The 57671-nt window shown below is 46.0% G+C and carries 48 protein-coding genes (1 of these 48 running past the window's edge); 15 read left to right on the top strand and 33 right to left on the bottom strand.

Annotation, left to right across the window (positions count from 1 at the left end):
* Positions 1 to 24: the 5' end (the start) of a phenylalanine 4-monooxygenase gene (phhA, locus tag L5M18_RS08015; RefSeq protein ID WP_263196490.1), read on the bottom strand. Its footprint begins 777 nt before the window's first position; only the first 24 of its 801 coding nucleotides appear in the window; its start codon is at positions 22 to 24; the stop codon falls past the left edge of the window.
* A 321-nt stretch (positions 25 to 345) separates the two neighbouring features.
* Here phhA and galU point away from each other — a divergent pair, with 321 nt between their 5' ends.
* The 6 genes from galU to L5M18_RS07985 all read left to right on the top strand — a co-directional run bounded on the left by galU (position 346) and on the right by L5M18_RS07985 (position 7473).
* Entirely contained in the window at positions 346 to 1254 is a 909-nt protein-coding gene (galU, locus tag L5M18_RS08010) for a UTP--glucose-1-phosphate uridylyltransferase GalU (protein WP_028760578.1), read from the top strand.
* Positions 1254 to 2267, top strand: coding sequence for a UDP-glucose 4-epimerase GalE (gene galE / locus L5M18_RS08005; RefSeq protein WP_028760579.1), 1014 nt, complete (start codon positions 1254 to 1256; stop codon positions 2265 to 2267). Before galU ends, galE begins: the two co-directional genes overlap by 1 nt.
* A gap of 92 nt (positions 2268 to 2359) precedes the next feature.
* Positions 2360 to 2842 (top strand): ferredoxin-type protein NapF, encoded by a 483-nt coding sequence (gene napF / locus L5M18_RS08000; RefSeq protein WP_168823154.1) that lies wholly within the window; start codon positions 2360 to 2362, stop codon positions 2840 to 2842.
* A gap of 112 nt (positions 2843 to 2954) precedes the next feature.
* Positions 2955 to 3404 carry a polymer-forming cytoskeletal protein gene (locus L5M18_RS07995; protein WP_173245805.1) on the top strand — a complete coding sequence of 150 codons (450 nt, stop codon included), beginning with the start codon at positions 2955 to 2957 and terminating at the stop codon, positions 3402 to 3404.
* Between the two features lie 315 nt (positions 3405 to 3719).
* The gene (locus L5M18_RS07990; protein WP_263196489.1) at positions 3720 to 4694 is read left to right on the top strand and encodes a LysR family transcriptional regulator; all 975 of its coding nucleotides are present in this window, start codon (positions 3720 to 3722) and stop codon (positions 4692 to 4694) included.
* A 481-nt stretch (positions 4695 to 5175) separates the two neighbouring features.
* Positions 5176 to 7473: an OmcA/MtrC family decaheme c-type cytochrome gene (locus L5M18_RS07985; RefSeq protein WP_263196488.1), complete on the top strand. Its 2298-nt coding sequence runs from the start codon at positions 5176 to 5178 to the stop codon at positions 7471 to 7473.
* Positions 7474 to 7580: 107 nt separating this feature from the next.
* On the opposite strand, the gene L5M18_RS07980 is transcribed toward L5M18_RS07985, so the two are convergent.
* From L5M18_RS07980 to L5M18_RS07945, 8 genes are all read right to left on the bottom strand, one after another.
* A complete protein-coding gene (locus tag L5M18_RS07980) occupies positions 7581 to 8264 on the bottom strand; it encodes a DUF2982 domain-containing protein (protein ID WP_131523788.1) in 684 nt (227 codons plus the stop codon).
* A 57-nt stretch (positions 8265 to 8321) separates the two neighbouring features.
* Positions 8322 to 9023, bottom strand: a complete 702-nt coding sequence (locus tag L5M18_RS07975; protein WP_263196510.1) for a YdcF family protein — start codon at positions 9021 to 9023, stop codon at positions 8322 to 8324.
* Positions 9024 to 9241: 218 nt separating this feature from the next.
* Positions 9242 to 10159, bottom strand: coding sequence for a fructokinase (gene mak / locus L5M18_RS07970; RefSeq protein ID WP_212600040.1), 918 nt, complete (start codon positions 10157 to 10159; stop codon positions 9242 to 9244).
* A 61-nt stretch (positions 10160 to 10220) separates the two neighbouring features.
* Complete coding sequence (cysQ, locus tag L5M18_RS07965; protein WP_263196486.1) at positions 10221 to 11027, bottom strand: 3'(2'),5'-bisphosphate nucleotidase CysQ; 807 nt, start codon at positions 11025 to 11027, stop codon at positions 10221 to 10223.
* A 367-nt stretch (positions 11028 to 11394) separates the two neighbouring features.
* On the bottom strand, positions 11395 to 12546 hold the full coding sequence (locus tag L5M18_RS07960; protein WP_263196485.1) for an SDR family oxidoreductase: 1152 nt from the start codon (positions 12544 to 12546) through the stop codon (positions 11395 to 11397).
* Positions 12547 to 12552: 6 nt separating this feature from the next.
* Positions 12553 to 13317, bottom strand: coding sequence for a phosphatase (locus tag L5M18_RS07955; protein WP_263172250.1), 765 nt, complete (start codon positions 13315 to 13317; stop codon positions 12553 to 12555).
* 50 nt (positions 13318 to 13367) lie between these two features.
* Positions 13368 to 16589, bottom strand: a complete 3222-nt coding sequence (locus tag L5M18_RS07950) for a DEAD/DEAH box helicase (RefSeq protein ID WP_263196484.1) — start codon at positions 16587 to 16589, stop codon at positions 13368 to 13370.
* Between the two features lie 263 nt (positions 16590 to 16852).
* Complete coding sequence (locus L5M18_RS07945; protein WP_263196482.1) at positions 16853 to 18727, bottom strand: DUF885 domain-containing protein; 1875 nt, start codon at positions 18725 to 18727, stop codon at positions 16853 to 16855.
* A 566-nt stretch (positions 18728 to 19293) separates the two neighbouring features.
* On the opposite strand from L5M18_RS07945, the gene L5M18_RS07940 reads away from it, so the two are divergent.
* Positions 19294 to 19503: a cold-shock protein gene (locus tag L5M18_RS07940; RefSeq protein ID WP_006080998.1), complete on the top strand. Its 210-nt coding sequence runs from the start codon at positions 19294 to 19296 to the stop codon at positions 19501 to 19503.
* A gap of 110 nt (positions 19504 to 19613) precedes the next feature.
* Here the strand turns inward: L5M18_RS07940 and L5M18_RS07935 are convergent, their stop codons facing one another.
* Positions 19614 to 21560: a monovalent cation:proton antiporter family protein gene (locus L5M18_RS07935; RefSeq protein WP_263196480.1), complete on the bottom strand. Its 1947-nt coding sequence runs from the start codon at positions 21558 to 21560 to the stop codon at positions 19614 to 19616.
* 170 nt (positions 21561 to 21730) lie between these two features.
* Between L5M18_RS07935 and L5M18_RS07930 the strand changes: the two genes are divergently transcribed.
* A complete protein-coding gene (locus tag L5M18_RS07930; RefSeq protein ID WP_263196478.1) occupies positions 21731 to 22621 on the top strand; it encodes a GGDEF domain-containing protein in 891 nt (296 codons plus the stop codon).
* 135 nt (positions 22622 to 22756) lie between these two features.
* On the opposite strand, the gene tilS is transcribed toward L5M18_RS07930, so the two are convergent.
* The 17 genes from tilS to rpsB form a co-directional block, all read right to left on the bottom strand.
* Entirely contained in the window at positions 22757 to 24196 is a 1440-nt protein-coding gene (gene tilS / locus L5M18_RS07925) for a tRNA lysidine(34) synthetase TilS (RefSeq protein WP_263196477.1), read from the bottom strand.
* Between the two features lie 41 nt (positions 24197 to 24237).
* Positions 24238 to 27711 carry a DNA polymerase III subunit alpha gene (dnaE, locus tag L5M18_RS07920; protein ID WP_198573602.1) on the bottom strand — a complete coding sequence of 1158 codons (3474 nt, stop codon included), beginning with the start codon at positions 27709 to 27711 and terminating at the stop codon, positions 24238 to 24240.
* A gap of 150 nt (positions 27712 to 27861) precedes the next feature.
* Positions 27862 to 28494 (bottom strand): ribonuclease HII, encoded by a 633-nt coding sequence (rnhB, locus tag L5M18_RS07915; RefSeq protein ID WP_263172263.1) that lies wholly within the window; start codon positions 28492 to 28494, stop codon positions 27862 to 27864.
* The gene (gene lpxB, locus L5M18_RS07910; RefSeq protein WP_113938987.1) at positions 28494 to 29672 is read right to left on the bottom strand and encodes a lipid-A-disaccharide synthase; all 1179 of its coding nucleotides are present in this window, start codon (positions 29670 to 29672) and stop codon (positions 28494 to 28496) included. Before lpxB ends, rnhB begins: the two co-directional genes overlap by 1 nt.
* Positions 29673 to 29913: 241 nt before the next feature.
* Positions 29914 to 30684: an acyl-ACP--UDP-N-acetylglucosamine O-acyltransferase gene (lpxA, locus tag L5M18_RS07905; RefSeq protein ID WP_263196475.1), complete on the bottom strand. Its 771-nt coding sequence runs from the start codon at positions 30682 to 30684 to the stop codon at positions 29914 to 29916.
* Positions 30681 to 31145: a 3-hydroxyacyl-ACP dehydratase FabZ gene (gene fabZ, locus L5M18_RS07900; RefSeq protein WP_006080990.1), complete on the bottom strand. Its 465-nt coding sequence runs from the start codon at positions 31143 to 31145 to the stop codon at positions 30681 to 30683. Before fabZ ends, lpxA begins: the two co-directional genes overlap by 4 nt.
* Before the next feature lie 31 nt (positions 31146 to 31176).
* Positions 31177 to 32202 (bottom strand): UDP-3-O-(3-hydroxymyristoyl)glucosamine N-acyltransferase, encoded by a 1026-nt coding sequence (gene lpxD, locus L5M18_RS07895; RefSeq protein ID WP_105249717.1) that lies wholly within the window; start codon positions 32200 to 32202, stop codon positions 31177 to 31179.
* Positions 32203 to 32205: 3 nt separating this feature from the next.
* The gene (locus L5M18_RS07890) at positions 32206 to 32703 is read right to left on the bottom strand and encodes an OmpH family outer membrane protein (protein WP_028760600.1); all 498 of its coding nucleotides are present in this window, start codon (positions 32701 to 32703) and stop codon (positions 32206 to 32208) included.
* A 64-nt stretch (positions 32704 to 32767) separates the two neighbouring features.
* Positions 32768 to 35248: an outer membrane protein assembly factor BamA gene (gene bamA / locus L5M18_RS07885; RefSeq protein WP_263196473.1), complete on the bottom strand. Its 2481-nt coding sequence runs from the start codon at positions 35246 to 35248 to the stop codon at positions 32768 to 32770.
* 31 nt (positions 35249 to 35279) lie between these two features.
* Positions 35280 to 36650: a sigma E protease regulator RseP gene (gene rseP / locus L5M18_RS07880; RefSeq protein ID WP_028760602.1), complete on the bottom strand. Its 1371-nt coding sequence runs from the start codon at positions 36648 to 36650 to the stop codon at positions 35280 to 35282.
* Between the two features lie 39 nt (positions 36651 to 36689).
* The gene (gene ispC / locus L5M18_RS07875; RefSeq protein ID WP_263196471.1) at positions 36690 to 37880 is read right to left on the bottom strand and encodes a 1-deoxy-D-xylulose-5-phosphate reductoisomerase; all 1191 of its coding nucleotides are present in this window, start codon (positions 37878 to 37880) and stop codon (positions 36690 to 36692) included.
* Positions 37881 to 37884: 4 nt separating this feature from the next.
* Positions 37885 to 38742 carry a phosphatidate cytidylyltransferase gene (locus L5M18_RS07870; protein ID WP_131523803.1) on the bottom strand — a complete coding sequence of 286 codons (858 nt, stop codon included), beginning with the start codon at positions 38740 to 38742 and terminating at the stop codon, positions 37885 to 37887.
* 20 nt (positions 38743 to 38762) lie between these two features.
* Entirely contained in the window at positions 38763 to 39590 is an 828-nt protein-coding gene (locus L5M18_RS07865) for an isoprenyl transferase (protein ID WP_028760605.1), read from the bottom strand.
* 81 nt (positions 39591 to 39671) lie between these two features.
* Complete coding sequence (gene frr / locus L5M18_RS07860; protein WP_012088724.1) at positions 39672 to 40229, bottom strand: ribosome recycling factor; 558 nt, start codon at positions 40227 to 40229, stop codon at positions 39672 to 39674.
* A 21-nt stretch (positions 40230 to 40250) separates the two neighbouring features.
* Positions 40251 to 40988: a UMP kinase gene (pyrH, locus tag L5M18_RS07855; protein WP_006080981.1), complete on the bottom strand. Its 738-nt coding sequence runs from the start codon at positions 40986 to 40988 to the stop codon at positions 40251 to 40253.
* Between the two features lie 68 nt (positions 40989 to 41056).
* Complete coding sequence (gene tsf / locus L5M18_RS07850) at positions 41057 to 41908, bottom strand: translation elongation factor Ts (RefSeq protein ID WP_028760606.1); 852 nt, start codon at positions 41906 to 41908, stop codon at positions 41057 to 41059.
* A 120-nt stretch (positions 41909 to 42028) separates the two neighbouring features.
* A complete protein-coding gene (gene rpsB, locus L5M18_RS07845) occupies positions 42029 to 42757 on the bottom strand; it encodes a 30S ribosomal protein S2 (RefSeq protein WP_028760607.1) in 729 nt (242 codons plus the stop codon).
* A gap of 283 nt (positions 42758 to 43040) precedes the next feature.
* Between rpsB and map the strand changes: the two genes are divergently transcribed.
* Genes map through dapD form a run of 3 tightly spaced genes read left to right on the top strand, consistent with a single transcriptional unit; the run spans position 43041 to position 47336 of the window.
* The gene (gene map, locus L5M18_RS07840; protein ID WP_226058787.1) at positions 43041 to 43871 is read left to right on the top strand and encodes a type I methionyl aminopeptidase; all 831 of its coding nucleotides are present in this window, start codon (positions 43041 to 43043) and stop codon (positions 43869 to 43871) included.
* 33 nt (positions 43872 to 43904) lie between these two features.
* Positions 43905 to 46490, top strand: a complete 2586-nt coding sequence (gene glnD, locus L5M18_RS07835; RefSeq protein ID WP_263196470.1) for a bifunctional uridylyltransferase/uridylyl-removing protein GlnD — start codon at positions 43905 to 43907, stop codon at positions 46488 to 46490.
* Between the two features lie 21 nt (positions 46491 to 46511).
* Complete coding sequence (gene dapD, locus L5M18_RS07830) at positions 46512 to 47336, top strand: 2,3,4,5-tetrahydropyridine-2,6-dicarboxylate N-succinyltransferase (RefSeq protein ID WP_263196469.1); 825 nt, start codon at positions 46512 to 46514, stop codon at positions 47334 to 47336.
* Between the two features lie 134 nt (positions 47337 to 47470).
* Here the strand turns inward: dapD and L5M18_RS07825 are convergent, their stop codons facing one another.
* The 4 genes from L5M18_RS07825 to L5M18_RS07810 form a co-directional block, all read right to left on the bottom strand.
* Entirely contained in the window at positions 47471 to 49402 is a 1932-nt protein-coding gene (locus tag L5M18_RS07825; RefSeq protein WP_198573605.1) for an HD domain-containing phosphohydrolase, read from the bottom strand.
* A 172-nt stretch (positions 49403 to 49574) separates the two neighbouring features.
* Entirely contained in the window at positions 49575 to 50441 is an 867-nt protein-coding gene (purU, locus tag L5M18_RS07820) for a formyltetrahydrofolate deformylase (protein WP_113938988.1), read from the bottom strand.
* 165 nt (positions 50442 to 50606) lie between these two features.
* Positions 50607 to 52088, bottom strand: a complete 1482-nt coding sequence (locus L5M18_RS07815; protein ID WP_263196467.1) for a PTS transporter subunit EIIC — start codon at positions 52086 to 52088, stop codon at positions 50607 to 50609.
* Positions 52040 to 52504, bottom strand: coding sequence for a flavodoxin (locus L5M18_RS07810; protein ID WP_113938961.1), 465 nt, complete (start codon positions 52502 to 52504; stop codon positions 52040 to 52042). Before L5M18_RS07810 ends, L5M18_RS07815 begins: the two co-directional genes overlap by 49 nt.
* 121 nt (positions 52505 to 52625) lie before the next feature.
* On the opposite strand from L5M18_RS07810, the gene L5M18_RS07805 reads away from it, so the two are divergent.
* Positions 52626 to 52820 (top strand): hypothetical protein, encoded by a 195-nt coding sequence (locus L5M18_RS07805; RefSeq protein WP_263196466.1) that lies wholly within the window; start codon positions 52626 to 52628, stop codon positions 52818 to 52820.
* Positions 52821 to 52941: 121 nt separating this feature from the next.
* On the opposite strand, the gene truC is transcribed toward L5M18_RS07805, so the two are convergent.
* Complete coding sequence (truC, locus tag L5M18_RS07800; RefSeq protein ID WP_263196464.1) at positions 52942 to 53787, bottom strand: tRNA pseudouridine(65) synthase TruC; 846 nt, start codon at positions 53785 to 53787, stop codon at positions 52942 to 52944.
* Positions 53774 to 54094 (bottom strand): YqcC family protein, encoded by a 321-nt coding sequence (locus L5M18_RS07795; protein WP_198572040.1) that lies wholly within the window; start codon positions 54092 to 54094, stop codon positions 53774 to 53776. The genes truC and L5M18_RS07795 overlap by 14 nt, the downstream gene beginning before the upstream one ends.
* A gap of 163 nt (positions 54095 to 54257) precedes the next feature.
* On the opposite strand from L5M18_RS07795, the gene L5M18_RS07790 reads away from it, so the two are divergent.
* The 3 genes from L5M18_RS07790 to L5M18_RS07780 form a co-directional block, all read left to right on the top strand.
* Positions 54258 to 55271, top strand: a complete 1014-nt coding sequence (locus tag L5M18_RS07790; RefSeq protein ID WP_263196462.1) for a DUF3549 family protein — start codon at positions 54258 to 54260, stop codon at positions 55269 to 55271.
* Entirely contained in the window at positions 55268 to 55654 is a 387-nt protein-coding gene (locus L5M18_RS07785) for a DUF3301 domain-containing protein (RefSeq protein WP_263165811.1), read from the top strand. Before L5M18_RS07790 ends, L5M18_RS07785 begins: the two co-directional genes overlap by 4 nt.
* A gap of 1847 nt (positions 55655 to 57501) precedes the next feature.
* A partial coding sequence (locus L5M18_RS07780) for a transposase (RefSeq protein WP_263195311.1) occupies positions 57502 to 57671 on the top strand: 170 nt, incomplete at its 3' end.

The following is a 57671-nucleotide window of genomic DNA, read 5'->3' as shown; positions in this document are numbered from 1 at the left end:
GATGTACTCTGTTCCTTTCGTCATAGTCTTCACTTAGTGGCTAGCGCTCATGGAACCATAGTGATCTAAGCCTTTAAATTTGTTAACTCCCTCACACTTTATTCTTGCACCACTACTGTGACGTAAACGTAAAGCAAATATTACAAGGGTATTAAAAACGCCATGCAAGTGCACATCACCCATGCTGGATTAGATGCACTGTGCTACCTTTGCTAAAACTTACGTCGACTTCGCTGTAAAAATACTTAAATATCCTAAGTTTTCAGCGTTTCTAAATAGCTTTTCTGTGCAGGTCATTTACAATATTGGCCATTAACCGCATCTCCTTGACCTAAAAGGTTCGCAATGAAACAACATCAAATTCGTAAAGCCGTTATTCCTGTCGCAGGCCTAGGCACTCGTATGCTTCCAGCGACCAAAGCAATTCCAAAGGAAATGTTACCTGTTGTCGATAAGCCATTGATTCAATACGTAGTCAGTGAAGCTATCGCGGCTGGGATCAAAGAAATTGTACTCGTGACCCACGCCAGTAAAAACTCTATCGAAAACCATTTCGATACCAGTTTCGAATTAGAGGCCCAATTAGAACGCCGCGTTAAACGTCAATTACTTGAAGCCGTACAATCAATTTGTCCTAAAGATGTAACAGTGATCAGCGTGCGCCAATCTCAAGCTAAAGGCTTAGGTCATGCGATTTTGTGTGCTAAATCTGTCGTCGGCGATGCACCATTTGCCGTATTGCTACCGGATGTGATCATAGATGAAGCCAGCTGTGACCTTCGTAGCGATAACTTAGCCGCTATGGTTGCCCTGTTTGATGAAACCCAAGTCGGTCAAATCATGGTGGAAGGCGTGCCACATAACGTCGTCAACCAATACGGTATTGCTGATGTGAATGGTCATGATTTACAACCGGGTGAATCTGAGCCATTAGTCGAACTGGTTGAGAAGCCAGCCGTGGATGAAGCGCCATCTAACTTAGCCGTTGTAGGCCGTTATGTGTTACCAGCCAGCATTTGGCCGCTACTGGCTAAAACCCCTGCGGGCGCAGGCGATGAAATTCAATTAACGGATGCGATTGCGATGTTAATGAAGCAAGAAACCGTAAATGCTTACTACATGGAAGGTAAGAGCCATGACTGTGGTAACAAGCAAGGTTATATGCGTGCTAACGTTGAATATGCCCTGCGCCACAGCGAAATCGGTGAAGATTTTGCGCACTATTTAAAAACCGTTGTAAAAGGAATTAAGTAATGACGATTTTAGTGACCGGTGGTGCTGGCTATATTGGCACCCACACAGTAGTAGAACTGCTCAATGCTGGTAATGATGTGATTGTATTGGACAACTTGTCTAATTCAAGCATAGAAGCCTTAAACCGAGTCGAGCGAATCACTGGTAAATCGGTTACTTTCTATCAAGGCGATATTCTCAATAAAGCGTTATTGCAGAAAGTGTTTAACGATCATGCTATTGATTCAGTTATCCACTTTGCAGGATTAAAAGCGGTGGGAGAATCCGTCGCAAAACCCCTGAAGTATTATGAGAATAACGTTACAGGTACGCTTATCCTTTGCCAAGTCATGGCAGAGTTTAAGGTAAAAAATCTCGTATTCAGCTCATCGGCAACTGTGTATGGTGATCCCGCAAGTTTACCGATCACCGAAGACTTTCCCACAGGGGCAACAAACCCTTATGGTCAGTCTAAGTTGATGGTTGAACATATACTGGCAGATGTACACAATGCCGATCCGAGCTGGAATATCGCCCGTCTGCGCTATTTTAATCCGGTTGGCGCCCATGCCAGTGGCTTAATCGGCGAAGATCCTAACGATATCCCTAACAACTTAATGCCCTTTATTGCGCAGGTTGCCGTGGGTAAACGCACCGCCTTAAGCGTGTTTGGTAATGATTATCCGACTCACGACGGTACTGGCGTGCGTGACTATATCCATGTCGTGGATTTAGCCAATGGCCATTTAAAAGCGCTCGCAAAATTGGCCACTAAGCCTGGTCTAGTAACCTATAACTTAGGCACAGGCCAAGGATATAGTGTATTAGACATGGTTAAGGCCTTTGAAAAAGCCTGTGGTAACACTATTGCCTACCAAATTGCGCCACGTCGCCCAGGGGATATTGCCGCCTGCTACGCCGATCCAACCCACGCAAGGGAAGATCTTGGCTGGCAAGCGACTCATACCCTAGAAGATATGGCCAACAGTAGCTGGCATTGGCAATCAACCAATCCGAATGGTTATAACGGCTAATAACTTGAATGGCTTGTGGAAATCTCCCAAGCCATTTTTCTTTATCCCTCTAAATACCATCGCTTTACATCATTAACCACCCGAGGAGCAACATGACTCAAAGTATTAATCACAGCCGTCGCAGCCTCTTTCGCCGGCGTAAAGATAATGCGATAAGGCCGCCTTGGGTACGTGATGATATCGAGTTTACCGATGTGTGTACTCGTTGTTCCGCCTGTCTTGAGGTTTGTGAAACTCACATTATCATCAAAGGTGATGGCGGATTTCCTGAAGTCTCCTTTAAGGACAATGAGTGCACATTTTGTACCCTGTGTGCTAAGGCTTGCCCTGAAAATATTTTCGATTTGACTCAAGCACCTTGGCAATACCAAGCCCATATTCAAGAAAGCTGCTTAACCTTTCAAGGGATCTGGTGCCAAAGTTGTAAGGATGCCTGCGAACCAAGAGCCATCAGTTTTGTGCTCAGTATTGGTCAGGCTCCGAGCCCCAAAATAGATCTTGATCTTTGTACTGGATGCGGTGCCTGCGTAGCTCCTTGCCCTAGCAAAGCCATTGAGATAAAACGACCAACTTGATAGAAACACTGTAATTGCATTAACACATGCAGAGCTGTGCTTCTCATGGATTTTAAGCTAGTATCGCGCCTCTGTTGAACTCAGTTAATCCCTTCTCGAATTAAGTTAATTTATGATGATGTTTGTAAAAAAACTGTTTTTCCCGCCTAAAAAAAGTACCTCTTTTAGCTTTATTGCTCGAGGCACTAAACTCACGGGAAATATCGAATTAACAGGCGACGTGCTTGTTGGCGGTGATATCCAAGGTCAGCTGCTTTCTGAGGCCAATATCACCATAGAACAAGGCGGTATAATTCAAGGTGAAGTAAAGTGCCATGAATTTATCGTCGATGGGCACTTCAAAGGCAGACTTATTTGTGAGCGTTTAGTGATCCAACGTAATGGTGTTGTCGACGGCGAAGTGGCAAGTACCTCAATGCAAATCCTTGAGGGTGGCCAATTTATCGGGATGCGGATTAAAGAAGATGCACCAACCATTTACTCCCATGCAATAGGCCATACCCCAACAGCAGATTCACTCAACTTACCGTCCGTGCAAAACGACGTCATAGAATCTCGCTAATCCTAAATGCATCACTATCGTTTGCTCGCCGCCTTAGGCGAGCAGACTTTGACTCACTCTTTTAGCTCAATCATTCCTTTCCGCTCGACGTTAAACATAGCGCCTACTCATCTAACTCCCCCCCCCTCTCTTTACAATGGTTAAATAATTGTTATTTTGCCGAGAGGGATCACAGTTAATCCGCATGCTGAATGTTAATATTGGCAGTTAGTATCCATGATATTTGATCGCGGTGGTTCGGGTAATCGCAAGGACACAGAACTCCCCTAATAGCGCCGCAAAAACATTTAAGACTCATACAGGGCAAAATACAAAATGAGCAACTTATTACTAAAACAGATCTGTGAACTCGATGTTTTTACCTTGCTTGTATTTAAAAGTATTTTCGACACTGGGCACGCAAATAGCGCGGCCAAAGCGCTAGATGTTTCTGCACCCAAAATAAGCCGCTGCCTCAATGCATTACGCCTAACCTTTAACGATGAACTATTTTATCGTCGTCAACAGGGGCTTAAACCGACGCCTTTAGCAGAAAGTCTCTACGTTGCTATTTGCCAGTTTACTGAATCGGTTTATCACCTCGAACAATCTGCAATCCAGATACAAAATGCGGCCATCAATACCGACTTACCGCTGCATATCGCTGCTTGTAATGGCCTGCTAAGCTTTTTAGCGCCTCAGTTAAGCACTCCTGAACTTGCCCAAAAGCTAGGACAAATACGCTTACATAAATGGCAGGAAAATAGCGCTGAGTTGATCCACGCAGGTGCGCTTGATTTTGGGATTACGTTTGAAAGTGCTGAAAATAAAGAATTAAGTTACACCAAACTTGGCTCAATCAATGGCATTTATATCGTTGCAGCCAAGCAACACCCACTTTGGGACGTTGAGACGAATATTACCTTAGAGCAAATTTGTCGCCATCCGTTTCTGTTTCAAGAACTCAAGGGCTTTAACAGTAAAATCGATCCCTTAGAATTATTTTGCCAGCGCCAAGGTATCTTATTGCCTACCGTAGAGAAAGTGATAGACAGGGAGGAATGGTATGCCCATCTATTAACCATGAAGAGTGTGGCTTTTTGTTCTAGCATTGATATGCACACAGTTAAACATATGCCCGGATTACATCTCGAGCGCCTTAGCGACACAGAGCTTAATAGACTCCACGAAACTATGATGGCGCCACATTATTATCTGATTGAGAAACCTGCAATTCATCGGCGTTACAGCCAAAGCCAGTGTGATCTCGTCGTGCGCTCCTTACTTGCCGCACTCGAACCAGCACACTAATACAAAAATAGATTACACACTAAGTTCATCAACCTAGCTTACGTCATGAGCTTACGTCATGGATGTTAAGTGGGTTTACTGGGTTATGGCTTCTATTTATCCAAGGCACAATTAAATCACTTTAAAATGCCATATCTTCCCCCAATCCTCGCCCTCTTATCCCATTGCTTTTATGCTCAAAACCTTAAGATAACGACTTAAGATTCAGGCTCTCTTAACATCGTTCATTTTGCTTAACCGAAAATGAATTCATCATTTCGGCCTAAGTTTAAAGATTGAAATTGTGATACACATCATAGGCTAGCAGCTTAATTTCACTATTTAAAATATCAAAATGCAAAGTTTAGAATTACCATTCGCAGGTGTTAAATCATCGTTCACATATCAGATACAAATTTGCAAATACCACTTTATAAGTAGATGAATCCTCCTATATTAGAGGCACTGCACACGCAGTCTTATAGATAGAAAAAGGGACGCGATGATGAAAAACTACAATAAATCTCTACTGGCACTGGCTCTCGTCAGTACCTTAAGTCTTACCGCCTGCGGGGACGGAAGCGATGGTCAAGATGGGGCACCTGGCACACCAGGTACACCCGGAACACCAGGCACTCCCGGAACACCAGGTACACCCGGAGCCCCTGCGGGTTCCTTCGCAACGACAGCTCAATCCATTACAGATCTGGCATTCACGTTAAGTCCTGCTGACATTAAAGTAACCAGCAGTGAAGGCTTCAGTGTTAAATTTACTGTTACGGGTAAAAATGCAGGCAAAGTAGTCCCTTTCAAAGGACTGGATAAAATTGCAATTTATTCTTTAACAGCAAATGAAAACACCTCAGGTACTGGCGCGCCGATTGAGTGGCAAAATAATGCCACGGCAAATGCAGCTGGCACTTCGTTAACTTGTACTCTAAACGGCCTGAACGGAACTAAAAACGCTTGTACTTTAACCGAAGATACAGCGACGCCAGGCACTTACACAGCAACTTGGACTTATGGTGGCGCAGCGCCAATCATTAATCCAAATGATAATCCAAACGCAGTACACAGAGTCTTTTTACGTGCTTACAACATCGCTGATAGTACTGGTGTTGTCCTATCTGACAAGATTTTGTCTGTACCCGTTGATTTTATCCCTGCAACAGATGAATTAGGTGTATCGGGTAAAGACACAGTATCTAGTGCGGCATGTAAAAACTGTCACGGTGAAGTAGACAGCCATATCGCGAAGATTGAAGCCCACCATAACTACCAAGATGTTAAAAACTGCGTAACTTGCCATAACCCTGATCTCGTTCCAAGTGACGCACAACTGGCCGAAGGTTGGGTTTTTGATTTTGCTCCCATGATCCATAGGATCCACGCAGGTCATCACATCAGTGACAGCTTAAGTGGCGAAGCAAAAGAATATTTCGGTGAAGTTGGTTTCCCATCTGATTTGAAAGAATGTAAATCTTGTCATGATGGTGCACCAAGTTATAACACCAATATTTATGCACAAGCTTGTGTGGGTTGTCATATCAATGTGAACTTCACCACTGGCGAAAACCATTCAGAATTTGGTTTAGCCCAAGCTGATGATACTCAATGTAAATCTTGCCATGGCAGCGGTAGCTTAACACCTGAAGCTGTGCACAGTGTCGGTAAACGCGCTGAGTATGCAAGCCTATTCAAAGTTGACTTTACCAGTGCAGCAGTAGCGACTTCAGCAACACCTGGAATGAAAACATTGACATTAAAAGCCAATGTGACCATGAATGGCGCTGCAATTCCTAACGGAACCGATTTAAAAGTGTATAACGCGACAACTAACCCTACAGGTATGTTTGTGGCTAACGGCTTATTACTGGGTAACGTAACCACTGATGGTACTGTTTACGCTTGGAGAGATGTCAAACCAACAGCAATCGCTCTTAAGCTTGAAAATGGTACGCTGGCCGATGGTGTATTAACCTTCGTAAAAGATATTCCCGATGCCCAAGCTGTAGGTACTATCTACGTCAGTTCAGAAGCCAACGTCTGTATCAAAGCAGGTAAAGTGAGTAGCTGTAATGCCACAGGACTTGAATTTGGCCCAACAAATCCAATTGGTAACACTGCTCCTGTTAAATTCTATAGCTTAGATGCTTCTGCAGTAGTTAAAGCTCGAATGACAGATCCTGCTCGAATTACCGTAGAAGAAGCAAAATGTAACGCCTGTCACGGCACCTTAGATTATATCAAGGGCACCAGACACGGAACTTACACTTTTGATCAATGTATGAACTGTCACAACGATACAACAGGTGCATCAGGCCATAAAACAGTGGTTTCTAAAGGTGAAGACGGTAGCAAAGTCATTAATCCAGAAGTCACTTTCAATAACAAAGACTTATTCACCGTCGCCCACCGTTTCCACAGTGGTAACTTTGATGTTATCGCAGGGATCTTCCGCGATGCCAATGGTGAATTAGTCGGTTATCCGTCACCAGAAACTGCATGTTCTGCATGTCACAAAGATGATGCAAAACTGTTTGCGGCTGACGGTGGTTTAGCCTCTGAGAAACGTTCAATCAAAGTGGGTAGCAACTACATTAGCCCAGTAGCTGAATCATGCCGTAGCTGTCACGCTCACTCTGATGCAGCGGCTGTCGCTCACTTTAGAAGCAACGGTGCTGTGGTTGAAGCTGACGCAATGACAGATCCTAACTTACCAGTAGAATCTTGCGCAACTTGTCATGCTGAAGGTAAAACCTACGGTGTAGATAAGGTACACGCAGAGGTAGCACACTAGTACCTTTGGGTTGCCCCTGCACAACCCAAACTTTAATCTCTGCAACTCATTGGGGACCCTAGGGTCCCCTTTTTTATTGCTGATGATCTTCAATTGAGATTGTAGATTTAACCAGCTGAGCGGCTACATTGTGCAATACGTTGTCTAAGTAACTTAATAAAGTCCTTAGGTTCCCTATCTAAACTGTCATGGGGAATATACAAGTGATACCCTAAACGCGTATCTAACATCACGCAGCGATGCCCAAACATAGCCAATACACCACGATAACGATCCCCTTCTATCACTAAAGGGCCAAACTCAGCGCCGAGATAAGTTTCTAAAGTCGCTAAGTCTGCATCTTGAGAGGCGGCTGTCACCAGCAAAGGTCGCTGTTCAGTTAATAATCCTGTTGCTAGACGCAGGGAAATATTATCGAGAATGGGATTTAAATGTTTCAGTTTAATGCCTAAATAAGATAACTCTATAGTATCTAAACCATTAGTCACCCGCGGAATATCGACCCGCTGAATATTATCCCAATCGATAGACACTTTGCCGCGGCGATGAAAATAGGTCAGCCCCTTGTCATCTAGTGCTAGAGTCGTTTCCGGCTCATACACCTTGGCTAAACCGAGAATGAGTGAAATAGCGCCCAAACTAAAAAACATCAAACCAACAGCAAACAAGGCCGGCCACGTCAGAAACAGTCCCAAACCCAGCACCAGACTTAAGCCTCCCAGCCAAGTTAAGGTTAACCCATTTCGTTTCGATAAAGGACGCACAGATACTATTTCTGACTCAATTGTCATTGTTCATCTTCCTGTTAAAACTCACTATCTTTAGACTGAACTTGGCAAACCACACCTTTAACTTACGGCCTTTATCCATAACCACAAACGGCCAATGTATTCGTGAATCGCCCGTTGAGAAGCCACTAAATTATCGGCAGTTAACCGCCACCAAAAATCATCTCGGCCAATAAAATCCGTTGGGGCAGCATCGGGGTGTAAGCCTTTAGCGGCGAAAATAGCCATCGCCCTTGGCATATGAGTGGCCGATGTGACTAAGCGAAAGGGCTCCTCCCCTAACTCCCACTTTAAGTATTGCGCTTCTTCTATCGTATCGCGCGCCAGTGGAAATTGAATAATTCGGCTTTTATCAACACCTAGCTCTACCGCGGCTTTAGCCATCATTTCAGCATGGGAAAATTGAGTGAGTTCACCGCCCCCGCCACTGACAATCAACATACACTCTTGACCCAACTTAAGTTGCCGAATTCCTTCAGTTAACCTTGTAAGGGCGACGTCTGATAAGGATTGCACCGCAGTCGCTCCTACTATATCAGCATGCCCTGAACCTAATACCATCACAAAACAAGCGCCTGCGATGGGCGTGGAATTAATCGGGTAAGCTGATTCTAACGGCCGCACTAAGGTATTCACACTCAGTTGACTGCTTAAAAACAGTAAGAGAAAAAAAGCGCAGGATACTAAGTATTTCGCCATACTGCGACGGCGCCATACTAGAAAAGAAATCAGTAATAACAATAGGATAAAGGGAATCGGCATCATCCCCTGTGAAACAACTTTCTTAACCCAAAACATGATGTCCATGCCAAGCAATCCAAAGGAGCGCAATCATAGCATCAAAATACGGGGGGAATACATCGCACATAAAGCTAGCCCGGCGTTTTACTGGGCTATTGTTTACAAGACTCTGATATCACTAGACGTTGATTTCATAGAGTAATGAGTTCACTGGTGGAGTTTATATCCTCAATAATGGATCACTTTTCCCACAACCAAGCGGCACCGCGCACTCCCGATGAACAACCGTATAGATTCTGCACCACAGGCGTATGACACTCACGTCCCACCACATAATGGGCCAGCAATGCCGGTAATCTTGGGTAAATCGCCGCGACATTCGACATTCCGCCGCCCAACACTATGGCATCGGGATCGAGCATATTGATCACATGGGCGAGTGAACGAGCGAGTCTATCCATATAACGATCAAATGCAGCAACCGCAATGGCGTCACCTTCATCGACTAACAACATAATATCGGCACCTGATTTGGCAGCAGCGCGCACTGTACCCGCAGCCGTCAAAGCCGCATTATAATCACGCACAAAGCCAGTACCTGAAATAAAGGTCTCGATACAATCGGGATTGCCACAGAAACATCGGGTGGTATTGAACTCTTCCTTGGTCATCCAAGGCAAAGGATTATGACCCCATTCACCGCCGATACCATTGCCACCACCGTGAACTTTGCCGTTAATTGCCACACCCGCGCCGCAGCCAGTACCAATAATCACGCCAAACACCACAGAAGCGCCAGCGGCTGCCCCATCGACTGCCTCTGATACCGCAAAACAGTTTGCATCATTGGCAACCCGCACTTCACGCTGCAACAATTCCCCTAAATGTACATCGAGGGGCTGACCATTGATCCACGTCGAGTTAGCATTTTTGACTAAACCTGAATAGGGCGATACCACACCAGGAATACCCACGCCGACAGTGCCTTTCTCGCCAAGAGTCGCTTCCGCTTCCTTAACTAAATCAACCACCGCAGCAAGCGTGCCCTGATAGTCACGTGGCGTCGTCACACGTTTGCGAAATAGCTCATTGCCCTCATCACTCAGTGCGACTAATTCTATTTTTGTTCCGCCTAAATCGACGCCCATGCGCATCATGAATTACTACTCCAGTGTTTAGCTTGCCCTTTCATCAAGTGAGATTGATGAAAGGCAATCGTTATTTTACCCAGCCAGGAGCTGTGGCAATAAAGTAAGGGTTTAAAATGTCAGGTTTTTGATTATAAGTTAATGGTTCACCTGAGTCATAACAGACAACTGTGCCGCCTGCACTTTCGAGCACAGCTTGCGCCGCCGCAGTATCCCATTCGCTGGTTGGGCCAAGTCTGGGGTACAGATCGGCACTGCCTTCTGCCAACATACAAAACTTAAGCGAACTCCCTACGCTTAAGATGTCATGCTCACCAAACTGTTGTAAATATTGCGCTAAACCAGGGCTCAAGTGCGAGCGACTGCCGACAATCATCGGCATTTCGCGTGGCGTGTTGGCGCCCAATAAGGGGCTATCTTGACCCGCTTGTTGGCGCCATGCACCTAAATGTTTAGCGCCGTAATAATAGGTATCGAGCACAGGCGCATATACTACACCTGCGATAGCAACCCCTTGATGGATAAGCGCAATATTGACGGTAAACTCGCCATTGCGCTTAATAAATTCCTTAGTGCCATCTAAGGGATCAATCAACCAATAGGTTTGCCATTGACGACGCACGTCCCACGCGATATCCGCCGCCTCCTCAGACATAATAGGAATACCGACAAACTGCTTTGCCAATGCCGCCACTATCACGTGGTGCGCGGCTAAATCAGCCGCCGTCACGGGGCTATCGTCCCCCTTATGGCTCACCGAAAAGTCATCTTGACCATAAACTGTCATAATGGCATCGCCTGCGGCTTTGGCAATCGCGGCCACTTGCAGTAGATCTTGTTTGGTCAATGTCTGCGCTATTGTCGTCTTGTCTGTCACTGAAACTTCCTTAATGCATTAAATATCTTGGCATTATGCCATTGTCATCCAAGGGGAATTTAGAACAAATTCATCATACATCAAGCAAAATAGACTAAGACTTGCGGCTTAAACCACGGCGCACAAAACCACAGATAAACAAAGTGATTACGATACTAAGGCAAGCCATTGGCGCTGAGAAGAGTCTTAAGTCCAGCTGCATTCGTATTCACAGCCTATGTTTTCATATTGATAGTCTAAAGCCGTCGCTTAAATCTGATTATTGGCGGGCTTATTGTTTTCGACAGCGTTAATCACTCAGACGACGTAAACACTTAACGCCTGATTAAAGCAGCCTAAAGCAAAATGTGAGTCACGCTCATTATCGTCAAGATAACCGCCGCAACATGCAATTCAGTTGCTGACGCCAATCTTGCCACTCGATCTGTTCAGGCATCGACAGTGCATTATTCGTAGCCAAAGTAGAGCGTAATTTACCACTATTCAACACGCTATAACTCGGTCTTTTTGCCAAACTCACGCCGCGATTTAATGCTTGTTTAGCATAGTGAGCGCTGGTAATCGGCTGGATAACCACAGGTTGACTTAACAGATTGAGCGCTAGGGCTTGTCGCTGGATTTCACAGGCAAATTCATACCAACTGCATTGGCCTTGAGCGCTGTAATGAAATACGCCCGAGCACTGTTGCATGACTAATTGCCAAATCACCTTAGCGAGTGCATCACTCCACGTCGGACAGCCGATTTGATCGACTATCACCTGCAATCTTGGTTGAGTGCGCATCAAGTTCAGCATGGTTTGGACAAAATTATGCCCATCTTGACCGTAGAGCCATGAGGTGCGCACAATCGTTGCGCGCTCGCCCAAGATGGCCAATACCTTCTGCTCACCGAGCAACTTACTCGTACCGTAAGCTGACAACGGCTCGGGAGCATCGAGTTCAACAAATGACCTTGGTAAATGAACTTGGTTTGGGTTTGGATTTGGAGCTAAGTCAGGGTTTTGATGTTGTTCAAGGCCAGCGTCTCTAGCATCACCAGTTGCATGAGCAATACCGCAAACAGCATGACCACCAAACACATAATCGCTCGACACATGCAGTAAACGCGCCCCCGACAGCCAACATTGCTGCGCCAATAACTCAGGGCCGAGTGCATTCACACGATTGGCTTCGATTGCATCATGCTCAGCAGCATCGACCGCATTATAGGCCGCACAATTGATCACCCAGCTTGGTCGATATTGAGTAAACACTGCTGCAATATTGACGGCATCGGTAATGTCTAACTGACTGCGACTTAGCGCATAAAGCTTAATTGGTGCGACTGAGTTTGCACTTGTACTTGTACTTGTGCTGGTATTTGGGGCTAGCTCACCAATATCGGCAGCGACTTTCAGCAAGGCCTGAGCGAGCTGACTCTTCGCACCAGTGATTAACACCACTTGAGGAATGTTAGCATCTGTGGCACTCGCCGCCCCGCATTGAAGTGGCGTCACTTTAGTTGCCACTATTTTCATCACTAATCAACAGCATGGCTCATCGTCACTGAATAAGGGGATCAAATCGGTAACGGTTTCATGGCCACGGGCGGCTAAAAAGGCTAAGAGTGCTGAAGGACTACGATTGAGTAATCGTGATGGCGGATAAGCCACTTCATCGATAATCGCTTGCGCCCGCGCAAAACCGCCCAAACTAAAGGCCACATGGGAATCAGAGCCCATAACTAAAATCGTGCCAAATTCCTTGGCCGCTTTAGCAATCGCAGTGCAATTGGCTTCGCTGCCCTTACGGGACACTTCAAAGGAGGAATTGTTAATTTCGAGCGCTACACCGTATTCGGCAGCGGCGCGGGCAACGGCTTCAATATCAATCGGGTAGGCGGGGTTTCCCGGATGAGTAATGATATCAACCTTGCCACTCTTAATCGCATTAATCATGGCCTCTGTGTGAGTCGCTTTATCTGACGGAGGATAGACGGGCTCATGAAATCCTGCGAGCACAATATCGAGCTGCTTTAAATAATCACCAAAGAAATCAATCTCGCCGTCGATATTTTTGATATTAGCTTCGATACCCCGCAAAATCCCGACGCCATCAACCATACGTGGCAAAACTCTTAAATTCACAAAGTGCCAAAAATGCGGCGCATCGGCCATCGCAGGCCCATGATCTGTGGTGGCAAATAGGCGAATCCCCTTCTGCTTTGCCACCGCTAAGTAGTCATGAATCGTGCTATAAGCATGGCTCGAAGCCACAGTATGGGTATGAGTGTCGACTTGGTACTGCATGGTTCACCTCAGTCAAATGATTCAATCAATTTAGAAAAACTGGCCACGATTTAGCTAAAAAGCGATAACAGTTCATCGGCGCTTCCTTGCCATGTGCCCTTGCCTTTACCTTCGAGAATACTGTCCGCCAGACTTTGCTTATGCTGCTGCATTTCTTGGATTTTTTCTTCTACTGTACCTTCTGCAATCAGCTTATAAACAAACACTGGCTTATCTTGGCCGATACGATGGGCTCTATCTGTAGCCTGTTTTTCCGCCGCCGGATTCCACCAGGGATCATAGTGGATCACAGTATCCGCCGCGGTGAGATTGAGCCCAGTGCCGCCCGCTTTTAAGCTGATTAAGAACACAGGCGTATCGCCCTCTTGGAACTTATCTATCTGCGCTTGGCGCAGGCGAGTTTGTCCTGTGAGCTTACTGTAATCAAGCCCCAAGTCCACCAGCTCAGCTTCAATCAAGCTGAGCATGCTAGTGAACTGGCTGAAAATCAATATCTTACGTCCCTCTTGCACCATCTCGGGCAAGTTCTGTTTTAGCCAGTCTAACTTAGCATTATTCTTCACTTTCTGCGCTTGCTCTAACTTCACCAAGCGCGGATCACAGCAGGCTTGGCGTAACTTAAGTAAGGCATCGAGAAACTCGATATGACTGCTACCAACGCCTTGAGTGGCAAATAAATCCCGCAGTTTTTTCTCCATCACCAGTCGAATACTCTCGTAGAGATTTCGCTGATCTTTTTCTAACTCTAAGCTCTGGGAGATTTCGGTTTTAAGGGGTAATTCACCGACCACTTCATCTTTGGTTCGGCGCAGCACAAAAGGCGCAATCCGTTGACTCAAGATTTGCGCTTGTTCCATATCCCCATAACGTTCGATTTTGTGCCTAAAGGATTTGTTAAAAAAAGCATTAGTACCGAGTAATCCGGGCAAACAAAAATCCATCAAAGACTTAAGTTCACCTAAGTGATTTTCAAGCGGCGTACCCGACAGGCACAATCTAAACGGCGCTTTAAGATCTTTAATCACTTGAGTCACTTTCGCCTGCGCATTTTTTATCTGCTGCGCTTCATCCAGCACGATATGTTCAAACACCTGCCGTTGATAATAGTCACTGTCGCGCACGATCAGCGGATAGGTCGTCACCACAATATCAAACTCATTTAAGCGTTCGAGCAAAGGCTTGCGTAAAGCACCATGAATAACGACTAGCTTTAACGAAGGCGCAAATTTCGCGGCTTCTTTCGCCCAATTACCCACTAAGCTCGTTGGGCAAATAATTAAACTCGGTGAACAACTTGCCACCGTGGATTTTAGTGCTTGCTGCTTAAGTAAAAAAGCCAAGGTTTGAATGGTTTTACCCAGCCCCATATCATCGGCCAAAATACCGCCAAGCTGATATTCCTTTAAGAAACAGAGCCAATTCAACCCTTGCTGTTGATACTGACGTAATTCAGCATTTAAGTTGTCTGGGACTGCGACCTCTAACACACCGTTAAAATTTTCGAGCTTAGTCGCTAAACTGCGTACCCGTTCGCCATTAAGCAGACGAATATCACTGTCGGCAAAATCATTTAATAGGTGGGCACGGTATTTAGGCAAAGACACGCTATTGCCTTTGTGGCTATCGAACAGTTCTAAAATAATGCTGATCAGCGGCTTAATCACGCTGGCTTTGACTTTTAACCAATCACCATTTGGGCTGGGTAACAGCAGTTCTGCATCATCGGCGGGCTCACCGTACTGCTTAAGCCAAGTGGCAATTAAGGGCAGCATAGGCACTATTTGACCATCGATGTCAGCATTCAGTGACAGAGAAAACCAACCCTCTTGTGTATCATCCAGCTCAATCGCCAGCGGAGTATCAATGACATTTAAGCTGAAATTGTCGGCAAAATGCACTTGGTAACCTAAAGCCTCTAGCGCCGGGATTTCCTGTTGAATAAAGTGCAACCAAGCATCAATCGTTTCAGGCAGTGAACCTAACCCCCAAATACTGACATAGCTGCCACTGTTAGGGATAAAAGAAGGCGCCAGCTCCACCAGTTCCAATGCCATCAAACGATTAATCGCATCCATTTCCGCATCGAGTTGACGCGCGACTTGATAGGTTTTGCCTTGATGAGTGACTAAGGACAAGGGCTCGTCGGGATATTGGCCGCCGAGCACCACGTCTTGATAGACAAATTCCAACAGCACTAATGGCTGCGCCATAGCAAACTCAGGTAAATCCTGCGAGGTTAAGGTCAACCTAACTTGAAGCGGCACTTGCAGCTCGACAAAATCAATCAAAGCAGGCGTAGGTACCGTTTTCGCCGAAAAATGCTTAATCAGTTTGTGGCTCACCAGTTCAATCTGTGAGCTAGGCACTGGCGGCATCTGACTGAGTAATAACAGCTTTTCAACACTGATCTCAGTGTCCAATGCGCCCACTTTAAAATAATCTAAATCGATATAAGTCGGAGGCTCACAGGGGATAAGCTCCCAATTGTCTTTATTGGGCAGCATTAACTGCATTTGTTTATGCTCGGCATCCTTATCTAGCCAAATGAATTCAGGCTTGCTCGCTTCACCTCGGGTGAGCGGTAAACGACTCTCCTCCCAAAAACACCGCCCAGTGACGAGCATTTTTTCCAGTGCCATGGCACCTAACTGAGCTTTAAGATACAGACGCGAGGCACCATGGCGACGGGTTGACATGATGAGATTGATGATGAGCACGTCTTCTGCGCCAATCCAAGCGGGCATATAATATTGCACGTCAGACAAAGCGATTTTCGAGCCTTTGTTATAGCCACCATTCTTCGCCAACTTGCCTTTTCTTAGCTCAAGAAAGACACCGTTATCATCTTTAGATAACACGTACAGCACGCGATCGTCGTAGAGTAAATCGACATTTGAAACCGTGAGATCATCACTTTCGTCTAGCAGATGTAACCACTGAGCAATACGTTGATCTTCAACGGTTCTATCGCTAAGTAAACTGTAAAGTACGGCAGCAATATGTTTGCAATGCCCAGTGGCGGGACATGAACAGAAGCCATTCATGATCAACTTATGGTTCATGCTGACAAGGCGAATATCCTGCCGATAGGGCTGGGATTCCGTCCCCATGACACGACCTTCAATATGACGAAAATCGGCGTTCGCTTTGGCGCTCAACACCCGTCCCTTCATCACATAATCACGGGCACGCATTAAGGTTGGCGGCGTGAATAATGACTCAATAGTGGTTCGAGTCAATTGGATAGGATCTTGGGGGGACAAGCGATTCATGTAAAAACCTTGAAACTAAAAATATCAACTCCGAGCAATAGCAAGCCATTGCCGCGCGACATTTATCAATAAGTTGTGTGGGATTGTATTGAAAGCCTTGGCCGAAAGCCAGAATGATAGCCTCTATCAATAAACCCACCCTGCCTGCAAGATTAAGAGAACACACTTATTCGCAGACAGAGTATGAGCTTTACCAAGAGTAAAGCAATTGATAAATAATACTTTATTATCAATTACTGAGCGTTAACTGTTACAACCAAATGCTAAACTTTCGCTTTAGCGTCAGTGGCTTTGGCCTCAGCATTTTTTGTATCAGCACTTTTTTTATCAGCAATGTAGCGATCGACTAATGTTTCTAAGATATCCAAAGGAACTGCACCATTCTTCAGAACTACATCGTGGAAATCCCTGAGATCGAACTTATCACCTAAGGCCAACTTGGCTTTTTCGCGCAGTTCGAGAATTTTCATCATGCCGACTTTATAAGCCGTCGCTTGACCTGGCATAACGATATAACGCTCAATCTCAGCCGTGACATCACGATCGGACATGCCAGTATTTTTCTTCATATAGTCAATCGCTTGCTCGCGAGTCCAACGACTATGATGAATACCCGTATCCACCACTAGACGCACAGCGCGGAACAACTCAGCCTGCAGACGACCGATATTATCAAAGGGATCCTTTTGAAAACCGAGCTCCCACGCCAAACGTTCGCTATATAAAGCCCAACCTTCAATGTACGCCGTAAAAGGCGCCATCTTACGAATAAGTGGCATACCTTCTAACTCCATCGCCACTGCAATTTGGAAATGATGCCCAGGGATCCCCTCGTGGTAGGCTAAAGTGCGCATACCGTATTTAGGCGTGGCCTTGATGTCATATAAATTGGCATAGAAACGCCCTGGACGACTGCCGTCAATCGCGGGCTGCTGATAATAGGCTCCCGGTGCCGTTTTCTCTTTAAACTCAGGAATACGCACCACTTCCATGCCCGCTTCGGGTCGAATACGGAAGGCATCACCGAGTCCCGCATTCACTTCATCAAGAATGGCTTGATAATCGACGAGGATTTGCGCCCTACCCGCATCGCTATCCTCGTAGTAAAACTTAGGATCGGCGGCTAATGCTTCAATCGCGACCGAGAAACCTTGGCTTATATCGTAACCTTCAGCGGCTAAGATAGTCATGATTTCATTTTGAATGCGATCTACCTCAGCGAGCCCTTTGGCATGGATTTCGTCCGCAGTGTAATTAGTGGTCGTAAAGAACTTCAGCAATTGCTCATAGGCAAGGTTGCCATTTGGCAGCGCCCAATAACCATCATCCGTCCCAGCTTTGGCTTGTAGCTGGGTAAGGTAGTCGATAAATAATTGATACGCCGGATGCACGTAACCTTTAATGTCCGCTTCGGCGGCGGCCAATAAGCGTGCTTGTTCATCGGCACTGATATCCGTGTCAGCTAATTTGGTTTTGAATGAACTGTATAGGATATTGTCTTGAATCGGCGTCGCGACAAAATCATTCATCTCGGTCAGTACTCGCTCAATCACAAACTTAGGTGGAATAATCCCTTTAGCTTCACGGATTTTTAAGCCTTCGAGAGTTTGCGCAAACTTAAGTTTCACCTTTTGTAAACGCGACAGATAGTTTTCAGCATCGCCAACAGAATGGACTTGGTGCTGCGCCTGCATAAAGCTGGGATACCCGTTTTGCACACCAAACAACTGATTCAGCGGATAGTTATGGTAACGATACGGCTCAGAGACCAATGCGAAATCGGCAAGATATAAGGCAATATCCTTGGAGATACGTTGATTTTCATCTAAATCCGCATCGGAATAGCTCAATAAGGTTTCACGCAGATCTCGCACTTGCGCGAAAGTCTTATCCATCGCCTCTGGACTATCATCATCCAACTCGGCGTTATGGCCTGTAATCCCTACCGATTCTAAGAAACCCAATGAGGTTAAGGTCTCAGGGCTTTCGAAAGCCATCTTGACCACACTTCGATCTAAGAACGCGCGAAAGAAAAACGGTTTTTTCGCAAACCATTCATGGGCGGCCAGCGCCACTAATAACAGCACTAAGACTAAGCTGCCGAGTCCAATCCGTTTCAGTACTGTTTTCAACGTCATTCTCCATTCTTATTATATTGGGTCTACAGTTATCGCCCTGAATCCATAGCTCAAGCACGTTTTTATTGGATGACGAGAATACCATTAACCACAAATAAGCAACAATTCAATAACGTAACGAATCATGACAGAATCCTTACCTAAGCATACAAGCCGCATTTAAACCTAATGGAACGGATTGAAAGGTTAATCGCAAGTCAGTCGTGGCAAACATAAAAAAACTTTTACACTAGATAACAATCAAACATAAAACCTATTGCTTTGAATATTAAGAGTTATATCTAATTCCGCACTCAATAAGTAGCAAAAAAGAAGTTTCAATATGAGAAGTATTTAAAAATAAAACTATACAAACCCCTAGAGTATGTTAATCTGCACTCCGGCCTGTGATTCAGACCTATTTATAAGCAATATTATGTATTTGAAAACCTTCGCTACGCCTGTAATATTTTTTTTGCTGTCATGAAGCTTTCCACTCATAACTTATCATCAATGTAAATAATTCTATTTCTGGCTAACATACCGCATAATTGCGAATTATTTGTTTGAAAATTTTGGAGACATTCATGTCTAAAACTACTGGTGTAGTTAAATGGTTTAACGAAGATAAAGGTTTTGGTTTTATTTCTCCTGACAATGGTGGCGCTGACGCATTCGTTCATTTCCGCGCAATCGTTTCAGAAGGCTTTAAAACTCTTGCTGAAGGTCAAAAGGTTTCTTTTGACATCGAACAAGGCCAAAAAGGTCCTCAAGCTGCGAACGTAGTTATTCTGTAATTAGACTTTGTCTAATTTAAGTTAACAAGTTCCAGACAAAAATGCCGACACTATGTCGGCATTTTTATATCTGCATTTTCATCCATCTCAAAAGAGTGAACCTCAGGCCTTTAGCCATGTAGGAGCTTAGCCTCAGCTTTCTCAAGTCGCCGTGGTTTACCCACTATCAGTAAGATATCCCCTGCACGAAAAACCCAGTCCTGCTCAGGATGTTCCACTTCGGCGCCATTGCGACGAATCGCCCTTAACTCTACTTTCAATGTTTCCCACAGGATATCGGCAACGGTTTTACCAATCGCATCAGCCCCACGCGGTAATGCCACCGCATGCAATGACTCTAAAGTAAAATCAGTTTCTGTGCCGGAAAAGAAGCCGTGTAAAAATTGATAATGATTGCGCCGCTCAGATTCTAGCCGTTTTAGGATCCGTGCCAATGGCACACCACATTGGTGTAGTACCTGCGATACTAACATCAAGCTCCCCTCTAAAGACTCAGGGATCACTTGATTAGCTCCCGCCTTTTTAAGCAAGTCTAGATCACTGTCGTCTTTGGTTCTAACTAAAATTTTAGCCTCTGGTGCCAATAACTTACATAAAGGTAAGACTTCTTCTAAACTACGTAACTCACAAAAAGTGATAACGATCATCTTGGCCTGTTTAACGCCCATTTGTTTTAAAATTGCCCGTTTACACACATCACCGAAATAAATAGGTTCGCCCGCACGACGCGCTTCAGTGACGCGCGTTGGATCGAGATCCAATACCAGATAAGGTACAGCTTCAGTTTTTAAAAAACGGGCAATGGTTTGCCCTACTCGGCCGTAACCAAAAATCATCACCAGCTCATGATCATCCATCATCAATGGCACAGCTTCATCCACATGCTTTGCCTGACGGATCCCCAGCGCCCACTTAGCAATATCCACACTATGACGAACTAACCAAGGAGCTATTGCCATGGAAAGCACGGCGACCATGACTAATATGGTACTGATCTCATTATTTAAAAGTTGATAGTTGACCGCTAAAGCCAATACCACAAAACTGAACTCCCCCACTTGAGCTAAGCTCATAGCCGTACTCATCGCAATTCGAAAGGGCTCGCCTACTAATCTTAAAATGCCATGAATGATCAGCGCCTTACCTAGCAAAACCGCCACTAAGATCAGCAGTATCTGCCACCAGAAACGCATCACTAAGGTAAAGTCCAGCATCATGCCAATGGAGATGAAAAACAGTCCCATCAATAGATCGCGAAACGGTCGTATATCCGCCTCAAGTTGGCGGCGGTACTGGCTTTCTCCCAGCAGCATACCCGCCATAAATGCCCCCAGCGCCATAGATAATCCTAGCCACTGAGTAAAAGCCCCTGTGACAAGCGCGACGACTAAGGTCGATAATACAAACAGCTCATTGGAACGAGAACGCGCAACCTCATCAAATATCCGCGGCAACGCCCACTTACCAAACGCCATTAAGAGGAAAAAGGCCAATATGCCTTTAAGCAAGGCAAAGGCGATGTCCGCGACCATCAAAGGTTCGCCGCCATTGGCCAATAATGGCAATAGGATCAACAACGGCACAACCGCTAAATCTTGGAACAAAAGCACGCTGACGGAGAGTTCACCGTGGCGGCGCCTCAGCCATCCCTGTTCATTGAGTAATTTAAGGACAATAGCAGTAGATGACAACGCGATGGCAGCACCGATAACCAAGGCTTCAACCCAATTCAAGCCGCACAATAGGGCCACGCCCATGGTCAACAAGGTTGTGATCACCATCTGCGCACTGCCTAAGCCAAATACAGTCCGGCGCATGGCCCACAGCCGCGGCACAGAGAACTCTAAGCCTAAGGTAAACATCAGCAGCACAACGCCAAGCTCGGCAACAGATTGCATTTGATGCTGGGTAAACCAATGAAAACCACTTGGGCCACTCACTACCCCTGTGAGTAAATAAGCCAGAATTGCGGGTAGGCCCAAACGGCGCAGCACAGCAATGGCCACAATGGCAATCACGAGCATAAGTAATACTTGGATTAAAAAGCTATGTTCCATTGGGGCTATGACTCCTGTCAAAATGCTGACGTGTCAAAAAATCTAACGCTGAGTTTTAAGCTTAACTGAATGACTAACAAAGACAAATTTTATTAACAAATATTGCGGCACGGTATTTGCTTAGACTAGGTTAGAGATGTATCGCACTAACATTTGCTGGAGTGATGATTATGGACTTTGGCCTAGCGACCGAGCTGTATCCCGACGAATATCGCTATCAAACAGAACATTATAGTCCCAATGATAATCCATTGGACTTGATGCAAGTGATCCAACAACTGCATGCCAGTTTAGATCCTAGGACAGTCTTTGCCTGCTATGGCAAACTGCTGGGACAACACTTGCCGATCCAAGGCGTGCGCTTAACCTATGGCGAGCACAAATTCAGCTGGGGCAAACGTTATGGTATCAGCGTCAAACGACAGCTCATGTGTGCAGGAATGCCATTAACGATTCAGTACCAACTGGTGACGCCATTTACGCCATCACAAACCTCAAACTTACAGGATATTGAACCGCTGTTATTGCAACCTTTATTAAATGCGTTGCAATATCAAGAAATGTCGATGCAAGCTATGTTTGACTCGCTCACTGGCTTAGGCAATCGCCATTATTACAGTCAGAGTCTCAGTAATGCGACCGCCAGAGCCCATCGAAAACAAGGAGCAGTCGCTCTCATAGTGCTCGATCTTGATAACTTTAAACAACTTAATGATAAATTCGGCCATAAATGTGGTGACTATATTCTGAAGGAATTTGGTGACATCATTCGTGCAACCATACGCAACACAGATCAAGCCTTCCGGATTGGTGGTGATGAATTCGTCATTATTGTCCAAGGCAATATTCATGCGGCAGGCTTGTTATGTGAACGGATTGTCTCGGTAATCAATCAGCACAGTAGTTTCAATCAATTTGGGGTGAGCTGTAGTTTAGGGGCGGCAGAATCACACGATACCATTGAAGCCGAACAACTTTATGAACTCGCCGATAAGGCGCTTTATCAAGCCAAAGCCGCCGGACGTAACTGCTATAAACTCAGCCAAAATCAATTAGTTTAACACGCGCAGGGATGCCAAATGAAATGCGATAACTCACTCGCAGCTCGTACCCCATAAAGGTCTAAATCAAACTGACGCGCTGCGTTCCACTCTCGCTTTCCTAGAACACACCAATATTCCAAGATTAACTCTCGACTAGAATTCCTTTGCTTCCTCAACAAACACCTGTAAACCAAGTCCATTCGACTCAACAATAAAGCCCTTTTCAACCCACAGTCCAATTGCCATCACCAGTTGCTCGCCATAAAACACAAACCCCACCTTTTCGCGTACCCAAGGCGGAATGGCAAACTCTTGCCACAGTTTCTTTAATTCTCGCCCCTTACCCCGAGAATGCGGGTGGCAGCGAAATTGCCCCGCAAGTTGATAACGCACACTGACCACTTCATCAGGCCAAGGTAAGCGGACTCTGGGACCTTGTTCTGTCACTATCAGCCTAATCTGCTCACCATTCGCTAAGCCCGCTGGCGACACGACTAATTCGGTACTATCTCCCTGTAATAAAGAAATAAAGTCATGCTGTGTCAAGGTCCAACTCACAGGCCGAGTGTGACGTTTGTGAGTTTGATACTTGAATAAATAGACTTGATTAGCAAAGCGACGGATTTCACACTCACCCACTCGAATATGCACTTTAGCATCGTCTTTCGCGTTAAGAAGCTGAGTGATGATTTGCTTAAGCTGCACCTTTGAGGGCAAAGCAAAACCTTGGGATTCAATAAAGCCACGTAAGAGTAACGCTTGCCAGTCGGCTGACTGTTCGGCAAAACCATCGAGCTTGAATACACTTTGAGTATGGTAAGGGGCTTGGGTTAACCATAAAGGTAAACGTTCACTCACCTGTAAATCCAGCGTCGCCTGTTGTTCGGCGCACAATGCCGCACTGCGACTCGCAGTTGTCGCAATACTCGGCCAACGCGCTTTTAAGCGGGGAATGATTTCTAAGCGTAAAAAATTTCGATCGTACTTATCGTCTTGATTACTTTCATCTTCGATATGCACTAAGCCCTGCTGTTTTGCGTAGGCTTCAATTTGCTCACGGCTGATATCCAATAACGGCCGCAGTTGTCTGCCATGTGCTAATGCTTGCACTTGTCCCATGGCCGCCAGCCCTTTAGGCCCCTGACCCCGCTTGAGTGCCAGTAAGATAGTCTCAACCTGATCGTCTTCATGGTGAGCCGTCAGCAACACATCATTGGCACTTAAATGCCGCTCAATCGCCAGATAACGCGCTTTGCGCGCTTCGGCTTCAAGGCTCAATCTTGGCCCACGATTAACCACGACTCGCTCAACCGTCACGGGCAGATCGTAATACAGGCCCCGCTCAAGGCAATGCTGTGCCCAAGCCTCAGCGTTATCGCTTAGGCCATGGTGTACATACACTAGCTGATAATTAAACTCCGGATGTTTCCGTGCAAACTGGCTTAAACCAAAGGCCAAGACTTCGGAATCAACCCCACCACTGTAAGCCAGTACTAACTTGCTGTCAGGCGCTAAGGATTGCGCTGCCAAAAAATCACAGATATGCGCGCTGAGATCGCCAGCAGTCAACGCTTCGTCACGCTTAGCCGACATAAGTTAACTTCATCTGTTTACACCTAAGACATTCGCCAACATTAGAATAAAATTCTCACCTTGTTTGGCCCGAGGAGCGATTCGAGCGAGAGCATCAAGTCATCGGTCGGATTCACTCGCCAAGCATCGGCTAACCTAAACTGACCTTTGGCTTGAGCTTGAGTGTAATTGATCACCACAGGCACAGCACCGTTACGCCACGGGCTTAGCGCTTGCTCGAAAGTGTCTAACGCCGATGGCGTTAACTCGCTGCCATCCATATCAATTTCCAGCGCTTTGGCAAAGTGGCTGCGCGCCTCACTGATATCTATGATGTTACGCGCCGTCATACGGTTACCGCCGGCAAAATCATCATAACTCACCTCACCTTCACAAATGAGGATGCGGTCTTTCTCCAGCAGATGATTAAACTTTTCAAAGGCTTCGGTAAACAACATGATTTCGAGACGTGCGCTCTTATCATCGAGTGTCAACAGGCCCATTTTCGATCCGCGCTTGGTCAGCATCACTCGCGTTGCCACCACTAACCCCGCAGCCTTAGCAGTTTTACCGCGTTCGGTGGGATGCACATCTTTCAAGCGACCGGACGTGTAATGCTTAAGCTCTTTTAAATATTGATTGATCGGATGACCAGTCAAATACAAGCCTAAGGTTTCGCGCTCGCCTTCGAGCCAAATTTTATCTGGCCATGGGGTACATTCGACAAACTGCTGCTTACTGTCTTCGGGTTCACTGTTGAGCAAACCAAACATATCGTGTTGGCCAATCGCCTCGGCTTTGGCATGTTGATCAGCAGCCCGAATCGCTTCGGGCAAGGTTGCCATCATAGACGCACGATGCGGCCCTAGAGTATCGAGTGCGCCCGCGCAGATCAGCTTTTCAATCACGCGCTTATTGAGCTTTTTCAAATCAATACGGGCACAGAAATCGAATAGATCCACGAAGGGGCCATCTTTACGCGCCTCTAAAATCGATTCAACTGGACCTTCACCCACGCCTTTAATGGCGCCAATGCCATAAACGATGCGCAAATCATCATCGACGGTAAATTTGAACAAGCCTTTGTTCACATCCGGAGGAATGAGCGGTAGCCCCATACGCTCACATTCATCGACCAAAGTCACAATTTTATCTGTGTTGTCCATATCGGCCGACATTACCGCCGCCATAAACTGCGAAGGATAATGGGTTTTCAGCCATAAGGTCTGATAAGACACAAGCGCATAGGCGGCTGAGTGAGATTTGTTAAAACCGTAGCCGGCGAACTTTTCCACTAAGTCGAAGATCTTCATCGACAAGTCGCCGTCGACACCGTTATTGATTGCGCCCTCTTTAAAGATACTGCGCTGCTTGGCCATCTCTTCGGGCTTTTTCTTACCCATAGCACGGCGGAGCATATCGGCGCCGCCAAGGGTGTAACCCGATAACACCTGTGCAATCTGCATCACTTGCTCTTGATACAGAATAATGCCGTAGGTCGGTGATAACAGTTCTTTTAAGGATTCATGCTGGTACTGAGAATCGGGATACGATACTTCCTCGCGCCCATGCTTACGCTCGATGAAGTTATCTACCATGCCCGATTGCAAAGGCCCAGGGCGGAACAATGCCACCAGTGCGATCATGTCTTCGAAACAGTCGGGCTGCAGACGTTTAATCAAATCCTTCATACCGCGGGATTCCAACTGGAATACCGCTGTGGTTTCATATTTTTGCAACAAGCGGAAAGATGCCGCATCCGTTAACGGAATCGCTTCGATACGCACAGGTGGGCGACCGTTTTTGACCTCGACCTTGTTCACCATCTCCAGTGCCCAGTCGATGATTGTCAAAGTACGCAAACCCAAAAAGTCGAATTTAACTAAACCTGCGGTTTCGACGTCATTTTTATCGAATTGTGTTACTGGGTTTTTACCTTCAGCGTCGCAATAGAGCGGCGCAAAATCGGTAATTTTAGTTGGTGCAATCACCACACCACCCGCGTGTTTACCCGCGTTACGCGTCACACCTTCGAGCTTGCGACACATGTCGATCAGATCTTTTACGTCTTCATCGGCATCATAGGATTCTTGCAGGGCTGGCTCGACCTCAAACGCTTTCGCCAGCGTCATCCCAGGTTCTGGTGGAATGAGTTTAGAAATTCGGTCAACGAAGCCATAGGGATGACCCAGCACACGGCCAACGTCACGAATAACCGCTTTTGCCGCCATAGTTCCGAAGGTGATGATTTGCGATACCGCTTCGCGGCCGTACAATTCGGCCACATGGTCGATCACTTCATCACGTCTATCCATGCAAAAGTCGACGTCAAAGTCGGGCATAGAAACCCGCTCAGGGTTGAGGAATCGCTCGAACAGTAAGTCAAATTCTAATGGGTCTAAGTCGGTAATCTTAAGCGCATAGGCCACGAGTGAACCCGCGCCCGAGCCACGACCAGGCCCGACTGGAATACCGTTATCTTTACCCCATTGGATGAACTCCATCACGATCAAGAAGTAACCGGGGAACCCCATCTGGTTGATCACTTTAAGTTCAATGTCGAGGCGCTCATCGTATTCGCCGCGTTTCTCGGCGCGCACCTCAGGATCAGGGAACAAAAACTCGAGCCGCTCTTCAAGGCCCTTCTTCGAACAATCGACCAGAAAGTCTTCGATGGACATATCGCCCGTCGGGAAGTTGGGCAGGAAATATTCGTACAAACGGATCGTTACATTACAGCGTTTAGCGATTTCGACACTGTTCGCCAACGCCGCAGGAATGTCGGCGAATAGTTCACACATTTCCTCTTCGCTACGCAAATACTGCTGTTCACTGTATTTTTTAGGTCGACGAGGATCTGCAAGGGTAAAGCCATCGTGAATTGCCACCCGAATTTCATGGGCATCAAAATCTTCGGGTTTAAGAAACACCACCTGATTAGTGGCCACCACAGGGATGCCCTTCTCCTGCGCTAAGGCCACAGCCATATGCAGATAACGCTCTTCATCGGGGCGACCTGTACGGATAAGCTCGAGGAAATAACGGTCAGTGAAATGGGTCTGATAAAAGTCGCATAAAGATTCGACTTGTGTGCCATTGCCCTTGAGCAGTGCCTTACCCAGATCGCCTTCTTTGGCGCCCGATAACAGCAAAATGCCTTCGTTATAAGTGAGTAACCACTCTTGGTCGATCACCACGCGCCCAGCCACTTGGCCACGCAAATAGGCCTGACTGATAATTTGGGTCAGATTCTGATAACCAACATTGTTCATCGCAATTATGGTCAAGGCGCATAATTCGCCTTCGAATCCGGGCACTTGCATCCAAAAATCGGCGCCGATAATCGGTTTGATCCCCGCACCATGGCAACCACTGTAAAACTTAACCAAACCACAAAAGTTGTTTTGGTCAGTCAGGGCGACAGCCGCCATTCCCTGCGCTTCCACCTGCGCCAAAATAGGCTTGACCTTGGCCACGCCATCGGTCATAGAGAAGTCACTGTGGACACGAAGATGCACAAAACGAGGATCGGACATAATTAGGATTATCTTTGAATAGCAGGTTAACAATAACTAGAAAGCAGACTAACAAAGTCACGCAGCCAGAGCCAGTGACTTTGCTGGATAACGGGAACTTATACCCAAACAACCTGAAACTCGTATCTTCAGGTAGCTTGGGAGCACAGCTTACAGTCCCAGTAATGCCTTGACGGGTTTAAAACTTTTACGATATTGGTCAAACACCCCATGTTCGGCGATGGCCTCAAAATGCGCCTTAGTCGGATAGCCCTTATGCTTAGCAAAACCGTATTGCGGATAAGCAGCATCGAGCACATCCATCTCACGATCCCGCGTCACTTTGGCGATAATCGATGCGGCACTAATACTGGCAATTAAACCATCACCTTTAATGATGCTGTGACTGGTAAGCGAGACGCCATTATGGGCAACAAATGCCGGACTGCGATTGCCATCGACTAACACCAACGTAGGCGCAATCTTAAGCCCTGCAACCGCGCGCTGCATTGCCAACATAGTGGCATGCAAGATATTAAGCGTATCGATTTCAGCAGGACTTGCGCGGCCCACGTGATAACACAGGGCTTTTTCACAAATCTCATCAAACAAAGCTTCGCGGCGCTTCTCACTGAGTTTCTTGGAATCATTCAGACCACTGATGGGCTTGTTTGGATCTAAAATCACAGCCGCAGTCACTACATCGCCGACTAATGGCCCACGGCCGACTTCATCCACACCAGCAATTAATCCCGTCGAAAAGGCCAGCAAATCGGCGTCGGTTAAACTTTTAAAAGTTGCCACTAGTTAGCCTCCAGTGATTTAGCATGACTTGGTTTAGGCTCAACCAGTGCCATTACCGCTTCAGCGGCTTTTAAGCTCGCATCACGGCGTAACACTTGGTGCAGGGCATCAAACTCAGCTTTGAGCGGCGTAAAATCTCGATTTAACTCGACTGTGACCGCCGCAGCGATTTTCTCTGGCGTGCAATCTTCTTGAATGAGCTCAGGGACGAGATCTTTTCCAGCCAGTAGATTCGGTAACGAGAAACGCTCGACCTGCATCATGCGCTTAGCAATCCAATAGGTCATAGGGCTAACACGATAAGCCACCACCATTGGACGCTTAACCAACATGGCTTCTAACGTCGCGGTGCCTGATGCTAATAAAATGCCATCGGCAGCCGCCATGACTTCGCGCGACTGACCTTCGACCATATGAATTTCGAGATCCGGTGCAAAATCCTTCAGCGCTTGCTCAAATTGCTCACGGCGTTTTTGATTGACCAGCGGCGTCACAAAACGTATATCAGGGAAGTTCTGTTTAATCAGTAAAGCCGCTTTCACGAAAGGCTCGGCCAATTGCTTTAACTCGCCACCACGAGATCCCGGTAGAATCGCTAAATATTCTGCATCGGCATCGAGTTCAAGTAACTGACGCGCCGCCGCTTTATCGCTTCGCAACGGAATATCATCCGCTAAGGTATGACCCACAAAGGTACAAGGTACTTGATGCTTGTCATAAAAAGCTTTCTCAAATGGCAATAGCGACAACACCATATGGGTCGCCTTCGCGATTTTGAATATACGTTTTGGGCGCCATGCCCACACGGATGGGCTCACATAATGAACGGTTTTAATACCGCGCGCTTTGAGTTTAAGCTCGAGGCCTATATTAAAATCCGGTGCATCTATACCAATAAAACAATCGGGCTTAAGCGCGGTGATCTCTTTAATCAAGGATGACCGCACTTTTAATAAGCGAGGTAGACGGGATAACACTTCAACGATTCCCATCACTGCGAGTTCTTCCATCGCAAACAGGGATTTGAAGCCTAGGGCTTCCATGCGGGGTCCACCGATACCGACAAAGCGCGCATCGGGATGGGTCTTTTGCAGCGCAGCCATTAAACCTGCACCTAAAATATCGCCTGAGAGTTCTCCGGCAACCATGGCAAACACTAATGGAGTTTTATTGCTCATAAACCAATCACGTCTCATGAATTAATGGCATTGGATGAAGAGGTAAACCGCACCTAAAATGCATCGTTCCAAGCCTACACTTATGTTAAGTTAATGATTCAATTAATGACTAAGCTCATTTATGGTCGAATGCATTGATGAATAAACGCATTTTTAACGGCTACGTCTACCACAAAAAAGGCTTAAACCAATAATACAAAAGGGCATATAAATGCCCTTTTGTTGTCATGTGGTCATCAAGTTAGCGAATAATGCCGCGACTCGATGACTTTACAAACTCAAGCAGTAATTTGACTTGCTCATCGTTCTGCGCATCTTCAGCTAATGCTTCAATCGCTTCTTCTACCGTTAAACTGCTACGGTATAAGGTTTTATAAGCACGACGCACGGCTAACTGGCTTTCTTTAGAAAAACCGCGACGCTTCATACCTTCGCTGTTTAAGCCGCGAGGCACTGTCGGTTGACCCGCTGCCATCACAAAAGGAGGCACATCCTGCAAAACTAAAGAACAACCGGCAGTAAAAGCATGGGCACCAATATGCACAAACTGATGTACGCCTGTCATACCGCCTAAAATCGCCCAGTCACCGACGTGCACATGACCTGCAATAGATGCGTTATTCGCCATGATGACATTATCGCCGACCACACAGTCATGGGCGATATGCACATAGTTCATAAACAAGTTATTCGAACCAATACGGGTTTCACTGTTATCTTGAACCGTACCGCGGTGAATGGTCACGTTTTCACGGATGACGTTATTGTCGCCAATGCTCAGTCGTGTCGGCTCACCAGCGTACTTTTTGTCTTGGCATTCTTCACCAACAGAGGCGAATTGAAAAATACGATTCCCTTTGCCGATAATCGTTGGGCCTTTGACCACCACATGGGAACTCAACCAACAATCATCACCAATTTCGACGCCCGCACCGATATAGGTCCAAGGGCCAATAGTGACGTTATTGCCAATTTTTGCATCGGGATGCACAAACGCTAATGTATCTATCACTGACTAATCTCTCTGCGGGCACACATGATTTCAGCGGAACAAACCACTTCACCATCCACTTTGGCCTCACCGTAGAAAACGCCAATCCCGCGGCGCTCTTTAATCATTTTGACATCAAAATGAATTTGATCTCCTGGCTCAACCACACGTCTAAAACGCGCATTATCGATACCAGCAAAGTAATACAACACACCTGGTGGTGGTACATCACTACTCATCGTTTTAAAGGCTAACAGGCCAGTTGCCTGTGCCATCGCTTCTAAAATAAGCACACCTGGCATTACAGGTTGTATCGGGAAATGTCCCTGAAAAAATGGCTCATTTATTGAAACGTTTTTGATCGCCTGCAGACTAACACCAGGAGTGTAATCAAGCACACGATCGATCAATAGGAATGGATATCTATGGGGTAGATATTTAAGTATTTCTTTAATATCCATAGTGTTCATTTGATTAGACACGAACCGAGTTCCTCAAATTGCCTTGGGGCAATTAATCTGGTGTTTTTAAATTTTTTTCCAACGTTTTAACACGCTGGAACAGTTCATCTAACTGACGGAAACGAACTGTATTTTTACGCCAAAGTTTATTGTCCATTGCCACGGTGGCAGAAGAGTATAAGCCAGGCTCACGCATATTAGTGGTGATATTGGTAGCACCAGACACATGCACACCATCGGCTATGCTCAAATGACCTGCGATGGCACAACTACCGCCAATAATACAATATTTACCAATAGTGACACTGCCTGCGACAGTAGTACTGCCTGCAATAGCAGTATTTTCGCCGATTATATCGTTATGGGCAATTTGCACTTGGTTATCAATAATCACACCGTCGTGGATCTCTGTATGGCCTAATGCCCCACGATCTACCGTTGAATTAGCACCAATCTCAACCCGATCGCCAATACGCACGCCACCTGTCTGCGGAATTTTAATCCACTGACCACGTTCGTTAGCATAACCAAAACCATCTGAGCCTAATACGGCACCCGAATGGATAATACAATCCTGTCCTAAATGCACATCGTGATAGACGGTGACATTAGCCCACAAACGTGTTTTTGAGCCAATAACCACATCTTGTCCCAGCACAACACCGGCACCAATCTGCACATTTTCACCTAAAATGACGTTCGCACCAATCACAGCATTCGCGCCAATAGCGACACCTTCCCCTAAATGGGCTGAAGGATCAATTTGAGCCGAAGGATGGATGCCCACCGCCGCTTTGGGTGTCGTGTCCAAATACTGAGCAACACGGGCAAAACCGACATATGGATCTTTTACAATTAACGCAGTACCTTGATAATCCTGCGCATCTTTAGCTGACAATAACACCGCACTCGCTTGAGTTGCCTCAAGCTGAGAGCGGTATTTACTGTTGGCTAAAAAAGAGATCTGACCCGCCTTGGCATTTTCTAAGGTCGCCACACTATTAATAATTAGCGTTTCGTCGCCTTGGATATCACCGTCTAATAACAGGCATAGCTCTTTTAAAGTCACACTATTCATCTATTACTTGCCTTTGCTTAAGGCTTCAACCACTTTGCCACTGATGTCAGCGTTAGGCTTAACATAAATGACAGCACCACGTTGTAATACCAAATCATATTGGTCTTTTTCAGCGATAGTGTTGATGGCTTTTTGCACTTTAACTAACAGTTTATTTTGCTCTTCACCTTGGCGACGACGTAGGTCTTCATCCAATGCTTTGCCTTTTAACTGATATTCAGATTTTAGCGATTCCATTTTACGAACCAGCTCTGTTTTTTGTGCATCGTTCATTAACGCACCGTCACGTTGCTGCTTCTCCATCAGAGAACGCATTTCTTCTTGCATTTTTTGGACATCAGCTACGCGATCACCAAACTCTTTCTTCAGAGATTGAGAGATCTGTTCACGTTGTGGGAGCTGTTCAAACACAGCGCCCATATCCACTACGGCAATTTTCTCAGCATGTGCCACTAACGGCGCGCCTAACAAAACTAACGTCATCAGCGCGCAATTTACCATCTTGTTCAAAATAAACTCCTTGTTACCTTGTTATTGTCAGCAAAACTTGCCGAGTGTATGCCTTTTAAAAAGTTTTGCCAATATTGAAAGAGAAGATCTCTGTTTGGTCACCTTCATATTCTTTAAGCGGCCACGCTAAGCTGAACACCATAGGTCCCATAGGTGATAACCATTGCACACTCAAGCCCCAAGAGGCGCGCAGGCGAGCTGGATCACTATAGTCTTGTAACTTAGCAAACTCGTCCGCCGGAAGTGTTTGATATGACTCGTAATCAAACTCAGTATCCCAGACGTTACCCGCATCTACGAAGAAGCTAGTACGAACTGAGTTAGTGTAAGCCTCATCCAAAAATGGGGTTGGTACAATCAACTCCATACTTGCCGTTGCAAGGGCATTACCACCGATAGAGCGGCCAGAACTGACTTGGATACTATTAGGATCGCCAGGCAAGCTACAGCCATCGCCCGATGGATCCGGTGCACACGGCTCACTACCTCGATAGAGATAGAATGAACGAGGGCCTACAGAGTTAGACTTAAAGCCACGTAGCGAGCTGCTACCACCTGAGTAATAGTTTTCCCAGAAAGGCAGAATTTGGTCGTTATCGTTGAATTGACCATAACCGTTACCATAACCTAATCGACCACGGGCCAAGAGCACAACGCTCTGACTGCGGTTAACAGGGAAATAGTAGTTAGTATCAAAGTCTGTCTTAAAATACTGTAAATCAGACCCTGGCGAAGTCATTTTGCCGTTCAGACGCTGAGAAGAGCCATCTGTTGGGAAAGTGCCACGGTTCAAGGTGCTACGATACCAGCCCAGGCTGAGTTCGAAGTTATCGAAACTTAAGTCCGCGTTTGGATCGTCATCACGATAGATGTTATAGAAACGCAGCGCCTGCTCATAAGCTGAGATCTCAGAAATCGTGTTGTGACGATAGCCAATACCACCATTGATACGGTTGTATTCGTTAATCGGGAAACCCGAGTTAAGCGCCACACCATACGAACTGTTTTTATAGCGTTCTAAGTTAGCTTCATTGGCGTCAAACTCACTCCAATAAACGCTCCCGCCTAAACTCACACCGTCTTTTGTCCAGTACGGATCGGTATAGGATAAGTTAACGTTTTTAGAGTACTTGTTGGTGCTCAAGCTGATACCCGCTTGGTTACCTGTGCCTAAGAAGTTATTTTGCTGCACACCAAACTGCAAGCTCAGGCCTGATTCAGTACCATAACCAACACCCGCGTTGAATGAGCCCGACGGCTGCTCTTTCACTTTAACCGCAACATCGACTAAATCATCGGTACCTGGCACTTGAATGGTTTCAGTGTCAACGGTTTCGAAGAAGCCCAAACGGTTAAGACGCGCTTTAGATTGCTCAACTTGCGCTGAGTTTAACCAAGCGCCTTCCATCTGACGCAGCTCACGGCGCATCACTTCATCTTTAGTCACTGTGTTACCAGTGAAGTTAATCGCCCGTACGTAAACACGTTTACCCGGTTTAACATTGATGTTTAAGGTGACTTCTTTAGTCTTATCATCAATTTCAGGGTAGGTTTTCACTTCAGGGTAAGCATAACCGAAGCGGCCTAAATACTTGCTGTACATTTCTTCGGTGAAAGTCACATCACCGCCGTTGTACATATCACCCGCTTTGATTGGCAGAATTGATTTCATCAACTCTTCACGACCCATCAAATCACCCGTCAGGTTTACTTCTTTAACTTTATATTTCTCACCTTCTTCAACGTTAATGGTGATATATAAACCTTTACGGTCAGGCGTCATAGCCACTTGAGTTGAAGTCACTTCGAAGCGGATATAACCTTTATTGTGATAGTAAGTTTTGATGGTCTCGAGATCAGCCTGCAGTTTTTGCTTCTGATAACGACGCTCACCAAACAGATCCCACCAAGCCACATAATCTTTAAGTTCCAACATGCCGATCAATTCAGCATCGGTGAACTCTTTGTTACCGACCACGTTAATTTGGCGGATTTCGGCCGCTAAACCTTCGGTAAACTTAAATTTCAGCTCAACCCGATTACGGGGTAAGTTAATCACTTGGGCTTCCACTTTCGCGCCGTATTTACCCACGCCGTAGTAGAAATCCTGCAGACCCTTTTCAATACCGGTCAACATAGTGCGATCGAGCGACTCACCGACTTTAACGCCAGAACCGTCCAGACTTTCCTGTAACTGTTCGTCTTTAATGTCTTTGTTGCCATCGAATGTCACGGCACTAATAGTTGGACGCTCAGTGACTTTCACCACTAATACGCCGCCATCTCGGCTCACGGAGACATTTTCAAAGTTAGTCGATGCATACAAGCTTTTAATCGCTTGCTGGATTCTTAACTGATCAACAGTGTCACCTACTTTTACTGGTAAGCTTAACAAGGCAGCACCGAGTGCAACTCGTTGCAAACCTTCAACTTGGATGTCGGTCACTTCAAACGGTTGGAAAGTATCAGCCAACACAGTCCCTGAAAACGACGCACCGACGAATAACATCGAGGCAAAAAGTTTATTCAATCTCATAGAGCACTTCTAATTATTAGTCTGTCCTTGCTCAGAGTCGGGCAAAATCATTGAAAAGCGCAACGCTCATCAACATCAGCAGTATTGCTGCCCCAAATCTGAATCCTATTTCCTGCACCTTTTCAGGTACAGGTTTACCAGTTATTACTTCAATAAAGTAATACAGCAGGTGTCCCCCATCGAGCACAGGTAAAGGCAGCAAGTTAATGATGCCTAAATTGACGCTGATGAGCGCGAGGAACCCGAGAAAATAGACCAAGCCATAGTTTGCACTACTGCCCGCACCCTGTGCGATCGAAATGGGTCCACTCAGGTTTTTCACCGACACATCGCCGGTAAATAATTTGCCAATCATCTTAAAGCTCACAGCAACAAGTTGCCATGTTTTATCCGCTGCTATACCGAAAGAATCGATTGGTCCATATTCAAGTTGTAAACGCATATTGTCTGGCCATTGTGCTTGGGTTGGGCTCACCCCGAGCATACCTATCTCTTGGCCATCGGCATTTTTACTGCTTAAGGGTGTCACTGCCACATTAAACTGTTCGCCATTGCGACGCACTGTTAAACTCACAGGCACATTGGCAGAATGTTGAATAATGTCAACAAAAGCCTGCCAATCGGTATAATTTTTACCATTTATTGCGACTAAGGTGTCACCGACTTTTAGCTCACTATTCGCAGCGGCACTGTCAGGACTAATCGCAGCAATGGTGGGGACGATTTCGGGACGATAAATCCCTAACCCTAATGCCGTAATTGGGGATTCTTTTTCAGGATCAAAACGCCAATTACGCGTATCTAAGGTATAAGACCGCGCACTAGAGTCTAAACCTTGCAAACCATTCAATGGCGTTAGCGATACACTCAGACTTTCATCACCTATGTGGCCGACTAAAGCTAAATTCACTTCTTCCCAGTTACGCACAGCCTGACCGGAAATGGCCGTTATTTGCATTGGCTCTGTGATTTGAATTTGCGCAGCAGCAGTCCCGGGTGTCGTCGAGGTGATCACAGGCTTAAGTGATGGCACACCAATCAGATACATAAAATACAGGGCAACGATGGCAAAAATAAAGTTAGCAATTGGACCTGCGGCAACAATCGCAATACGTTGCCATACGGTTTTACGATTGAACGCTTGATCTTTTAATTCATCGGGAACGTCTTCAACACGCTCATCGAGCATTTTGACATAGCCGCCAAGGGGGATCATGGCTAACACATATTCAGTGCCGTCTTTACCAACACGGCGCCAAATAGCCTTACCAAAACCAATGGAGAAACGTTCGACTTTCACGCCACAACGTCGCGCGATATAGAAATGGCCGTATTCGTGGGCAGTAATTAACAGACCCAGTGCAACGATGAAAGAACCTAAGTTCCATAAAAAATCTAACATCCCACTCCTTACGTTATAAATTTAATCACTCAGCTATTGCTAAGCGATGCTTGCTAATGTCTCACGCGCATAGACGCGGGTTTGCGCATCTAAGGCTAAAATATCTTCTATGCTGCCCATAGGACGTTTAGGCACAGTGACTAAACAAGCTTCATTCACTTTTGCAATTTGCGTAAAACCAATTTTCCCCTGCAAAAATGCTTCAACAGCGACCTCATTGGCAGCATTTAATACGGTTGTTGCCTCTTGGCCTTGGGCACACGCCTCCATAGCCAAAGCCAAACAGGGGAAACGTTCAAAATCAGGTTCATAAAAGCTTAACTGTCCGACTTTGAAAAAATCTAAAGGTTCAACGCCCGAATGAATTCTTTGCGGATAAGCCATGCAATGGGCAATCGGTGTGCGCATATCAGGGTTACCCATTTGGGCGATAACCGAACCATCACGGTACTGCACCATAGAGTGGATCACGCTTTGCGGATGAATAACCACTTTAAGTTGCTCAGCCTGAGTATTAAACAACCACCGCGCCTCAATGAACTCTAAACCCTTATTCATCATAGTGGCGGAGTCAACAGAGATTTTAGGTCCCATGGACCAATTAGGGTGTTTACAGGCTTGGGCAGGCGTCATGGCCGCAAGTGTCGCAAGTTCCGACCGCAGGAAAGGTCCGCCTGAACCGGTTAACAAAATATGGGATATACCCGATGCAGTTAAATCGCAACGGCCGAGGTTAGCCTGCACTTCTAGGGGTAAACATTGAAAGATAGCATTATGCTCACTGTCCACGGGCAAGAGCACAGCACCAGAGCGCTTAGTCGCCTCAATAAACAACTCACCCGACATGACTAAAGCTTCTTTATTGGCCAGTAATACTCGCTTTCCCGCCTTCACGGCTTCAAGGGTTGGTACTAGCCCTGCCGCCCCGACAATCGCAGCCATTACAGTATCCACTTCGGCAGCCGTCACTAAACCGAGTAAATCGTTCATGCCAGTAGTGACTTGGATATTGAGCGCAGCGGGTAAAACGGCGCGTAACTGTTTCGCAGCCTCTTCATCCACCATATGCGCGACTTTCGGTTTATGGGCTACACACAAAGCCAGCATCTTATCAACGCTCGCATTGGCCACCAATCCATAGATGCTATAAGCCAATGGATTAGCCGAAATCACGCTTAAGGTACTAGCACCAATTGAACCGGTAGCACCCAAAATCACCATATTTTGCATAGCGTTACATCCAGAATGCAATGTAGATCAGGGTAAACACCGGCAAGGCTGCAGTCAGGCTGTCGATGCGGTCGAGCACGCCGCCGTGACCGGGCAAAATAGTGCCAGAATCTTTAATACAGGCCGCACGCTTAAACATACTCTCAGATAAATCGCCCAGCGCCGACACTAAAGCAACAAATAAGGTCACTGCCACAACTAAGCCCAGTTCTTGCTCTGGCGAATAATACATAACACCTGCAACCACGAGCATAGTCGTCACTAAACCACCAAGTAGGCCTTCCAAGGTTTTAGCAGGGCTCACTGCAGGCATCAGTTTCGTTTTACCTATCGCTTTACCGACGAAGTAAGCCCCAGAATCAGCGGCCCACACAATCAACATCACTAACAGTACTAATACTGGGCCGTAATAGGGTGAAGTTTGTGAGCTAATGGATTTGAGTGCGATAAGAGCAACAAAGCAAGGCACTAAGGTTAACTGTCCAAACATGGACTTAAACATAGGATTCTTTTGCCAGAACTTAGCGCTTTTAGGATAAGTTACCACTAATAATAGTGATGCTAACCACCAGAATGCACCAATATAGAGAATGGCCAAATAGATAGGATGTAACTGATGGCTTAACCAAACTGCATCGATTGGCACAATAAGATTAATTGCCACCAATAAGATACCAACTGTGAAGGTAAAGCTCCACTGAGTGACATCACACTGATTATCGATAATTCTTCCCCATTCCTTTGCTGCAATAAGGAAGACGGCAACTAAGGCCCAGGCGAAGTAGCTGGCAGGGAGCAAAAATATCGCCCCTAAAACTAATGGAACTAACCAAGTTGCTGTTATTATTCGTTGTTTTAGCAAAAAAAATCCCTCATGAGGTTTTACAATGCACGCATCTCATCAATCTGACTTCCAGTCAGACCAAAACGGCGCTGGCGACTTGCAAAAATGGCTATCGCTTCATGAAAAGCCTGTTCATCGAAATCAGGCCAAAGGGTGTCGGTAAACACCAATTCTGCATAGGCCGCCTGCCACAGCACAAAATTACTGATGCGACAGTCCCCGCCCGTGCGGATCATTAAATCAACTTCACTCTGATTTTGCATGCACAAATGTGCACTTAAGGCTTCTTCGGTGAACTGACTGCTGGTCATTTCGCCAGTTTCGACCTTTTCCGCTAATTTTTGTGCTGCTTGAAGTATGTCCCAACGGCCACCATAGTTAGCCGCAACATTCAGAACCAAGCCAGTATTGCGAGATGTCTTCTCTTGAGCAGCAGCAATTTGCTTCTGTAATCGCGCAGAAAAGCGGCTGATATCGCCAATAATGTTGAGCTTAACCTGATTCTTATCCAGCAATTTAATTTCGCGCTGTAATACGGTAAAAAACAACTCCATCAGCAAGCTGACTTCTTTATCGGGTCTACGCCAATTCTCGCTAGAAAATGCGAATAAGGTTAGCGATTCAATGCCTAATTGGCTTGCCGTGCTTACGGCTCTTCTAACGGCCTTAACACCAGCCTTATGTCCCATCACTCGTGGTTTACCTTGGGTTTGTGCCCAACGCCCATTGCCATCCATGATAATAGCAACATGCTTAGGTAACGACTGTTTCACGAGTTCGGGTAATTGTCCCGGCAAGGTCGTTTGAGTGTATAAATCACTCTCACTCGTCCTAGGGTGCGGATCAAGTTCCACTGTGGATGACATCTAATACAGCCCTTTAAAATAGACAAACGCCGTGTAGTATACCCCTACACGGCGCATCAACTCTAGCTTATCGAACTGAGATTAGACTTCCATCAACTCAATTTCTTTGGCCGCTAAAATCTCATCGACCTTTTTAATGTGAGCATCGGTGAACTTTTGCACTTCTTCTTCACTGCGACGCACATCATCTTCAGTACAAGCTTTAGCTTTTTCAAGCTTTTTCACTTCAGAAATCGCATCACGACGCACGTTACGGATAGCAATACGACCGTTTTCAGCTTCGTTACGTACCACTTTGATGAAGTCTTTACGACGTTCTTCAGTCAACGCGGGTAATGGAATACGTAATGTCGCGCCAGCTGACATAGGATTCAGACCTAAATCAGAGCTCATAATAGCCTTTTCAACGGCTTGGATAGCACTACGGTCAAACACAGTCACAGACAGAGTGCGTGAATCTTCAACGCCCACGTTAGCCACTTGGTTTAGTGGCGTCATAGTGCCGTAGTAAGAGACTTGAATGGAATCCAGCAGGCTTGGGTGGGCACGACCTGTACGCACTTTTGCCATTTGGTTTTTAGTCGCGTCAACGCATTTACCCATACGCTCTTGCGCATCTTTCTTAATGTTCTCAATCACGTTAAATGTCCTTCTTGGTCATTAAATAACTTTTTTCGCTCTGATCAGCGTGCCTTCTTCTTCACCCATGATAACGCGGCGTAGAGCGCCAGGTTTATTCATGTTGAAGACTAAAATAGGCATGTCGTGATCACGCGCCATAGTAAAGGCGGCTAAGTCCATTACTTTTAATTCTTTTTCCAGAATTTCCGCATAAGTCACTTCATCATACTTAACGGCGTCTGGGTTCTTCATTGGGTCTTCGGAGTATACACCGTCAACTTTAGTGCCTTTCAATACGACTTCAGCTTCGATTTCAATGCCGCGTAAACAGGCCGCAGAATCGGTCGTGCAGAAAGGATTACCTGTACCGGCAGCAAAAATAACCACTCGGCCAGATTTTAGCAAGCTGATCGCTTCAGCCCAATTGTAATCATCACACACACCCTTTAACGGGATAGCTGACATCAGACGAGCATTAACATAGGCACGGTGCAGGGCGTCTCGCATTGCCAAGCCGTTCATAACCGTTGCCAGCATACCCATGTGATCGCCCACCACACGGTTCATGCCGGCTTTTGCTAGGCCTTCACCGCGAAACAGATTACCACCACCAATAACCACACCCACCTGAATACCCAGCTCAACCAGCTCTTTCACTTCCTGAGCCATGCGATCTAATACTTTAGGGTCGATGCCGAAGCCTTCGTCGCCCATCAGTGCTTCGCCACTTAATTTAAGAAGAATGCGTCTAAATGCGGGTTTTGGATTGGTGCTCATAATTTTTATCCTGGTCATAACAAGACCGCAGCTATTGCCGCGGTCTTGGGGGTATTTAGCGTTGGCGATTAAGCCTTTTTAGAAGCAGCGATTTGAGCAGCAACTTCAGCCGCGAAATCTTCTTCTTTCTTCTCAATACCTTCACCCACTTCTAAACGAATGAAGTTAGTGACTTTAGCGCCTTTCTCTTTCAGAATTTCGCCAACAGTTTTCTTTGGTTCCATGATGTAAGCTTGACCAGTCAGAGAAATCTCACCGGTGAACTTCTTCATACGACCTAGAACCATCTTCTCAGCGATCTCTGCCGATTTGCCTTCGTTCATTGACATTTCGATTTGCAGAGCTTGTTCTCTTGCAACGATTTCTGCAGGAACATCTTCTGGGTTCACGTATTCAGGCTTAGAAGCAGCAACGTGCATTGCGATGTGCTTTAAGGTTTCTTCGTCAGCTTCACCGGCAACAACAACGCCAATGCGCTCACCATGACGGTATGAAGATAGGTTTGCACCATCGATGTACTCAACACGACGAATGTTGATGTTTTCACCGATTTTAGTTACCAATGCAACGCGTGCATCTTCAAACTGTGCTTTTAAATCTTCAAGAGTCACTTTAGATGCAGCAGCGGCATCTAATACTGCGTTCGCGAATGCTAAGAAGTTTGAATCTTTAGCAACGAAGTCAGTTTGACAGTTAACTTCTAATAGCGCAGCGAAACCTTCGCCATTCTTGATCAGAATTGTACCGTCAGCAGCGATGTTACCCGCTTTTTTAGCCGCTTTAGCAGCGCCAGACTTACGCATGTTGTCAATTGCTAACTCCATGTCGCCGTTAGCTTCTGTCAGAGCGTTTTTACAATCCATCATGCCTGCGCCAGTACGGTCGCGCAGTTCTTTAACTTGGGCAGCAGTAATTGCCATTGTTAAATCCTCTATAAAAAATCGACTAATTTGCAGATATAAAACAGGGGCCGAATGGCCCCTGTTAACCAATCAAAAATCTTGGTTAATAAGGGTGATGATAATCATCCCGCCTTATTATTATTCGGCTTCTACGAAACCGTCTTGCTCAGCTTGAACAGCCAAATCTTGACCACGGCCAGCTTTTGCAGCAGCAGCAACAGAAGAAGTGTACAGGCGGATAGCACGCATAGCGTCGTCGTTACCAGGAACGATGTAGTTAACACCATCTGGCGCAGAGTTAGTATCAACAACTGCAACAACAGGGATACCCAGGTTGTTAGCTTCTTTAATAGCGATATGCTCATGGTCAGCACCAATGACGAATAATACGTCTGGCAGGCCGCCCATGTTTTTAATACCACCTAAAGATTTTTCCAGCTTTTCAAGCTCACGAGTACGCATCAGCGCTTCTTTCTTGGTCAGCTTGTCGAAAGTACCGTCTACTGATTGGCTTTCCAGTTCTTTCAGACGTTTGATTGACTGACGAACGGTTTTCCAGTTAGTCAGCATACCGCCTAACCAGCGGTGATCAACATAGTACTGGTCACAAGACAGAGCAGCTTCTTTGATCGCTTCGCCAGCAGCACGTTTAGTACCAACGAATAATACTTTACCTTTCTTTGAAGCTACGTTGCTGATGAAAGCTAGCGCTTCATTGAACATTGGCACAGTATGCTCAAGGTTGATGATGTGAACACCGTTGCGAGCACCGAAAATGAATGGCTTCATTTTTGGGTTCCAGTAACGGGTTTGGTGACCGAAGTGGACACCGGCCTGAAGCATATCGCGCATTGAAACTGTAGTCATTTCTATTACCTTAAAATTTAGGGGGTTAGACCTCCACGTATCCCATGTCTTCGACCCCTGATATAACAACTGAGGGCACCCCGAAGAATGTGTCGACACGTGTGTGATTTAGTATTTAGACAAATAGCCATGTATAATGGCCGCCATCTTTAGTCTTGCAAGTATCAAAGCAGCGCAAAAGCTGGCTTGGACAATTCATCAAGACTTAAACATAACGGCGCGCTTTATACCATAAATAGCCCTAAAGCACAAATTTTTGCATTAGGTTGCGTGGCCAACAGACATTAAAGACACAAGAGAAAACGCAATGAGTATAGTCATCAAGACCGCTGAAGAAATTGAAAAAATGCGTGCTGCGGGCAAACTAGCCGCACAGGTATTAGAAATGATCGCGCCGCATGTTAAACCGGGCGTGACCACCAATGAGCTCAATGACCTCTGCGCCAAATATACCGAAGAGCAAGGTGCGATTTCGGCGCCGCTTAACTACCATGGTTTTCCCAAATCCATTTGTACTTCTGTAAACCATGTGATTTGCCACGGCATTCCAAACGACAACCCACCATTGAAAGAAGGCGATATCCTCAATATCGACATCACAGTGATTAAAGACGGTTATCACGGCGATACCTCGATGATGTTTTTAATCGGTGAAGTGAGCGCAAAGGACAAACGTCTGTGCCGCATCGCACAAGAAAGCCTGTATTTAGCTATTCGTAAGGTTCGTCCAGGTTTAAAACTGGGTGAAATTGGCAATACTATCGAAAAATTCATCAAAGCAAGTAAAACAGGCCTTGAGAAATATTCCATCGTGCAAGATTATTGTGGCCACGGTATTGGCTCGGGTTTCCATGAAGAACCTCAGGTTATGCATTACCGTAACGGCGATAACACAGTATTACGCCCAGGCATGTGTTTCACCATTGAACCTATGATCAATGCCGGTCGCCACACGACCATACTCGATCGCGATGATAAGTGGACGGTAACGACCTCCGATGGTAAAAATTCAGCCCAGTGGGAACATACCTTACTGGTGACTGAAAAAGGGGTTGAAGTACTTACCCTGCGTGAGGATGAGGATTTCCCACGTATTATCAATCACGAGCGATAGGCCACACTAACAAACATAAAAACAAGGGACTCGATGAATATAGCTCTGCTCGCTAAACAATCATTAATCGAACAGAATCAGATTCTTTTGGCCAGTTTTAAGGCTAAAACCCCGATTGAAGAGCTCGTCACGCAGCGCTGTCAATTTGTCGATGCCCTTGTCAAGCAAGCTTGGGAACAGCACGGTCTAAGGGAATATGATATTGCCTTGATTGCCGTGGGCGGCTATGGCCGTGGGGAGCTGCATCCCCACTCGGATGTCGACTTGCTGTTCCTGTTTAATGATATCTTGTCACCCGCCGCCGAAGCGGCACTCAGTCAGTTTATTGCCTTTCTGTGGGATGCCAATCTGGAAATCGGCCACAGTGTCCGTACGTTAAACGACACGATTATCCTCGGCCGTGAAGACATCACCATAGCCACCAATCTGTTAGAGGCACGACTGCTCGAAGGGCCCGAGTTTTTATTCGATCAACTTTATGATGCGATTCGTCAGAGTGACTTTTGGACTTCAAGCGATTTTTTTATCGCAAAACGGGATGAGCAAAATGCCCGCCATGCCAGAGCCAGTGCCTTCGATTTAGAACCCAATATCAAGAGTTGTCCCGGTGGTCTTAGGGATATTCAAACCATTGCTTGGGTGGCCATGCGTCACTTTGGTGCCGCTCGCCTCGAAGAATTAGTCCAATACGACTTTTTAGAGCCTGGTGAACTAGAAGAGCTGCTCGAATGTCAGCACTTTTTGTGGAAGTTACGCTTTACTCTGCATATGGTGGTCGGTCGCGATGAAAATCGCTTACTCTTTGATGTACAACGCCAAGTTGCCGAGCTTATGGGGTATGAAGACGCCACCCAGCTTGCTGTTGAGCAAATGATGAAACGTTACTATCGCACGGTACGCCGAGTGATGGAGCTAAACGAAATGTTGCTGCAGCTGTTTAAACGGGCAACATTGGGCCATACAAAAGCTTTAGAAATTCAATCGATAGATAAACACTACCAGCGCCGCGGCACTTTTATCGAAGCGCTAAGCGATGATCTTTTCGATAGCGGCGAAGAAATTGTCCGGCTGTTTTTGTTAGTCGCTAAAAACTCCAATATCAAAGGCATTTACGCACCAACGCTGCGTTCGCTGCGCCGAGCAAGACGCGCCCAGCCGCAAGCCTTACAAGAAAACCCGCTTTGTCGCCAAGCCTTTATGGAAATTCTGCGCCACCCTCGCGGCATTGTTGCTTTGTCTTTAATGCATAAACACGGCGTGTTATCGGCCTATTTACCCGCATGGCGAAATATTGAAGGCCAGATGCAGTTCGACCTGTTCCACGCCTATACGGTCGATGAACACACCCACAGATTACTGCTCAATATCGAGCGTTTTTCCCAAGCCGAACAAAAGGAAGAATTTCCCTTAGGCTCGATTCTGATCAACCAACTGCCTAAAAAAGGTTTACTGGTATTAGGCGCTATCTTCCACGATATCGCCAAAGGCCGCGGTGGCGATCACAGTAAACTAGGCTCAAGCGATGCCCTCGCCTTCTGTAAGCTGCACGGGTTAAACGATCACGATGGCCGTCTAGTCGCTTGGCTGGTTGAAAATCATCTGGTGATGTCTGTCACCGCCCAGCGCCGCGATATTTCCGATCCCGATGTGGTGGCCGACTTTGCCAATAAAGTCCGCGATGCCGTGCATTTAAGTTATCTGTATTGCTTAACGGTCGCTGATATCTGCGCCACCAACGAAAAAACCTGGAACAACTGGAAAGGCTCACTGCTGCGCGATTTGTACTTTTCGACCCAAAGGGTGCTCGCCCGCGGTAAAGAAAAACCCGTCGATATTCGTGCCAGAGTGCGTGAATACCAAGCTAAGGCGAAAAAAGAGCTGCTGCGCCGTGGACTGAAAGAGAAAGATCTCGATGCCCTGTGGCAACGTTTTAAGGCAGATTACTTTTTACGCCATCAGCCAAATCAAGTCGCGTGGCACGCCGAAGCAATTTTAAAGCACAAACAACAGGATGAGCCTTTAGTCTTAGTGTCCAAACACACCACCCGTGGTGGTACTGAGCTATTTGTCTATTGCCAAGACAGACCTAAATTGTTCGCAACTGTGATGGCGGTACTCGACAATAAAAATATCAACGTCCATGATGCCAACATCATGACGTCAAAAGACAATTATGCCCTCGATACCTTTGTGATCTTAGAGCAGGATGGTGAGCCCGTTAGCCAGCTTTCACGCATCCAAAGTATCCGTAAGGCGCTTGAGAAAGCCCTGTCGAGCGACAGTCCAAAACTGCCGCGCTTTAGAAAACTATCGCGCAAGATGAAACCTTTTAATGTGCCGACACAAGTGAGTTTCCTCGAAAGCAGTCGTCATGGTACAAGTATGATGGAGCTTATCGCCTTAGATTCTCCAGGATTACTGGCAAAAGTCGGGGATATCTTTTACCGTTGCAACACAACATTACTTGCGGCCAAAATCACCACCATTGGTGAGCGAGCCGAAGACTTTTTTATGCTGCAGACCAATGACGGCTTGCAACTTAACGAAACCCAAGAGAATACCCTCAGGGACGCTTTAATCAGTGCCCTGAGTGCAAAGAATATCGAATCAGTTAATTAACGAGACCAGTGGGAGAAGTAAATGGAGGCTTTACGCCAACGTATTGAGGCGGCTTTTGAAGCGCGCTCAGACATCACACCAAGCACAGTTGACGCCAGTGTGCGCAACGATGTGCAAAATGTCATCAATATGCTCGATAAAGGTGAAGTCCGTGTCGCCGAGAAAATCGACGGACAATGGCATGTGTACCAATGGCTGAAAAAGGCGGTATTACTGTCCTTCCGTATTTTCGATAACGTGGTTATCGATGGCGCCGAAACCAAATACTTCGACAAAGTGCCGTTAAAATTTGCCGAATATGATGAAGCCCGCTTTAAAGCGGAAGCCATTCGTGTAGTGCCTTCGGCGACAGTACGTAAAGGCTCATTTATCGGTAAAAATACCGTGTTGATGCCATCCTATGTGAACTTAGGCGCCTATGTTGATGAAGGCACTATGGTTGACACTTGGGCGACCGTTGGCTCATGTGCACAAATCGGTAAAAACGTGCATTTATCTGGCGGCGTAGGTATTGGTGGCGTACTTGAGCCATTACAAGCGGGCCCAACCATCATCGAAGATAACTGCTTTATCGGTGCACGTTCTGAGATTGTTGAAGGCGTCGTGGTTGAAGAAGGCTCAGTGATTTCCATGGGTGTGTATATCGGCCAAAGTACTCGAATTTATGATCGCGAAACCGGCGAAGTGCATTACGGTCGTGTACCAGCAGGCTCTGTGGTTGTTTCTGGCAACTTACCATCAGCCTGTGGCAAGTACAGCCTCTATGCCGCTATTATCGTTAAGAAAGTCGATGCAAAAACCCGTAGTAAAGTGGGTATCAACGAATTACTGCGTATTGTTGATTAACAGTCACAGCATTTGTTCGATAACATGAGTTCCATAAAAAGATGCCTAAGGGCATCTTTTTTATTGTCGGTAAAATTTAGCCTACGGTTGCGCTGTTATTATCAGGCTTAAAAATAAAGTGTTTAATAAGACACTTAAATCAAACGCTCTACTTCACGGAATGCATTTCTCGTCATGGCAATAGCCCGCCAGCCGATAATCCCCAATGGCTGCTGCGCTTTGTTCACCACCACAAGATATTCTGAGTCTAGTAAATTCAACTGCAGTAATGCATCTTCCGATGTGGCCACCTCACTGATAATAGGCACTGAATGCTCCATGATCTGATGGGCTTTTTTATGTAAAGATGCCCTATCCAGTTCACGCTCAGCCGCAGTGCCAAGTAATGGGCTAAACCAATGTTCCAGTAAGCGACTCGTGATCACCCCTAGTATCTTATGTTGCTCATCCAATACCACGGCCACCTTAGCATGGGCAGTCGTAAGTAAACGCTTAATATCAACTAACTCATGGTCGAGTGAAATAGTGACTAAAGGTTCAAGCGGCGCAGCACCGATATGATCGCTAATACTCAACTCTCGATTAATCAAAATCGCTAAACAAGTTTCGACTATCTCAGGGTCAAAAAGTGTCCCTTTACCCGCACGCAGCACTTCAGTCATTTTCTCCAGCCCTAACGATGGGCGATAAGGCCTGTGGGACAATATCGAATCGGCAACATCGGCGACAGCAATAATTTTCGCCTCATATAAAATCGCCTTATCCTTTAAGCCCGCGGGATAACCTGAGCCATCGAGCCGCTCATGATGCTGTAAAATCATCTCTTTAATGGGCCAAGGAAACTCCACATCCTCAATAATTTCAGCACCATGTAATGGGTGAGTCTGAATTAATGCGTATTCTTCTTTTGAAAGTTTTGACGGTTTTGTCAAGATCTGCGATGGAATCGCTAACTTGCCGATATCATGGACTAAGGCACCAATCTTCAGCCCTTCTAAACGCAGCGGGTCTAAACCTAATTTCTCACCAATCAAATAACTTAATTGCGCCACCGACTTTTGATGCCCTGCGGTATAGGCATCTTTCAGTTCTAATGCCTCAGAAATAGCACTAATAAGCTGTGTTAACGATTGAGATAATTGCTCTTTTTGCGCTTTAATGATTTTGGACTGGCGGGATACCGCGCGCAATGTGCGTGGTAGTTCAATGCTGTGCCATAAAATGCTGGCAAAAGTCAGTAATGATCTCGCATCATTACGACTATAAGGCTCGTTACGGTCGACCACGCACAGCATGCCCACTAAGCGACTGCGAAATAAAATCGGCACCGCCAAGTAACGCCCTCCAAGTAGCAGTTTATCTAAGGGCAAATCCCCTAAGCGCCTTTGGGAGTCGGTTTGATTTTGGATGATCGGCTTATAATCTCGCACACATTCGAGCCATACGCGGCTTTCAAGTTCTGACACTTGGGTATTATCTTCAACAAAATCGGCTTGATTAGCCTCTGCGTGGGGATACTCAGAACGCGCGGCGAGTGTGAGTGTTTTTAACTTTTCGTTATGCAACAGAATAAAGCCATATCGACTGCCAGTGAGTGACATCGCCTTAGAAACTGCGACTTTAAATACTTCTTCTTGGGAGGATTTAATCACATCTTCAATGTGTTGCAGCCAAGCATCGCTGGCTTGAATCGCTCGACGATAATCCGAGTGCAACTCCTTCATCTGCGGATCTTCAAAATTGATGTCGGATAGAATCAAATACCATCCCATTTCAGGCAAAGAATGCAGCGCGAGATGCACACGTATGCCGCGATGATCTTGTAATTGAAAACCGATTTCTTGGCCGCGTCGCCTCACAATATCGGCGCATAGTTCAGCATTAAAAGCACTAAACAATTGGCTAATGGGTTGATTAATGATTTGCGCCGCAGAGCGTTTACAACGGCAGTAAAAGGCTTGGCTCATCCGTAGCACACAAAACTGCTCATCTAGCTGTGCCCAAGATAAATTCAAACTATCGGGCAAGTCTTTCATTCCAACGATAAGGCTTTGACGAGTTGACATCCAGCACTCCGACCTGTAATTCGAGCATGGGCAATACACTATACCGCTATGTTCACCCCAATGTGAGCACTATAAAATCTCCAATAAACATAATGATAGCTGATTTCATGACAGACGCGGGTTAAAATAAACGCCGCTGAATGTCATGCAATTGCCACGACTCACCTACATCTTAGAAAACGATCGTTTTATTGCCGTACACGACCACTTGTTCGTTGAGCACTAATTGCAGCGCTTTACTCAATACACTCTTTTCAACATCGCGCCCAGCACGTGCCATTTCTAAGGCGCTATAACTGTGGTCGACGGGAATCACGTCTTGCTTGATGATCGGCCCTTCATCGAGGCAATTATTCACAAAATGCGCCGTCGCACCGATAATTTTCACCCCGCGCTCCCAAGCCTGACGATAGGGTGCTGCGCCGATAAAGGCAGGTAAAAAAGAATGGTGAATGTTGATGATGCGATTAGGATATTGCGCCACAAAATCTGGAGTTAGCACCCGCATGTACTTAGCCAACACCAGATAATCTGGCTCATATTGCGATACCGCGGCCAACAGTACTTGCTCGTGTTGAATTCGGTCCAAGCCTTCGTGGCTCACCAGATGAAAGGGGATGTTAAACTTCTCTGCCAATTCACGTAGTGCATCATGGTTACCCACCACAGCGGCAATCTCGACACTTAAACCACCGTAATAGGCTTTCATTAACAAATCGCCTAAACAGTGCGCTTCCTTTGTGACTAACACCACAATACGTTTTTTACCTGCGCTAACTAACGTCATATGATTTTGCGTAGGCAGTACGTCACGCAGATCCTGCAATAACTGTTCGCTGTTAAAAATGCCCTCTAACTCAGTTCGCATAAAGAAACGCCCTTGGGCATTATCCACAAACTCACTGTTTTTGATGATATTCAGTTTATGAGTAAAACAAACACTGGTGATTTTAGCGATGAGGCCTTGGGCATCAGCGCAATCCGTCAGTAAGATTTTACGCTCTATGGATGGCGAAGTATTACCGCGAGTTTCAGTCATTTGTTGCAAAGTTGGCTCTCCTATATTGTCCCTACATCGAGTTTGCCATAGCAAATCATGCTGAACAGTATGAAAACCCTATAATGCGAAAATAAAAATGATATTTCAGAGGCTTGAATCAATAAAATGTAAAAATTAAGCAGTTAATTTTGTAAAAACACAATCCTAGCGGCGAGTATCTAAGTAACGCTGCAATACTTTACGCAAAGTTTCGGCCTTAGTGCCGTAAACCACCTGCACACCTTTGCCCATAACGATCACGCCCTTAGCACCCAACTGACTCAAACGCACCTTATTGACTAACTCAGGCTTGTGTACGCTCAAGCGTAACCGTGTCAAACAAGCATTAAGTTCAACGATATTTTCACGCCCGCCGAGCGCCGCAATAATCGCCCGTAAACTTTCTTTGGGTCCTTTGCTGTCGTTATGCTCAAGCCTACCGGGAGTTTTCAAATTAAAGGCTAAAATACTCAGCCTAAACAACAGGTAATATATTATGGCGGTTAAAGGCCCAAGGAAAATAAACCAGCTGGCATTACGGGACAATGGAAATAGCAGCGTAAAGTCCACCAGCCCTTGGGAGAATACTATGCTGTGGTGAATATCCAGCATAATACAGACAAAATAAGCGAGCCCAGTGAGTAAGGCGTGAATAATAAATAGAATCGGCGCCACAAACATAAAAGCAAATTCGATAGGTTCAGTCACCCCAGTTAACCAACTTGCCGCCCCCGCCGAGAGCATAATACCCGCCACGCGATTCCGCTCTGAGGGATCTGCGCAGCGCCACATTGCCAGTGCAGCCGCCGGTAATCCCCACATTTTAATCAGATAACCACCGGCAAGGTTTCCTGCCTGCGGATCGCCCGCTAAATAGCGCGCCACCTCACCACGAACGACTTCATGCCCCAATAACTGATATTGGCCCACCTCTAAGTAAAAAGGCGCATTCCAAATATGATGTAAGCCAAGGGGAATAAGTAACCGCTCTAATGCGCCATAAACGCCAAAGGCGATGGCGGGTTTTTGATAAACCGCCCAGTCGGATACGAGCTCAATCAATAAAGCTAAGGGTGGCCACACATGGGCGAGTACATAACCTAGGCTCATCGCTAGGGGAATAATAAGTAAAGATGCACTGCGACGTCCCTCGAAGAAAGAGAAAATCGCAGGCAAGCGAATATATTGACTCCAACGGACTGCGAGGCAAGTAATACCACCGAGCATCATGCCACCTGCAATTCCAGTATCTAAGGTATCCATTCCTAATAAATGTTGGGTTGGAAGTCGATACAAATCGGCCAGTGCGGCTAACGTCGCTGTCATCACCCCATAACCAAACACCGCCGAAAAGGCGGCAATGCCTTGATCGCGACAAAAACCAATAGCGACAGCCACGGCAAATAACATCGGCATAATGGCGAAAATGAGTTTGCCTACCGCCAGCATCAGCACTGTCAGCTCTTCGGGCATAAAAGGAATCGGACTAACGGTTAAGCCGAGCATAACCCCAGCGGCGGGTAAAATGGCAATAGGAATAAGCAGCGCTTGGCTTAAGCGCTGGGCAAATTTAAACCACTGTAGATTGACGAAACTACCTAAGCGACGAGCTCGGTTTTGACGACTTGATTCCAGCGTTCTAGCCATTTTATCGCTTCAACCTCAGGTTCCATGGTTTCACAGGCATCAATTTCGAGTAATTCCACCAGCGGCTTAGCGCCAAGTTCACTCAAGAGTGCATCTACAGACTTACCTGCACCGCAGAAAGTCTCATAACTTGAATCACCTAGAGCTATCACACTGTATCTAAGCTCAGGTAAGTAGGGTGCTAAATGTTTAAGATTATGGTACCAAGACTGAATATCATCGGGTAAATCCCCTTGCCCGGTCGTCGAAGTCACCACCACTAACAATTCATCCTGAGGAGGAATAAAGCTTGCTACCTCATTAGGTTGCCACAATGTGACATCATAACCTAAAACTTGCATTTCTTTCTCTAGGGTTTCAGCGGCAAATTGTGCACTACCATATACAGTGCCAAACACCAGATTCACCTTTTTCATGATACACTCCACATCGCGTTGCAAACCTTATTAGGCTGACCTTACTTTATTGTTCAGCGTATGAGCAAGCTAAGGCGCAAATTTTTTATAAATCAAGCCATTGAGCGTGAGAAAATATCTAATGCGACAGTCCACCCGCCAAAAACACCTCAAGCAGCACCACAAAACAGCCCATATTCGGCGTAAAAACTACTTCCACTCCGCCCAGCAAAATCTCATATCGCCACTTGCACTCACGTCTGGATTCTCAACCTTAGCCGTTATGATGCAAGAGCTGCGGCCGCAAACAGCACAAACGCCACAACTCCTCGATTAAGCAATCAACCTCGTTTTAAATTCGATGACTTTAGTTTCAATAACAAAGCAAAGTGAATGCACTTAATTTTATTCACGCGGCTAAGTTGATATCACCATATCAAGCATTGGCCGCTTGCTGTTCACGCCTCTTGGACGATGAATAACTCAGCTTGCTGACTCAAGGTCGCCTCGTCCCAACCTAGCTCGGCAAACACGGTTTCCCACTCGGACTCGAGCTCGGTTTCTATGCTGAGCCGAGTTTGAGTTATTGGATGTGTAAAGGTGAGTTTTTTTGCGATAAGCCACAGGCGATTAATACTGAAATGCTCACGAAAAAATGCATTTTGCTTACCGTCGCCATGGGTGGTATCACCGACGATGGGGTGACGTAAATGTGCCATATGCCTTCTAAGCTGATGCTTACGCCCCGTTTTAGGACTCAAGCGTACCAGTGCGAACCGGCTAGTGGGATATCGGCCTGACTGATACGGGATTTCAGTATTGAGTAGTGGCTCATACGCCGTCACAGCCTCCTGCGCTGCTTTATTGGGATCGGCATTCTTATCGCCTAATTCATCCAACTCAACCTTAAGCGCATAATCTAAAATACCGCTCTCATGCATATTACCGCGCACTAAAGCCAAATATTGTTTTTCAATCGTATGGGAAGCAAATTGCTCACACAGAGCATTGGCCACTTCACTACTCTTGGCAAACAAGAGCACGCCGGATGTCGGCCTGTCGAGACGATGTACAGGAAACACATGACAGCCCACTAAGTCACGGGTCAGCTGCATGGCAAAAAATCGCTCCCGACGCGCTAAATAACTGCGGTGGACCAATAAGCCTGCGGGTTTATGAATTGCCACTAAATGCTCATCTTCATAAAGAATTTCAATCTCAGGCGCCTGCTCTTCTGAATCATCCTCTTGGGATACATTCACTGCATTTTCAGGCGTTTCAAGCCAGATATCATCTTGATTCATTTAACAACATATCCAATTCATTCAATAGGCTAATTAAAGTTTGGCGCGGGGGCATATCCAGCCAAACATGTTCAGCCATAGGGGCGATCGCAATTTGCGTCGGCAATGGCGCCCTCGTTTCGATTAAAGTCTGCATTCTAGGCAGCAAAATAAACTGCAGCCACTGCTCAAGGGGCATAAGATCACAGGCAAAAGGTGCTGTGCTTGCCATTGCAGCGGCAGAAGGTGCTTGCTCAGACCACAACTCGGCCGCTTGCAGCGCGTGGGTAATCTGAGCCAATTTAGCTTGGGTTTGACTGTATAACATAGCTTTCAGATCCATTCTCATATTAGCCCTTTGTGATTCAAGAACTCCCCACAATTCACTGGCCGAATAGGTCGATTAAAGTGCCGCAATCATACCATCCAGACGCACTTCCCCCTATAATGGCGCCAATTTATTGAGCCTCTTTGATTGATATGGCAGCCAAATGACTGAAATTACAACTTTAAGCCAGTTTTTAACCACAGCCAAAACCCAGTTCCAAGTGTATGATCTTGGCCGTAGGGTGCAACATATTGATATGCTCGCATTTCACCAAATCGAATCTCTGTCAGCCCCTTATCCTTATCCCATTCAAGGGCATGCACAATTTGCTATTGTCTTTTGGGATGCGAGCCAACAACACTTTATTTGGTTTCTAAAACTGGCGTTAGATGAGCAAGGATTACTGTCGCCTGCACCGCGCTCACAATTTATCGAAATGATATTAGCGGCATTAGGGCAAGATCCCACTCAGCCACTCAGTGATGAGCAGCAAGAACGACTCGCGAATAATCCGTTTAATTTCAAGCCAAGCCAGGAAAAACTGGCCGTATTTAACGCACTCGTTCGTAAACAACTTGGCCAGCGCGCTTCATCACAATACGAGTTTGCCGTGCAATATCTGTCAGGCCAAATTGCCCCATCACAATGGCAACATATTGGAATGCAAGGAATAGCCGATGTGTGTGTACGCACAAAAGAATTTGATCATGAGCAGCACTTGGTATTGAGTTTTGATACAGCCGCCATCGAAGTGCAAATCGCCCTATGCCAATGCCTTGAACACTTGCTGATTAGCGACACACTCGCCGATAAGATTCTCGCGAAACTTCAAGATGCAACCCCAGAACACCAAGCCTATTTCCTACGGGCTTTGGCTTCTAGCGCTAAACACAGCCAAAAAGCGTTTGCGCATCTACACGGCCAATCCTCTTTAGATACCAATGCCCTCATCAGCATTGCCGGACGTAACTGGTCGGTATTAAAACAAGATTCAAGTCGCAGTCTTTACTTAGAAGCTCTGGCACTGCAGCCCCAAGCCTTTTTTAATCAGGTCTTTGCTGATATTGTGGCTATTCCTAGTTTGCGCAATCAACTACTAGGCGAATTAAGAAATCCCAATCGAAGTGTTCAACTATCACAAGCCATAGGTGGTTTGTTTAAGGCAGCTAGCAAATGATGTCAGATTTACTGTTAATTATTGGCCTCGTCGTGATTGCCGCATTCTTTTGGCAACTACGCCAAATGGCAGAGTTGAGCCGTATTTTTGCCGAAAAAGAATGTTGGCGACAAAAAGTTCAACTGTTAGCCATTGCCATGGAAACTGCCCGCCCTAGCATTGGCGGCACGACGGGGATCTGCTGGAAGGCGAAATATTTATTTGAATTCAGCACCGACGGCATTAACCAATACCGTGGCCATATTTGGATGCAAGGCAAGAAAATTCAAAAGATTGAATGGCCTATTTTCCCTGAGCCCGAATGGCAAGAGGCGCCGACAGCGCAGGGGAAATTTGGCGGTTGTGGTACGCAAAGTGGTTGTAACTCAGGCAAATGCCATTAAGCTTTTATCGACAATGTTGGCTCAAATAAAATGTGAGCCAACATAGAGAGCAAGACATCATTCTTTTTTATCGTAAATACGGCTAAAAAATAGATCACTGTAAAAGTTAAAAAAGAAAGGGCGCGGCCCTAAAGCCACGCCCTCCTATTCTCTGTTAAGCTATCCCGCTATTTTTGTGCTCCCTGCACCATCCATGCGTCAATCTGCGTCCTGCTTCATCCCTGCTCAATCCTTGAGGTCCTTGTACTCATGTACTTCCCTATCTCTTGGTCATCCAGTCCCAAGCTTGCTCTTTCCTGAGCGGTTCCATCATCATCCATGAAACAGGTATTGCATCCATTCAATTGCACTCCCTGTGCCATTGCCATCCTATGCAATGAGTCTATCAATCCTTGATAGACTCCCTTCCTTGGTATTGGCTCTCTTTCATCCTGAAAGGCCTATATCCCTATCATTCCTTAAGCCACATTCCTTAGTCACTGTTCGATCATCCTGATCGCCAACATCCTGTTGCCCGCAATTCCTTCTACAAGATGAATTCTACGCCAACCAACGAAAGTACTCATTGTGGATTATTTAAAATGTTAACGAAGATGGTGAGTTAAACTGACAAAAAATAGACTAACTTACTGATATAAGTAAAAACAATAACCAGCCACAAGACGTAACCACCCTTTTGACTTACAAATTACTTACATACTTGTGAGAGATCTCTTACACGGAGGATGGCAATTCGAATCAAAAGTAAGCAAAGCGCTAGATGTTCTCCCCTGAAGGACTTATGCATAAACCGCTATCGCTCAAAATTCGACAAGCATTCGGCGCATGACCAGAACACAGTCAACACAGTCAACACAGTCAACACAGTCAACACAGTCAACACAGTCAACACAGTCAACACAGAGAGTAAATCATTGGGCAATAAGAGAAGTAGGACTGGTGAACATGCTTTACGGTGAGAAGTCTTTAAGCAGCGTTAAGATAAAGTCTATGTGAATAGCGTTATAGCTTGGCAAAGCCAGATTAATGCTGAAAATGAACCAAAGAAAAGGGCGCAACTAAAGTGCGCCCCATTTATCCTTTGTAAGCCGTCCTGCTCGATTTGTGCTCCCTGCACCATCCATGCGTCTGCTTGCGTCCTGCATCGTCCCTGTAATCCCTTTTTGTCCCTGTGTATCAAACTTACGTGAGATAACACTCAGTCCCTTGACCTGTAAATCCTTTCTACAGAGCCTGTCATTTCCTATGACGTATTCCTATTGCATCCTGCAAAATTTATTTTCCATAGATTAGTACAAGCTGTTCACCCTTATACTTTATCCTTATCTCGACACATCCTGTTTCGAGTTCATGCTTAATCCTTAAGCGTGTCCTGTATTCTTCCTGAAATTCATCATCCTGACGATACAAATCACTGTCCCTAATCATCCTTGAAAAGCAATCCTGCTTTTCCTTAGCCTATCCGAGGCGAATGACAGTTTTCCTACCGTCAGCGATTTCAACCTTGAAATCTTAATTCGTTGCTTCTTGCGTCCCTTTGGCCTGTTTCGCTTTCCTTGCTATCCATTTGCTTTGGCCATGAGTGAATTCTACGTTAACCCTAACGTTTTTGTTCGGCTCAAAGAACGGACTACAAAATTAATTACGGACCAACCAAAGAAAAATAAATACAAACCAATGATTCTATTTAAAATTAAATATTGTAGGACAAAAAACAATCAAAAAGAAAACATTATGTCCTACAACGTTTGTAAGCGATCTCTCACACGGGCCCCCTGTGTCAGGATTGTTGTCACCCCTTAAAATCATCCAATAATTAAATAAAGGGGGCGGTCAATGAGAGCTCAATGGAACGATATTCACCTGAACGTAAAGACGCTGTCTTAAAGAAATTATTACCTCCCCACAATATGACGGTCACGGAAGTGGCTCGCAGTGAGGGGATCTCCTACCAAACCCTGTATCATTGGCGAGATAAAGCCAAAAAAGAGGGTCGCCCTGTGCCAGGTAAAACATT

It is taken from the genome of Shewanella sp. SM20, from assembly GCF_025654545.1.
Classification (GTDB): Bacteria; Pseudomonadota; Gammaproteobacteria; order Enterobacterales; family Shewanellaceae; genus Shewanella; species Shewanella oncorhynchi.
The sequence above is the reverse complement of the archived record's forward strand: the minus strand, read 5'-3'. Positions and strand labels throughout refer to the sequence as shown.

Excerpts from the sequence above, each read along its gene's own strand:
- rpsB (WP_028760607.1), bottom strand. The coding sequence starts at position 42,757 with ATGACTACAGTTTCAATGCGCGATATGCTTCAGGCCGGTGTCCACTTC.
- L5M18_RS07815 (WP_263196467.1), bottom strand. The coding sequence starts at position 52,088 with ATGGCTAGAACGCTGGAATCAAGTCGTCAAAACCGAGCTCGTCGCTTA.
- L5M18_RS07940 (WP_006080998.1), top strand. The coding sequence starts at position 19,294 with ATGTCTAAAACTACTGGTGTAGTTAAATGGTTTAACGAAGATAAAGGT.
- L5M18_RS07805 (WP_263196466.1), top strand. The coding sequence starts at position 52,626 with ATGCGACAGTCCACCCGCCAAAAACACCTCAAGCAGCACCACAAAACA.
- truC (WP_263196464.1), bottom strand. The coding sequence starts at position 53,787 with ATGAATCAAGATGATATCTGGCTTGAAACGCCTGAAAATGCAGTGAAT.
- L5M18_RS07975 (WP_263196510.1), bottom strand. The coding sequence starts at position 9,023 with ATGCCGATTCCCTTTATCCTATTGTTATTACTGATTTCTTTTCTAGTA.
- lpxB (WP_113938987.1), bottom strand. The coding sequence starts at position 29,672 with ATGAGCAATAAAACTCCATTAGTGTTTGCCATGGTTGCCGGAGAACTC.
- pyrH (WP_006080981.1), bottom strand. The coding sequence starts at position 40,988 with ATGAGCACCAATCCAAAACCCGCATTTAGACGCATTCTTCTTAAATTA.
- dapD (WP_263196469.1), top strand. The coding sequence starts at position 46,512 with ATGGAGGCTTTACGCCAACGTATTGAGGCGGCTTTTGAAGCGCGCTCA.
- mak (WP_212600040.1), bottom strand. The coding sequence starts at position 10,159 with ATGATGCGCATGGGCGTCGATTTAGGCGGAACAAAAATAGAATTAGTC.
- tsf (WP_028760606.1), bottom strand. The coding sequence starts at position 41,908 with ATGGCAATTACTGCTGCCCAAGTTAAAGAACTGCGCGACCGTACTGGC.
- L5M18_RS07995 (WP_173245805.1), top strand. The coding sequence starts at position 2,955 with ATGATGATGTTTGTAAAAAAACTGTTTTTCCCGCCTAAAAAAAGTACC.
- L5M18_RS07935 (WP_263196480.1), bottom strand. The coding sequence starts at position 21,560 with ATGGAACATAGCTTTTTAATCCAAGTATTACTTATGCTCGTGATTGCC.
- L5M18_RS07890 (WP_028760600.1), bottom strand. The coding sequence starts at position 32,703 with ATGGTAAATTGCGCGCTGATGACGTTAGTTTTGTTAGGCGCGCCGTTA.
- L5M18_RS07960 (WP_263196485.1), bottom strand. The coding sequence starts at position 12,546 with ATGAAAATAGTGGCAACTAAAGTGACGCCACTTCAATGCGGGGCGGCG.
- napF (WP_168823154.1), top strand. The coding sequence starts at position 2,360 with ATGACTCAAAGTATTAATCACAGCCGTCGCAGCCTCTTTCGCCGGCGT.
- L5M18_RS07790 (WP_263196462.1), top strand. The coding sequence starts at position 54,258 with ATGACTGAAATTACAACTTTAAGCCAGTTTTTAACCACAGCCAAAACC.
- lpxD (WP_105249717.1), bottom strand. The coding sequence starts at position 32,202 with ATGAATAGTGTGACTTTAAAAGAGCTATGCCTGTTATTAGACGGTGAT.
- L5M18_RS07980 (WP_131523788.1), bottom strand. The coding sequence starts at position 8,264 with ATGACAATTGAGTCAGAAATAGTATCTGTGCGTCCTTTATCGAAACGA.
- L5M18_RS07950 (WP_263196484.1), bottom strand. The coding sequence starts at position 16,589 with ATGAATCGCTTGTCCCCCCAAGATCCTATCCAATTGACTCGAACCACT.
- L5M18_RS07785 (WP_263165811.1), top strand. The coding sequence starts at position 55,268 with ATGATGTCAGATTTACTGTTAATTATTGGCCTCGTCGTGATTGCCGCA.
- L5M18_RS07795 (WP_198572040.1), bottom strand. The coding sequence starts at position 54,094 with ATGTTATACAGTCAAACCCAAGCTAAATTGGCTCAGATTACCCACGCG.
- tilS (WP_263196477.1), bottom strand. The coding sequence starts at position 24,196 with ATGTCGGCTAAGCGTGACGAAGCGTTGACTGCTGGCGATCTCAGCGCG.
- purU (WP_113938988.1), bottom strand. The coding sequence starts at position 50,441 with ATGACTGAAACTCGCGGTAATACTTCGCCATCCATAGAGCGTAAAATC.
- bamA (WP_263196473.1), bottom strand. The coding sequence starts at position 35,248 with ATGAGATTGAATAAACTTTTTGCCTCGATGTTATTCGTCGGTGCGTCG.
- L5M18_RS07985 (WP_263196488.1), top strand. The coding sequence starts at position 5,176 with ATGATGAAAAACTACAATAAATCTCTACTGGCACTGGCTCTCGTCAGT.
- L5M18_RS07955 (WP_263172250.1), bottom strand. The coding sequence starts at position 13,317 with ATGCAGTACCAAGTCGACACTCATACCCATACTGTGGCTTCGAGCCAT.
- galE (WP_028760579.1), top strand. The coding sequence starts at position 1,254 with ATGACGATTTTAGTGACCGGTGGTGCTGGCTATATTGGCACCCACACA.
- L5M18_RS07945 (WP_263196482.1), bottom strand. The coding sequence starts at position 18,727 with ATGACGTTGAAAACAGTACTGAAACGGATTGGACTCGGCAGCTTAGTC.
- L5M18_RS07990 (WP_263196489.1), top strand. The coding sequence starts at position 3,720 with ATGAGCAACTTATTACTAAAACAGATCTGTGAACTCGATGTTTTTACC.
- galU (WP_028760578.1), top strand. The coding sequence starts at position 346 with ATGAAACAACATCAAATTCGTAAAGCCGTTATTCCTGTCGCAGGCCTA.
- L5M18_RS07930 (WP_263196478.1), top strand. The coding sequence starts at position 21,731 with ATGGACTTTGGCCTAGCGACCGAGCTGTATCCCGACGAATATCGCTAT.
- L5M18_RS07865 (WP_028760605.1), bottom strand. The coding sequence starts at position 39,590 with ATGTCATCCACAGTGGAACTTGATCCGCACCCTAGGACGAGTGAGAGT.
- glnD (WP_263196470.1), top strand. The coding sequence starts at position 43,905 with ATGAATATAGCTCTGCTCGCTAAACAATCATTAATCGAACAGAATCAG.
- ispC (WP_263196471.1), bottom strand. The coding sequence starts at position 37,880 with ATGCAAAATATGGTGATTTTGGGTGCTACCGGTTCAATTGGTGCTAGT.
- L5M18_RS07825 (WP_198573605.1), bottom strand. The coding sequence starts at position 49,402 with ATGTCAACTCGTCAAAGCCTTATCGTTGGAATGAAAGACTTGCCCGAT.
- rseP (WP_028760602.1), bottom strand. The coding sequence starts at position 36,650 with ATGTTAGATTTTTTATGGAACTTAGGTTCTTTCATCGTTGCACTGGGT.
- dnaE (WP_198573602.1), bottom strand. The coding sequence starts at position 27,711 with ATGTCCGATCCTCGTTTTGTGCATCTTCGTGTCCACAGTGACTTCTCT.
- L5M18_RS07810 (WP_113938961.1), bottom strand. The coding sequence starts at position 52,504 with ATGAAAAAGGTGAATCTGGTGTTTGGCACTGTATATGGTAGTGCACAA.